Source organism: Virgibacillus subterraneus (genome assembly GCF_900110695.1).
Taxonomy (GTDB): Bacteria; Bacillota; Bacilli; order Bacillales; family Amphibacillaceae; genus Lentibacillus; species Lentibacillus subterraneus.
Window position 1 is genome coordinate 113,488 of the sequence record NZ_FOEH01000007.1, and the last position, 47,721, is coordinate 161,208.

The 47,721-nt window shown below is 38.0% G+C and carries 52 protein-coding genes, 14 tRNA genes, 1 rRNA gene and 1 riboswitch (1 of these 68 only partly in view); of the genes, 13 read left to right on the forward strand and 54 right to left on the reverse strand.

Annotation, left to right across the window (positions count from 1 at the left end; genetic code table 11):
* Positions 1-579, forward strand: partial view of an MFS transporter gene (locus tag BMY13_RS17025; protein ID WP_092493303.1) — the 3' end only. Its footprint begins 657 nt before the window's first position; only the last 579 of its 1,236 coding nucleotides appear in the window; its start codon lies off the left edge, out of view; its stop codon occupies positions 577-579.
* Here BMY13_RS17025 and BMY13_RS17030 read toward each other — a convergent pair.
* From BMY13_RS17030 to BMY13_RS17050, 6 genes are all read right to left on the reverse strand, one after another.
* Complete coding sequence (locus BMY13_RS17030; protein WP_175476856.1) at positions 514-1,302, reverse strand: helix-turn-helix transcriptional regulator; 789 nt, start codon at positions 1,300-1,302, stop codon at positions 514-516. The two genes, BMY13_RS17025 and BMY13_RS17030, sit on opposite strands and share 66 nt — an antisense overlap.
* A gap of 312 nt (positions 1,303-1,614) precedes the next feature.
* A complete protein-coding gene (locus BMY13_RS17035; RefSeq protein WP_092506098.1) occupies positions 1,615-1,935 on the reverse strand; it encodes a hypothetical protein in 321 nt (106 codons plus the stop codon).
* A 51-nt stretch (positions 1,936-1,986) separates the two neighbouring features.
* Positions 1,987-2,475: an NUDIX hydrolase gene (locus BMY13_RS17040; RefSeq protein ID WP_092493300.1), complete on the reverse strand. Its 489-nt coding sequence runs from the start codon at positions 2,473-2,475 to the stop codon at positions 1,987-1,989.
* Between the two features lie 21 nt (positions 2,476-2,496).
* On the reverse strand, positions 2,497-2,649 hold the full coding sequence (locus tag BMY13_RS19580; protein ID WP_175476857.1) for a hypothetical protein: 153 nt from the start codon (positions 2,647-2,649) through the stop codon (positions 2,497-2,499).
* Between the two features lie 58 nt (positions 2,650-2,707).
* A complete protein-coding gene (locus BMY13_RS17045) occupies positions 2,708-3,166 on the reverse strand; it encodes an NUDIX hydrolase (protein ID WP_092506100.1) in 459 nt (152 codons plus the stop codon).
* Between the two features lie 282 nt (positions 3,167-3,448).
* On the reverse strand, positions 3,449-3,907 hold the full coding sequence (locus BMY13_RS17050; protein ID WP_092493298.1) for a GNAT family N-acetyltransferase: 459 nt from the start codon (positions 3,905-3,907) through the stop codon (positions 3,449-3,451).
* 104 nt (positions 3,908-4,011) lie between these two features.
* Here BMY13_RS17050 and BMY13_RS17055 point away from each other — a divergent pair, with 104 nt between their 5' ends.
* Positions 4,012-4,872, forward strand: coding sequence for an aminoglycoside phosphotransferase family protein (locus BMY13_RS17055; protein WP_092506102.1), 861 nt, complete (start codon positions 4,012-4,014; stop codon positions 4,870-4,872).
* A gap of 32 nt (positions 4,873-4,904) precedes the next feature.
* On the opposite strand, the gene BMY13_RS17060 is transcribed toward BMY13_RS17055, so the two are convergent.
* The 13 genes from BMY13_RS17060 to cudC form a co-directional block, all read right to left on the reverse strand.
* Positions 4,905-5,309, reverse strand: a complete 405-nt coding sequence (locus BMY13_RS17060) for a VOC family protein (RefSeq protein WP_092506104.1) — start codon at positions 5,307-5,309, stop codon at positions 4,905-4,907.
* 1 nt (position 5,310) lies between these two features.
* Positions 5,311-5,676 (reverse strand): VOC family protein, encoded by a 366-nt coding sequence (locus tag BMY13_RS17065; RefSeq protein WP_092506106.1) that lies wholly within the window; start codon positions 5,674-5,676, stop codon positions 5,311-5,313.
* Between the two features lies 1 nt (position 5,677).
* Positions 5,678-6,196 (reverse strand): GNAT family N-acetyltransferase, encoded by a 519-nt coding sequence (locus tag BMY13_RS17070; protein WP_092506108.1) that lies wholly within the window; start codon positions 6,194-6,196, stop codon positions 5,678-5,680.
* Between the two features lie 540 nt (positions 6,197-6,736).
* Entirely contained in the window at positions 6,737-6,904 is a 168-nt protein-coding gene (locus BMY13_RS19585) for a hypothetical protein (protein WP_175476858.1), read from the reverse strand.
* 100 nt (positions 6,905-7,004) lie between these two features.
* Positions 7,005-8,765, reverse strand: coding sequence for a putative ABC transporter permease subunit (locus BMY13_RS17080; RefSeq protein ID WP_092506112.1), 1,761 nt, complete (start codon positions 8,763-8,765; stop codon positions 7,005-7,007).
* Complete coding sequence (locus BMY13_RS17085) at positions 8,762-9,547, reverse strand: ABC transporter ATP-binding protein (RefSeq protein WP_092493291.1); 786 nt, start codon at positions 9,545-9,547, stop codon at positions 8,762-8,764. Before BMY13_RS17085 ends, BMY13_RS17080 begins: the two co-directional genes overlap by 4 nt.
* 14 nt (positions 9,548-9,561) lie before the next feature.
* The gene (locus tag BMY13_RS17090; RefSeq protein WP_092506114.1) at positions 9,562-10,134 is read right to left on the reverse strand and encodes a hypothetical protein; all 573 of its coding nucleotides are present in this window, start codon (positions 10,132-10,134) and stop codon (positions 9,562-9,564) included.
* Between the two features lie 191 nt (positions 10,135-10,325).
* On the reverse strand, positions 10,326-11,288 hold the full coding sequence (locus BMY13_RS17095; protein ID WP_092506116.1) for an NERD domain-containing protein: 963 nt from the start codon (positions 11,286-11,288) through the stop codon (positions 10,326-10,328).
* Positions 11,289-11,532: 244 nt separating this feature from the next.
* Positions 11,533-12,144 (reverse strand): SIMPL domain-containing protein, encoded by a 612-nt coding sequence (locus tag BMY13_RS17105; protein ID WP_175476859.1) that lies wholly within the window; start codon positions 12,142-12,144, stop codon positions 11,533-11,535.
* 180 nt (positions 12,145-12,324) lie between these two features.
* Positions 12,325-12,477 (reverse strand): small acid-soluble spore protein P, encoded by a 153-nt coding sequence (locus tag BMY13_RS17110; protein ID WP_092506122.1) that lies wholly within the window; start codon positions 12,475-12,477, stop codon positions 12,325-12,327.
* Positions 12,478-12,570: 93 nt separating this feature from the next.
* Complete coding sequence (locus BMY13_RS17115) at positions 12,571-13,203, reverse strand: YczE/YyaS/YitT family protein (RefSeq protein ID WP_092493286.1); 633 nt, start codon at positions 13,201-13,203, stop codon at positions 12,571-12,573.
* Between the two features lie 382 nt (positions 13,204-13,585).
* Positions 13,586-14,479, reverse strand: coding sequence for a glycine betaine ABC transporter substrate-binding protein (locus tag BMY13_RS17120; protein ID WP_092506124.1), 894 nt, complete (start codon positions 14,477-14,479; stop codon positions 13,586-13,588).
* Positions 14,480-14,515: 36 nt separating this feature from the next.
* A complete protein-coding gene (gene cudC, locus BMY13_RS17125; RefSeq protein WP_092493284.1) occupies positions 14,516-15,064 on the reverse strand; it encodes a choline uptake/conversion transcriptional regulator CudC in 549 nt (182 codons plus the stop codon).
* 250 nt (positions 15,065-15,314) lie between these two features.
* Here cudC and betB point away from each other — a divergent pair, with 250 nt between their 5' ends.
* The gene (betB, locus tag BMY13_RS17130) at positions 15,315-16,784 is read left to right on the forward strand and encodes a betaine-aldehyde dehydrogenase (protein WP_092493283.1); all 1,470 of its coding nucleotides are present in this window, start codon (positions 15,315-15,317) and stop codon (positions 16,782-16,784) included.
* Positions 16,785-16,811: 27 nt separating this feature from the next.
* On the forward strand, positions 16,812-18,020 hold the full coding sequence (gbsB, locus tag BMY13_RS17135) for a choline dehydrogenase (RefSeq protein ID WP_092493282.1): 1,209 nt from the start codon (positions 16,812-16,814) through the stop codon (positions 18,018-18,020).
* A 157-nt stretch (positions 18,021-18,177) separates the two neighbouring features.
* Here gbsB and BMY13_RS17140 read toward each other — a convergent pair whose 3' ends face one another.
* From BMY13_RS17140 to mscL, 8 genes are all read right to left on the reverse strand, one after another.
* Positions 18,178-19,152, reverse strand: coding sequence for an NERD domain-containing protein (locus tag BMY13_RS17140; RefSeq protein WP_092493281.1), 975 nt, complete (start codon positions 19,150-19,152; stop codon positions 18,178-18,180).
* A 199-nt stretch (positions 19,153-19,351) separates the two neighbouring features.
* Positions 19,352-19,906, reverse strand: a complete 555-nt coding sequence (locus BMY13_RS17145; protein ID WP_092506126.1) for an SLOG family protein — start codon at positions 19,904-19,906, stop codon at positions 19,352-19,354.
* 65 nt (positions 19,907-19,971) lie between these two features.
* Positions 19,972-20,748: a TatD family hydrolase gene (locus BMY13_RS17150; protein ID WP_092506128.1), complete on the reverse strand. Its 777-nt coding sequence runs from the start codon at positions 20,746-20,748 to the stop codon at positions 19,972-19,974.
* Positions 20,741-21,478, reverse strand: a complete 738-nt coding sequence (locus tag BMY13_RS17155; protein WP_092493278.1) for an ABC transporter ATP-binding protein — start codon at positions 21,476-21,478, stop codon at positions 20,741-20,743. Before BMY13_RS17155 ends, BMY13_RS17150 begins: the two co-directional genes overlap by 8 nt.
* A gap of 1 nt (position 21,479) precedes the next feature.
* Positions 21,480-22,244, reverse strand: coding sequence for an ABC transporter permease (locus BMY13_RS17160; RefSeq protein ID WP_092493277.1), 765 nt, complete (start codon positions 22,242-22,244; stop codon positions 21,480-21,482).
* Positions 22,244-22,534, reverse strand: coding sequence for a thiamine-binding protein (locus BMY13_RS17165; protein ID WP_092506130.1), 291 nt, complete (start codon positions 22,532-22,534; stop codon positions 22,244-22,246). The genes BMY13_RS17160 and BMY13_RS17165 overlap by 1 nt, the downstream gene beginning before the upstream one ends.
* A gap of 10 nt (positions 22,535-22,544) precedes the next feature.
* The gene (locus BMY13_RS17170) at positions 22,545-23,531 is read right to left on the reverse strand and encodes an ABC transporter substrate-binding protein (RefSeq protein ID WP_092506132.1); all 987 of its coding nucleotides are present in this window, start codon (positions 23,529-23,531) and stop codon (positions 22,545-22,547) included.
* 129 nt (positions 23,532-23,660) lie between these two features.
* Positions 23,661-23,771: riboswitch (TPP riboswitch) on the reverse strand.
* Between the two features lie 47 nt (positions 23,772-23,818).
* Positions 23,819-24,259, reverse strand: coding sequence for a large-conductance mechanosensitive channel protein MscL (gene mscL / locus BMY13_RS17175; protein WP_092506134.1), 441 nt, complete (start codon positions 24,257-24,259; stop codon positions 23,819-23,821).
* 272 nt (positions 24,260-24,531) lie between these two features.
* On the opposite strand from mscL, the gene BMY13_RS17180 reads away from it, so the two are divergent.
* From BMY13_RS17180 to BMY13_RS17200, 5 genes are read left to right on the forward strand one after another with little or no spacing between them, the layout of a single operon-like run.
* Positions 24,532-25,374, forward strand: coding sequence for a MurR/RpiR family transcriptional regulator (locus BMY13_RS17180; protein WP_092506136.1), 843 nt, complete (start codon positions 24,532-24,534; stop codon positions 25,372-25,374).
* A 17-nt stretch (positions 25,375-25,391) separates the two neighbouring features.
* Entirely contained in the window at positions 25,392-26,531 is a 1,140-nt protein-coding gene (locus tag BMY13_RS17185) for a M20 peptidase aminoacylase family protein (protein ID WP_092506138.1), read from the forward strand.
* The gene (locus BMY13_RS17190) at positions 26,521-27,306 is read left to right on the forward strand and encodes a GNAT family N-acetyltransferase (RefSeq protein ID WP_092493269.1); all 786 of its coding nucleotides are present in this window, start codon (positions 26,521-26,523) and stop codon (positions 27,304-27,306) included. The genes BMY13_RS17185 and BMY13_RS17190 overlap by 11 nt, the downstream gene beginning before the upstream one ends.
* 28 nt (positions 27,307-27,334) lie before the next feature.
* Entirely contained in the window at positions 27,335-28,450 is a 1,116-nt protein-coding gene (gene menC, locus BMY13_RS17195) for an o-succinylbenzoate synthase (protein ID WP_092506140.1), read from the forward strand.
* Positions 28,451-28,489: 39 nt separating this feature from the next.
* A complete protein-coding gene (locus BMY13_RS17200; RefSeq protein ID WP_092493267.1) occupies positions 28,490-29,650 on the forward strand; it encodes a YkvI family membrane protein in 1,161 nt (386 codons plus the stop codon).
* A 467-nt stretch (positions 29,651-30,117) separates the two neighbouring features.
* Here BMY13_RS17200 and BMY13_RS17205 read toward each other — a convergent pair whose 3' ends face one another.
* The 3 genes from BMY13_RS17205 to BMY13_RS17215 all read right to left on the reverse strand — a co-directional run bounded on the left by BMY13_RS17205 (position 30,118) and on the right by BMY13_RS17215 (position 32,270).
* Positions 30,118-31,050 (reverse strand): manganese-dependent inorganic pyrophosphatase, encoded by a 933-nt coding sequence (locus BMY13_RS17205; protein ID WP_092506142.1) that lies wholly within the window; start codon positions 31,048-31,050, stop codon positions 30,118-30,120.
* 77 nt (positions 31,051-31,127) lie between these two features.
* Positions 31,128-31,691: a hypothetical protein gene (locus BMY13_RS17210; protein WP_245736144.1), complete on the reverse strand. Its 564-nt coding sequence runs from the start codon at positions 31,689-31,691 to the stop codon at positions 31,128-31,130.
* Between the two features lie 72 nt (positions 31,692-31,763).
* Complete coding sequence (locus BMY13_RS17215) at positions 31,764-32,270, reverse strand: hypothetical protein (protein ID WP_092506144.1); 507 nt, start codon at positions 32,268-32,270, stop codon at positions 31,764-31,766.
* Between the two features lie 111 nt (positions 32,271-32,381).
* Here BMY13_RS17215 and BMY13_RS17220 point away from each other — a divergent pair, with 111 nt between their 5' ends.
* Complete coding sequence (locus BMY13_RS17220; protein ID WP_092506146.1) at positions 32,382-33,494, forward strand: NAD(P)/FAD-dependent oxidoreductase; 1,113 nt, start codon at positions 32,382-32,384, stop codon at positions 33,492-33,494.
* A 183-nt stretch (positions 33,495-33,677) separates the two neighbouring features.
* Here the strand turns inward: BMY13_RS17220 and BMY13_RS17225 are convergent, their stop codons facing one another.
* Together BMY13_RS17225 and BMY13_RS17230 are read right to left on the reverse strand one after the other, a co-directional pair.
* On the reverse strand, positions 33,678-34,094 hold the full coding sequence (locus tag BMY13_RS17225) for a universal stress protein (protein WP_092506148.1): 417 nt from the start codon (positions 34,092-34,094) through the stop codon (positions 33,678-33,680).
* A gap of 40 nt (positions 34,095-34,134) precedes the next feature.
* Entirely contained in the window at positions 34,135-35,595 is a 1,461-nt protein-coding gene (locus BMY13_RS17230) for a SulP family inorganic anion transporter (protein ID WP_092493262.1), read from the reverse strand.
* Between the two features lie 293 nt (positions 35,596-35,888).
* Here BMY13_RS17230 and BMY13_RS17235 point away from each other — a divergent pair, with 293 nt between their 5' ends.
* Entirely contained in the window at positions 35,889-36,092 is a 204-nt protein-coding gene (locus tag BMY13_RS17235) for a hypothetical protein (protein ID WP_092493261.1), read from the forward strand.
* A 104-nt stretch (positions 36,093-36,196) separates the two neighbouring features.
* On the opposite strand, the gene BMY13_RS17240 is transcribed toward BMY13_RS17235, so the two are convergent.
* The 7 genes from BMY13_RS17240 to BMY13_RS17270 all read right to left on the reverse strand — a co-directional run bounded on the left by BMY13_RS17240 (position 36,197) and on the right by BMY13_RS17270 (position 44,449).
* On the reverse strand, positions 36,197-36,850 hold the full coding sequence (locus BMY13_RS17240; protein WP_092506172.1) for a YczE/YyaS/YitT family protein: 654 nt from the start codon (positions 36,848-36,850) through the stop codon (positions 36,197-36,199).
* A 105-nt stretch (positions 36,851-36,955) separates the two neighbouring features.
* Positions 36,956-37,909 carry a cation diffusion facilitator family transporter gene (locus BMY13_RS17245; RefSeq protein ID WP_092493260.1) on the reverse strand — a complete coding sequence of 318 codons (954 nt, stop codon included), beginning with the start codon at positions 37,907-37,909 and terminating at the stop codon, positions 36,956-36,958.
* 348 nt (positions 37,910-38,257) lie between these two features.
* A complete protein-coding gene (locus tag BMY13_RS17250) occupies positions 38,258-39,949 on the reverse strand; it encodes a sensor domain-containing protein (RefSeq protein ID WP_092506150.1) in 1,692 nt (563 codons plus the stop codon).
* A 242-nt stretch (positions 39,950-40,191) separates the two neighbouring features.
* A complete protein-coding gene (locus BMY13_RS17255; RefSeq protein WP_092506152.1) occupies positions 40,192-40,635 on the reverse strand; it encodes a GtrA family protein in 444 nt (147 codons plus the stop codon).
* Between the two features lie 44 nt (positions 40,636-40,679).
* Positions 40,680-41,816, reverse strand: a complete 1,137-nt coding sequence (locus BMY13_RS17260) for a glycosyltransferase family 4 protein (protein ID WP_092493257.1) — start codon at positions 41,814-41,816, stop codon at positions 40,680-40,682.
* Positions 41,817-41,833: 17 nt separating this feature from the next.
* Positions 41,834-42,982 carry an NAD-dependent epimerase/dehydratase family protein gene (locus BMY13_RS17265; protein ID WP_092493256.1) on the reverse strand — a complete coding sequence of 383 codons (1,149 nt, stop codon included), beginning with the start codon at positions 42,980-42,982 and terminating at the stop codon, positions 41,834-41,836.
* A gap of 273 nt (positions 42,983-43,255) precedes the next feature.
* Entirely contained in the window at positions 43,256-44,449 is a 1,194-nt protein-coding gene (locus tag BMY13_RS17270; RefSeq protein WP_092506154.1) for a DUF4317 domain-containing protein, read from the reverse strand.
* Between the two features lie 441 nt (positions 44,450-44,890).
* On the opposite strand from BMY13_RS17270, the gene BMY13_RS17275 reads away from it, so the two are divergent.
* Together BMY13_RS17275 and BMY13_RS17280 are read left to right on the forward strand one after the other, a co-directional pair.
* Positions 44,891-45,367, forward strand: a complete 477-nt coding sequence (locus BMY13_RS17275) for a glutathione peroxidase (RefSeq protein WP_092506156.1) — start codon at positions 44,891-44,893, stop codon at positions 45,365-45,367.
* A gap of 20 nt (positions 45,368-45,387) precedes the next feature.
* On the forward strand, positions 45,388-45,828 hold the full coding sequence (locus BMY13_RS17280) for a MarR family winged helix-turn-helix transcriptional regulator (protein WP_092506158.1): 441 nt from the start codon (positions 45,388-45,390) through the stop codon (positions 45,826-45,828).
* Between the two features lie 269 nt (positions 45,829-46,097).
* Here BMY13_RS17280 and BMY13_RS17285 read toward each other — a convergent pair.
* From BMY13_RS17285 to rrf, 15 genes are all read right to left on the reverse strand, one after another.
* Positions 46,098-46,180, reverse strand: a tRNA-Leu gene (locus BMY13_RS17285).
* A 6-nt stretch (positions 46,181-46,186) separates the two neighbouring features.
* Positions 46,187-46,260: transfer RNA gene (locus BMY13_RS17290), tRNA-Cys, on the reverse strand.
* Between the two features lie 12 nt (positions 46,261-46,272).
* Positions 46,273-46,347, reverse strand: a tRNA-Gly gene (locus BMY13_RS17295).
* A gap of 4 nt (positions 46,348-46,351) precedes the next feature.
* A tRNA-Gln gene (locus BMY13_RS17300) sits at positions 46,352-46,426 on the reverse strand.
* 16 nt (positions 46,427-46,442) lie between these two features.
* Positions 46,443-46,518, reverse strand: a tRNA-His gene (locus tag BMY13_RS17305).
* A gap of 13 nt (positions 46,519-46,531) precedes the next feature.
* Positions 46,532-46,605: transfer RNA gene (locus BMY13_RS17310), tRNA-Trp, on the reverse strand.
* Between the two features lie 18 nt (positions 46,606-46,623).
* A tRNA-Tyr gene (locus tag BMY13_RS17315) sits at positions 46,624-46,708 on the reverse strand.
* Between the two features lie 21 nt (positions 46,709-46,729).
* Positions 46,730-46,805: transfer RNA gene (locus BMY13_RS17320), tRNA-Phe, on the reverse strand.
* 31 nt (positions 46,806-46,836) lie between these two features.
* Positions 46,837-46,913, reverse strand: a tRNA-Asp gene (locus BMY13_RS17325).
* Positions 46,914-47,015: 102 nt separating this feature from the next.
* Positions 47,016-47,092: transfer RNA gene (locus tag BMY13_RS17330), tRNA-Met, on the reverse strand.
* A gap of 37 nt (positions 47,093-47,129) precedes the next feature.
* A tRNA-Val gene (locus tag BMY13_RS17335) sits at positions 47,130-47,205 on the reverse strand.
* Between the two features lie 7 nt (positions 47,206-47,212).
* A tRNA-Glu gene (locus tag BMY13_RS17340) sits at positions 47,213-47,287 on the reverse strand.
* Positions 47,288-47,298: 11 nt separating this feature from the next.
* Positions 47,299-47,390 (reverse strand) — tRNA-Ser (locus BMY13_RS17345).
* A gap of 1 nt (position 47,391) precedes the next feature.
* A tRNA-Asn gene (locus BMY13_RS17350) sits at positions 47,392-47,466 on the reverse strand.
* A 138-nt stretch (positions 47,467-47,604) separates the two neighbouring features.
* Positions 47,605-47,720 (reverse strand): 5S ribosomal RNA (rrf, locus tag BMY13_RS17355).
* Position 47,721: the final 1 nt, after the last annotated feature.

The window sequence follows — 47,721 nt, forward strand, 5'->3', positions numbered from 1 at the left end:
ATTAGACAACTATTTACTATTACTTTTCTAATCGTATTCTTTAACACTTGGGTATGGGAAGTTGGGCTGTTGCTTGCACTATCAGAAATGAGTGGTAAAAGTGAGGAATTGTACGCTATTCTTCAAGGGGTATTTGGCGGGGCAGTTATTTTAACAAACATTACAATTCCATATTTCATTAAAAAAATGACGATGAAAATCTATCTGACAGGGGCTTTCGTCTGGGGAGCTGGCATCACATACTACGGTGTATTTTATCAGATTGAACATTTCTTTATCGGTGCAATCCTCGTTGGCATCGGGCTACCAATTTCCAGTCTTGCCAGAGTATATCTGATTCAGTCACTTGTCCCTGAAAATAAACTTGGACGTGCATTCAGTTCTAATGCATTCCTGCTTTACCTGGCAAATACTTTCTCACTCCTGTTTTATGGGATGCTTGTATCCTTTGTTCCGATTCAATGGCTAATGATTGGAAGTGGCATAATAATTTTAATAGTAAGCATTGCATTACTATTTATTATTACGATAAAACATACGAAACTCAGTTGGCGTTCTCCCATAAACTTTCTTAAATAGATTATTATAGGAAGAGATATTTTTGAATCCGACTTTGAAAGCAATTGTCAGAATAGATTCTCCCGTTTGAATAAGAAGTTGCTGACTCTTTATCAGACGGTAAAGCTGGAGCCACGAATATGGCGATAAGCCTGTTTGTTTTTTAAACATATGTGCAAACTGATATTTATTTATCCCAGACTGCTCAGCCATTTCAGCAAGTGTCCAGTTCTCATCATAGCCCTCCTTTAAAGCATTGGTTACATTCTCTAGTTCACCAGACACTACCGGTAAATCATTAGAGTGTGAACCAGGACTATTTTGCAACATAAGTATGGCAAGCTGGGTAAGACTATTTTCAATAAATAATTCATTGGACGAAACAGTTATGTATTCACGAATAAAGGATATCCAGTTCACGATTTGCGGGTTTATAGAAGGTAATAATGCGAATTCCGGGTCAGTTAGTTTAAAACCTAGCTGTTCCGCTACTTCCCGTAATAAGGATTGCTCAACCTCCACCAGAAACTTCTCTTCGGTGACATGAAGCTGTTTATGCTGCTGGCCTGGATTTAAAATTAAAGAATTACCAGCATCAATTGATATATCTCGCTGACCTGTTTGATAAAGTCCTTTTCCATATGGTGAAAAAATCAGCTTATAGCATTCGTCACTTCTCCAATTACGCTCCCCCAAACTATCATGACGCATGAGAAGCAAGCCTTTATCGTGTTCTAATATCATCTCGCAAACCCCCTTACCTACAATAAATATGATTATTGGAACCATATTCATTTTAATTCTTCTAAATTACAGAATAACATACTGATTAGCTCTCATTAAAAAAAGCCGCCTCAATGGAAGGCAGCCCATGTTAATTTCAACGACTATAACTCTTATTTTTCCGCTTGTTCATAAATTTTCTAACCATTGGATAAATAATTGGCCCGTATTTTATCAATCTTCTTATAAGCTTTCCCATTTTCAATTCCTCCATTAAGTAATCATTCACAGGTAGTATTCCTTTTAATAGAAGAAATCAAACAAGTTTGTTGGTTAACTTAATATACTAAACGGAAAAAATAGCCACGCATCGTCAACATAGACTACCATTATCCCGCCGATTACGAATCCAAGGACTAGAAATGCAACATAGTGAAGTCCACTTTTTACCCAGTTAAATGAATACGCCAAAGCCAAAACGATGAATACGAACGTCAATCCGACTGTTAGCTGACCGATTGAAAAGCCGCCCAAAAAACTGAAAATATAAGTGCATAAGGCAGAAACCCAATACATTTTAGGCTTGCCTTTAATAGCCAAAACGACTGATATCAATGTGATCAGTACAAACCCGTAGAAGATTAACGTAAACATTGTACTCGCTCCTTATTTATTTTTGCCGAACAAAAGGAACACATCTCCAGCCTATGTTACAGATTGTGCCAATGGTTCCGATATGACATCAATGATTTCCGTATCTTTATATACAAATCGATAACTATAAGTATTCCGCTCATCAAGCATTTTCGGTAAAAAATATTTTATGTTTTCGATCACACCAAAATTTTCATCATGCAGTACCCATGAAAGTTTTTTCCAATCCAATATACCTTCATCAGTGCTCTTCGGTGTAGTATATGTATATGATTCTGGTACCTCTGCAATGAACACATACATACCACCAAGGTCCTTGCCATCTGCTTCCCAACATACATTTCCTTTGTACATAATATTTTTGGGTTCACTTATACCTGTTTCTTCGTCTATCTCGCGCAGGATGCAATCAAGGGCAGTTTCATTATCTTCTACCTTTCCACCTACGCCATTCCACATCCCCATCCAAGCAGGAGACTCTCTGTTCAGCAATAGAATCTCATCTCTTCTTTTTATGAAGCAAATCGTATAGTTAAGCATTCCTTTGTCTCCTTCTCATACCTATTCTTCTTCATACTCAATTAATGCCACAACATTCCCAAATCCAGCTGTTATTTGTATGTTTAAGACCTTAGTTTGCTTTTCATTTATAAACTGATTCACTTTATCTTCTAATCTTCCTGAAGTCATTGCATCTAAAATTTTAACTCTCATTTGATAATCTCCTTGATATTGATTTTGTTTAGCTTGTCATCTTCTCTATTTCATCCTACTAGTTACCCACATTTAAAATGTCCATATAAGGGGTTATGAAATTTCGGTAAACATCAAGTAAATCGTTTGGGAGATGGTTTAATTGAAAAAACTGAACATCTACAGATTCTGTTCTATCTATTTTAATATCGCCTCGAACTTCATCCGTTGTATAGACTGCAGTTACGGAGTAAAATTCATCGCCATTAGCAACCTTTAAATAGTATTCTTCACCTGAAAAAATACCTAGTAACTTTAGATTGCCAATAGTCAAATTGGTCTCTTCTTTGACCTCTCTTCGCGCAGTATCTTCCATACTTTCTCCCAATTCCATAAGGCCACCTGGCAATCCCCAGCCGCCATCTGATCTATGCTGCAATAATAATTCATTTTTGTCATTTAAAATTAATACGACTGCCCCTGGCAATATTAGTGGTCTGTGCCCAACTAATTCTCTTAACTCTTTAACATAATCCATTATTTAAGTTTTCACCCTTTTAATTTTCACAAATTCAATAAACCAGTAAAGTGCAATCCACGGTAAAATATACCAGGTAACCCATTCAAAAATCGGAAGTATACCTATTAGATTGAAGCTCTCAGTAAATATTAGAAAACTTGGCTTATTGCCATGCCTTAATAAGCCTTAGTTGCACTTATGCAGTAAGAAAGTATTTATACTTTTTTATCTGCTAAAAATAAAGAACAAAATTCCTAAGACAATTGTGCCTCGTATATAAAACGGCATTGTAAAATTCTCCTATTTCATCAAGCTAATCTCTAATCGGATCATATCGGTGCATCTAATCCCATCCTCGATAATTTCTTCCTCATAATTTTTTGTAAAAAAATCCTTTTCAATTCCAGTAATTCTGAATCCGCACTTCTGATAAAGGGCCAACTGATTTATACTCGAGTTGCCAGTTCCAACTTCAATATGGGTAAACCCTTGAAACCGTGCGTTTGCTATAGCATGTGTTACTAGTTGTTTGCCGACACCTTTCCCTTGTTCACCCTCTTCAACCGCTATATTTTTAATTTCAATTATGTTCGAATTGATTGGCAGAAGTATATATACTCCTATCAATCTATTATCAATTTTTGCTACATAACACTGCCCCTGCTCTAGGTACTCCTGGATAAGATCTTCAGATGGATCCGCTAAAAGAAGTAAATTCATTGGTGCCGCTTCACTTGATTTTAATTTTTGAATTTCCATTATGATCACCTATTCCTTATCCTTTATATTATTTCGATTTCCGACATTGATTTCCCTCTAATTATGCTAAAATTAAACCTAACCAAAATAGGGGGAAACTGAGTATGGAACAAGAAATGATCTATTTTATTAGTAAAGCACTACCAAAATTGAAAATCCATGGTTATAGGCGCAATACACATGGATGGGATAACGATATAATTATTGTAAACGAAAATACTGTTTTTCGTTTTCCCAAGAATGACAAAGTTGCTGACAGAGTCATGTCCGAAGCCTTGCTTTTGAAGAAATTAAATAGGCATAAGCCCTTCGTGACAATTCCAGATTACACACTGTTATATGATGAAAATAATAAACTAAGATGTGTTTATTATGAATACATTGAGGGGCAGCCACTAGAGCAACAACAAATTAATGATAGAAACGCAATGCTGCTTGGTGATTTTTTAACCAAGTTGCACAGAATGAATCATCCGAAGTTAAGCACTCTCCATACATACGATTACTGGAACGACTTATTTACATCTGTAAGGGAGAATGTTTATCCAGAGTTAAGCGAATTCCAACAGCAAACAATCACTTGCGTATTTACCAGATTTTTAGATACACTTCCTACCCTTTCATATCCAACAACTGTAATTCATGGTGACCTTTCAACTTCGAACATCATCTGGAATGAGGGTGAAGTTACAGGAATTATCGATTTTACCGATGCACAAATTGGCGATCCAGCTTTTGACTTTGCGGGTTTCTATTGGGAATTTGGGCCTGAATTCACGAAAAAAGTATTGTCTTATTACGAGGGTATTGAATCAAAAGAGTCTATCTTTGAAAGAGTAGAAAGTTTCTATGGATTGCAACCTGTTTTTCATGAACTTTTACATTCGATTCATAATGACGAAATCGTCGAATGGGACAGTGCATTATGGAGATTTTTAAACTTGAGTAATTTATGTGGGGCCTGATAGAAGGTCCCCCGCATGGTTTAAAATTTCACCTATATACCTTTCGTATTCATTAAAACAATTCGCCAACCGTCCGGGTCTTCAATCGTTACTCTTCTTTCCTTCCAATAATCATTTTCAGGTAGGACACCAGGATAACCCATACTATGTAATCGATTCGCTACATGATCAATCTTACTTTTTTCCGGAATATAGAAGACTAGCAGATTATCTTCTGTTGGTGCAGGACAAGGACTCCCATCAGCATGTTTAGTGAATTCAAGATGATAACCTGCATTTGGCAACCCTAATATAACACCTGTATATCCGTCTGGATTCGCAAAGTCGGTTAACCGTTCTAAACCAAGACCTTGCTCATAAAAATCGATTACTTCATCAAATTTGTCTGTTGGCCGTGCAATTCTAATTTGCGCTGCTGAAAAATCATTGAACTCCATCCTATCGCTCCTTTATTTGTCCCAACTCTATTCTGTTTCCATCTGGGTCCAGGAATACTGCAATAATTCCCCATTCAAATTCAAGACGTTTATTTAAGAAAGCAACTCCATGCTTTTCCAATATTGAAACTTCTTCGTCCACGTCATTCACGTCAAGCCGCAGTACAACCGGATTTTGCTGCCTGCTTTTTTCATTTTCAGAACTGAATCCGCCTCTTTCGACCATAAGATATCCATCAGAAACATTAAATGATACTAAGTCCGCTTTTTCAAAATTCACATTTAGTTGAAGTACATTTTTATAAAAGTTGATACACGCTTCGTATTGTTCGACAAATAATATCGTACCAAATTCCTTGAAATTCATTTTATCCCTCTTTCACGAATTGGCTGAGATAGGGCCATCCGTATGCTGTTTCTTTGAGCTTTTCTCCATCAATTTCTAATTCTGCATGTCCCAGTTTTTTGCCACCCAAGGCTTCATAAAAATATTTTGCACCATTGTCCTCCAAAACCCATACTAACATGGTGGTCATACCCGCTTGCACCAGTTCTTCTGCAACTGGCTGGAGAAGTAACCTGCCAATACCTTTGCCCTGGTATTCCTCAAATATATAGATTGCATAGAGTTCTCCGTCATACCCTTCGTATTTCCCTTCCCTCTCCTTACCACCTGTTGAAAACCCAACAATTTCGCCATCGTTGTTTTCCGCTACAAACACACTGTTACTAGTCATGTTTCGTTTCCATAACTTGGTGCGATGATCATAATCCAATTTTTCCAAGTAAGTATCAGGGACGATATTTCTGTATGTAGAACGCCAGCTATCAACATGTACCTTTGCTATATGTGGTGCGTCCTGTTGGGTTGCTTTTCTTATTTTCATAGAATTATAGCCTCCTGTTAAAAAATGGTTTATAGTTAGTGCATTTTCTCCAAGATCTTATAATCCTTTGTTTTGATAACTTTAACATCATTGTCCTTAGCATAACGAATTAGATCCTGATAAATAGTCTCAGGGTGAAAGTTGATTACTCTGATATTCAAACCTTTTATCACTTTTATAACTGCACATTTTTTTGCCCAGCTAACTCGCTTTAGTTTTAGTTCAGTAATCCGTGCAGGAGCTACCTCTTTTTTATAAATAGGTACAGCGAAGATATACGTTTTATATGTTATTTTTTCGTCATCAATAGTTAATTGAGAACTCATAAAAATCAATAAAAATATTATTAGAAAACTAGGCTTATCTCCAAGCCTTTATATAGATAAGCCTTAGTTGCACTTATGCAGTAAGAAAGTATTTATACTTTCTTAACTGCCAAGTAACAAGAACAAATAATAAATATTGAATGCGGTAAAAGCAAGAGCCATCAAAAACAGAATAGTTCCTGATATATATTGTGTTTTAGCTTTATAAGTCATGCTACTCCTTATCCAGGTCATTCTTCGGATAAAATTTTTCTTCCTGTTTTTCTTTCAGAGCTTTACCAACTTCTGAACTATCAATACCGTGCCTGACCGCTACAGTAATGACAAGATAAGCTATGTAAAGTGTTAGTGCATAAAATATTATTGACATAATTATTCCCATAATTATTCCTCCTTGTAAATCTTATCATAACACAAAGATTTCACAATTCAGGATTTTTAAAAAAGGAGAACTAAGCCACCTTCTTTTCTGATGTTAACTGCTAATAAAGACTGCCGGATTTCTTATTTTTAAATAATGATTTGGTATTTGTTTCCTGGACCATTTCAATTTCAATTCCCTTATTAAATTTCCGGGCACTTGCAATTGTAACCATATAAGCAACACCTAATGAAATAACAAGCATCAGTGTACCACCAGCTATCCCTGCTATTAATGGACTTGAGGCCTTCCAGGATAATAATGTCACAACAACACTAGCAATCGCACCAATAAATCCGTCTGTATCCTGAATTATATCCTGTAAAAATCCAATTGCATCTACTGGGACAATCAATAAAACGTATGGGATTAACGCCAGGAACAGATAGATATACGAGGCAATAAACAAAATAAATGCTGTACCAAATCTAAGTCTGTTCTGTGGATTGGCTGGATTGTATTTTGCTCCAATTGTTCCAAGCCATAATCCAATTGCACTAATTCCGACAGTTATGACAGCTTTCATGGCAATTCCAATGGCGAATTGTAAAATGGTCCACCCTAGAAAAGCTCCAACTGCAACTTCAAGTACTGTTAGCAGTGCGAAAGGTATCAGCCAGCTGATCCAAAGTTTTCCAAATGCAATATTTTTCCCTGACAATGGAAGCACACGCAAAACCCACAGTGATGAAGCCTCCCGTGCAATAGATGAGGCAGCGAGTTGGCCATTAAAAATTGCAAAAGTAAAGAGGAAGGCAGCCTGAGCAATTGGCCATGAAATTTCGTTTGGCCCTCGTAAATCACATAAACTTGCACCACCCGTCATAAATCCGGCAATTCCAAATATGAAAAAGAATATAAGCGGTAAAAATACTAGCCATTCACGCATATCACGTTTAATTGCGAACCATTCTTTTTTTCCAACTGCGATTACCGGATGATGCAATTTGGGTCCTGATTTTTTAATTGCTGACTTCTTCTTCTTTTTACCTCCACCTTCACTTAATCGAATCCAACCAGTTCGGAAACCTTTTTCGACTAATGATGAAGTTAATAGAACACTTAATAGAGCAAGCAACAGTATCAGTGCAAATGGTAATAAGAAATCCATTGAACCACTTGCAACATTTATGACAGCAGCACTGGCCCATCTGACCGGTACCCAATCTGGGAATAATGGTAATCCAGATAATAGCACCTCAACTAGCGGCCGTTCATTTGCCAAATTCGGAATCATAAACATTAAATAGACAAATATCCCCGACAACACACTCATTGCCGTCATGAATTCATTAGCCTTGCTTGCTGGAACAACCTGGATCAGAACCAAATTAAATAAGTAGGCAAGTGAGAGCCCAATAATGTTTAATGAAATCAATACTAGAATCATAACTGGATAATACAGCAGGTTCGCCTCAATTAAGATACCGTAAATAACCATTGGCACAACAAAAAAGACGAAAACCAATAGTGGTATCCCAATAAAACTTTGCAGATATTTCACCCAAAAAATATGTCGTGTTGGGATGGGTAATGTAAAAAGAAATCCCAAATCCGTAGCTGAGTACAGATGTTTAAATACTTGTGGCAAGCCGAGCAAGATTATAATTCCAATAATTATTAAGAATCCATATGATAAAATTCCATTTAATACTGGCTCCGAGATGGACTCTCCTACCGCCCAAACCCCTTTGGATAAAAAATATAATAGCACTGTGAGTATGCCAAGAGTGAAAAAGTAACTTATGTAATTTTTCTTAGGCTGTGTGCGGAACATGTTGACGAGAATTTTCCGTTGATTATTTAAAAGAACTTTAATCATTTTGGATCACCTTGATCGGTAATTTCACTGATCAATGCTTGATGATCCTCGCCGCCGGTTAATTCAAGAAAGATATCCTCAAGGCTTTGATCTAAATTACCGCCACTGCTTCTTAGTTCATCCATCGTGCCGAGTGCAATAATTTTGCCATCCAAAATAATTCCCACACGATCACACATTTGCTCAGCAATTTCAAGGATATGAGTTGACACAAAAGCCGTCATACCATTGTCACAGAGTTCGCGAAGCAGGTTTTTCAGGCTGCGTGCACTCTTAGGATCCAGGCCCACTGTCGGTTCATCAAGAAACAGTACTTCTGGCTCATGAACTAGTGCCCCGCAAATGGCAATCTTTTGTTTCATCCCATGTGAGTAACTTTCGATTAGATCATTCGCTTGCTCCGTTAAACTGAAAATTTGCAGCAGCTCTTTTGCTTTTGATTGAAATTTTTCCTGTGGAACCTGGAAGACAGACGCAATAAACTCAAGATAATCCCAGCCGGTCAATTTCGGATACAAGTTCGGCTGGTCCGGTACATAGGCAATTTTCTTCTTTGCCTCAATTGGATTTTTCCAAATATCAACGTCATTTATATGGGCGGAACCACTTGTTGGCTCCAAAAGTCCAGTAAGCATCTTTATTGTTGTCGTTTTTCCGGCACCGTTTGGACCTAGAAATCCAAACAACTCGCCTTTTTTTACGTCCACATTCAAATTATGTACAGCATCCTGACCTCTGTATGATTTAGCCAGATTAGTTAGTTTGATTGATGCATCTTCCATTATTCTCCTCCTCGTTAATTCCTTGATAAAACAAACAAAATCGCAAGTATAAAAATAACAACGGAAATAACCATTACAGCCACGAATCCAATTAAGTTGAATTTCCATGTGTAGCCATTAAAATCAGATGTGTTATTCGAATTATCAACTTTGGATGTATGTATGAGCATTGTTATATTGATAGCAAGCAATAAAAAAATGATAAGAAAAACAAAGAACCCTATGCTTATGGGGTACTGACTATTAATGTCGTGCATGAAATAGGCCTGAATCATGATCATGCAGCCCACAACAAGGTTGATTACATGTGCAGTTTTATTCTGCTTTTTCCACTCACTGCCCATAATCTCTTTTTCATACCTATTAACCTGCTCAATAATCGGCACCCAAGACTTCGTTAAATCCTTTTTAAAGATATTAGAAACAGACTGAACGATCAAGAAAGCCCCGAGCGTAAACAGTATGTAGGACATATTCAACCCAGTGTAATTTATAATAGCTACATAAACTGTCATACTGATCAATAACGTTATATTTAAAAAGAAAAATTGCTTCTTCCTCATATCTTTTATAGCCTCAGCCGTCATGAAATCCCTCCCTATGTAGATTATAACATTAGAAAACCTGACATAATGTGCGGATTCTTATTTTGGCTGCAGGAATTCCGATATGGTGGACTTTATCGATTAGCTGTCGATGTTTATCTATTTGGTGGCAATATTTTAATCATTCTTGGTCGAAGTTTATCTATTTGATGTCGATGTTTATCTATTTTGACTTAAAAGGTTAATATGTACCTTCTACCACTCGTATTTCCAATCTGTTTAAATTGTTCTTTCACCAGTAGTCTATGAGCGATTTGAATACCATCAACTTGCAAAAAATCTCGTGCCTGTCGATTATTTATTGTGTTACCTATCAGCAAACTGTAGTGCCGTAACGCTTCAAAGTGAGCATTCTTGGACGTAGCTCCACAATGATGGCAAATCCATATAGCTTTTTTGCGATTCATTGGACGGGAACCACAGACAGGACAAAAAACGCCACGCAGAATATCCGCATTCACAACCTGATATTTTTTTAAGATATCTACCTTATTTGTTGTGTGTGCGGTAATTAGGAATGTGGAAAGAAAATGAAGTTGCTGCTCGCTCGAACTTACATTCTTGTGTGTGGAAGCATAACCGTCTATTTTTGTCAGCAGGCTTTCTTTATGAATGACTGTTTCAGAAATTGCTGTATTGTTAGTGATATTTTTGATGATTGTCGTGGGGTTGCTGTATGCGATTAGTTTCTCAATTGGAGTAACTGGGAAATCATGTTCTCTCACCCAGCGTAAAAGCCTGAAATGTTGAAGGTTTATTTGCTCAATGTGATTACCGAGGTTCTCCTCTTCACCTTTTTTTGTGATCCGAATAGCTTGCCCAAATTCGTCATACACGACTGTTCCGGCTATATTTTTAACCTCTACAATTAGGATAAATTGGGGTGAAAGGATCAATGTATCAATTTGGAAAAATCCATTTTCATCATGGATACGTAGATTGTGAAGAATTATATATGGATATTCTGGAAGAAAACCTAACGTAAACTCAAGTGACTTTTCGCCATTATAACCAGCACGAAGATTTTTTGCATGTTTGTTTACTTCCTTACTCTTAAAGTGGCGTTCTGCCAAACGCCAGCTGAGTGCTTCGGTTTGTAGCATTAATGCGGGGACTTCGAGGGGCTTACCAATCAATGGAGCACTTCCTTTATTATTTAGTTTTTATATTTATTCGCTATTTTGCCGGGGATTCCTGCCTGATTTGGGTTTATAGATGTGACGAAATTGTGAACTTTATCGATTTGTTGTCGATGTTTATCTATTTCACCTCTTACTTTATCGGTTGCATGTCGATGTTTATCGATACGATGTCGAACATTATCGATTCCGCAAAAATGCCATAAGAATAGCCCGCCACTACTGGGCAGAAGTTCCATTACTAGTAATGAAATTGAGCCTCAACTGTTGCACCAATAACTATCTGCCCCGGCTCGATTGGTGTGGAAGCTTCCATTGTGGCATAAGCTTTATAGGTGATTGGTGCTTCGCTTATTTTTTCAGTAATTTTAATTGGATAAGGCGCTATACCAATTTGCATTGTGTTAGCTAGTGTTTGTGCTTTTGCGTATGCATCCTTTAACGCGGAACTAAGCGCTTGCTTGTAATATACATCCTTATTTTCAACTGTAAACTGTATATTTGATACTCTGTTAATACCATTTTGCACAGCAACATCAATGACATTTCCAGCCTGGTCAATGTCTTTGATTTTTACTGTTATTGCATTTGTCACTTCATACCCTCTGAAGACTTGAGTGCCATCAACATAATCATATTTCGGATTAATAGTGTAAGCAGTTGTCTGGATATTTTCCCTCGCTATCCCTAGCTGTAATAATGCCTGAATAACTTGATTCATGATGTTGGCATTCTCCTGTTGTACCTGACTTAACGACATACCCTCAGTAACTACATCCAATTGAACCTCAACGATATTAGGCTCGACAGACAAATTTGATACCCCATTAACAGTCATCACTCGATAATACATATACATTCCGCCCTTCAGAAGTAATCTCTTTAAATAATATGCTGATTATTCGATTTCCATGTACCAAAGGATAGAAAAATAAAGCTTTAGTTGCACTTATGCAGCAAGAAAGCTTTCTTATCTCCATAAAAAATAACACCTTAATCGGCCTGATTTAAGGTGTTATTTGACTTGAAAATTCTACATGTCATGATGAGGATTATGCTTTTGCCGTGAATGATTTTTTTGTTTTACTTTATGCGATCCTTCTAACGGTTCTCCGTATGGTTGCTTTGGACTCTTGGGCAAACTTGGCTGCTCCTGCTGTTTTGGACCTTTTGGTTTTCCACCCATTTTCAATTCCTCCTTTACATGTACAAGCATAGTTTTTGAAGAGGAATTGCAATTTATACAATTTAGTCTTTTTACAACAGGCTAATTTACATTTTAGGAAGCAAGATCCTTCCCATGCCTCCGTTCGTGGAATTTTAATACCTTCACATATGGCAAGAAGAAACTGATGACCACGCCTGAGATAAGTGCATTAATCAGTGTTCCAATTCCAATCGCACCATTAAAAAAGAATGCTAATATAACAAGACCACCGCTTATAAATGCCCGTGAATACGTAACTTTCCATCCGGTCAGATTTGAGACAATCAACATAGAACGGTCCATTGGGTTCGGAGCAATATCAGATTGCAGGTAGAACGCCACACCCAGCCCAATTAAAATAATACCAAGTCCTAAAGCAATTGACTGTCCAAACCATGTACCTGGAACAATAAAGTCTCCCAGTATAAATAACCAAGTGTCAATGCCAATACCAGTGACAAGTGATGTCAATATGGCAAAATACTCTGGTCTTTTTTTCTCAGCAACTGCATTACAAAGAACCATTGATAATCCGACTACAATTTCCCAGCTTCCAATTGTTAATCCAAATGTCCTGTGCAGTCCGACAAGAAGTGCATCAAACGGTGATGCTCCTAGTGCTGATTGGATTGTAAGTGCTATTCCAAGTGTTAATATAAAAATACCAATAAGATAAAAATGAATTCCAGCACGGATTAGCCGCATGATAATCACTCCTTTTAAAATTTTGGAAGCACATCCTCGAGTGAAACTTCCACTACCTCGGAATGAAAGTGTAACATATTCTATCGCCTTTTTTTACTAGTTCAGTTAGCTTGCTATACATGTTCTCTCTTCCTGAGCAGCTCCATTCGACCAAACTGATTCAATCAGATGGAGCGCAATATGTTCAGGAAATATATTGAGGTGTCGACTCTTCTAGTTACACCGCTTCTAATTTATTTCAGGACGAAAAGCTGAAACATTAGAAAACTTAGCTTATCGCCAACCCTTGTAAGAATGCATTTATACTACTTAACTGCCAAAAAAGGAAGCCTACTTTAAATAGGCTTCCTTTACTAAATGCACAAATTCATTTTTGGTTCGTTTATTCTTTAACCCACTCATTAACAAGATCCTGGTTTTCTTCTACCCATTTTCTTGCACCTTCAATTGGTTCTTCTGCTTCATTTACATAAGTCATTAGCTGACCAACTGAATCATCATCCATTTGCCAGTTTTTCATCCATTTGCTTACTTCTGGATAGTCTTCAGCAAATCCTTGGCGTGTAGCATGGTGGATTTTTTCTACGCCTCCGAATGACTTTTTCGGATCTTCAAGAAATTTCAAATCATGTTTTGCAAATACTCTGTGCGGCTTCCAAAGTGGAACGACAATTGGCTCCTCTTCTTTAATTGCCTCGTTCATAGCCGATAACATTGCTGGTTCTGAACTTGGAAGCAGTTCATATTCCAGTTCATATTGTTTGATCATCTCTTCAGTAACTTCCATTGTACCTGCGCCTGGATCAAATCCAGTAATTTCACCATCGAATTTCTTTTTATGCTCATTCAAATCGGCAATACTATTAACATCTTCCATATAAGAAGGTACTACCAAACCAACTTTTGCATCATCATACCAAGTTGCCTCAGAAAAGAAGACTTGATCCTTATATTCCTTCAGATAGTTCTTATCCTGTACAGGCAGCCATACTTCAAGGTTGATATCCAATTCGTCTTCCGATAATGCTTTCATAATTGTTCCCATATCAAGCAAATTTAAGTTAACCTTGTACCCTTTTTCTTCTAAAATAACTTTCCACATATTTGATACTGCGATATTCTCAGCCCAGTTTATCTGCGCCATTTCAATTGGTCTGTCTTTTGGAGATTTATTCCCTGAAGAATTTTCGGATTTATTTGAATCCTCACCACAAGCTGTTAATGCAGCAAGTAGTATTAAACTTAGAATTAGTACTGTAATTTTTTTGAACTTCATAGTTGACCCTCTCTTATAATGTATTTTCTATTTAACTCATGGATTTTTAGGTAAATAATCAAAAATTTCTTCGGAACGGATGCTGGCAACTAATCGTTCCAGCCACCGATAGTAAACCTTAGATTTTTCAAGCAATTCGTAGTTGGATCTTGCTTCCTCATGTAATTCAGGTGAAACCTGATCATCTTCAATAATTTCATCCAACTCGAATTCAGCCTGCTTGATCGCGTCCATGTTCATCTTTACTTCGCGATCCCACATCTGACAATAAAACGCCATAAAAGAATGAAAAAAATCTTTTTCTGCCACATACGTATGCTTTCTGGTACCACGCTGAAACTTCTTTTTAACCATTTCATTTTCCTGCAGTTTTCGGACACTTGTACTCATGCTTGGCTTACTCATACCAAGTTCCTCACGCATTTCGTCCAGATTCATTTGATCTTTGAAATACATCGTTGCATACAAATTACCGGCAGATGGTGTAACACCATACAGATCCATTGTTTCCGCAATTGCGCCAATCACTTGATCCTTTGCATGTTCTATTTTTTCCCTGGCGATTTCATCTTTGGAGTTCGTCATTGCTTCACCTCACTTTAAATTTATTAAATACGTTAAATAATTATTTTACAAACTTAATGTTAACGTTTTAAAAATATATGTCAAATGAAAATGATAAAAGAATTTACGACTTAGTCTGTACCGGTAGTTCTGAATAAAATCTATGGTTTTTTCTTTTTGACAAAAAAATATGGTCGTGTTACATTTATTTTGTTCGAAACGTTAAATTTTTTCTTAACAAACTTAACGAAGTATAAAAGGAGGGACTACGTTGACCATTAAACAACAATTTATTGATGGAAAATGGGTACATTCCAACTCAAATAAAGTTAGAAATATTATTAATCCATTTAATCAAGAAGTTATTGCACAAGTAACAGAAAGTGATGAAAGTGATGCAAAATCTGCTATTACTGCTGCAAGAAAAGCTTTTGATCAAGGTGTTTGGTCATCAACACCTGCAACTGAACGCGGACAAATCGTATACAAGATTGCCGATTTCATTGCACGAGACAGAGAGGAATTAGCAGAACTGGAGTCACTTGACACTGGTAAAACAATGGAAGAAAGCCGTGGAGATATGGATGATATCGCTGGCGTATTCCGCTATTATGCCGAGGCTGCTGATAAAGATGGTGGAGAAATTATTGACTCCCCTATTCCAAATTCAGTGAGTAAAGTAGTTCGAGAGCCTGTTGGTGTATGCGGACAAATTACACCGTGGAATTATCCACTATTACAGGCATCATGGAAACTCGCTCCAGCATTGGCAGCAGGCAATACACTGATCATGAAGCCTAGTGAAATTACACCACTTACTTCCATTAAAGTATTTGAATTAATAGAAGAAGCTGGCGTCCCAAGCGGAGTAGCAAACCTTGTACTTGGGGCTGGAAACACTGTAGGCGCAGAGCTATCTGTCAACACAGACGTTGATTTGATTTCTTTTACAGGTGGAATTGAAACCGGGAAAAAAATCATGCAGGCGGCAAGTGTTAACGTGAAAAAAATTGCGCTAGAGCTTGGCGGTAAAAACCCTAACGTTGTTTTTGCTGACGCTGATTTTGAAACAGCTGTCGACCAGGCTATGAATGCCGTATTTTTCCATGCAGGTCAAATTTGCTCAGCAGGCACACGATTGATTATCGAAGAAAGCATTCACGATGAATTTGTTAGTGCTTTAGTTGATCGCGTGAAGAACATTACACTAGGCAATGGTTTTGACGAAGCAACACAAATGGGACCACTCATTTCAGAAGAACATTTAAATAAAGTAATTAATTATGTAGAAAAAGGCAAAAAAGAAGGCGCAACTATTGCTATTGGCGGCGAACGCCCTGAAGATCCTAAGCTGCAGGATGGTTTCTTCTATCTTCCAACTGTTATAACTGACTGTACAACAGATATGAGTGTCGTACAGGATGAAGGATTCGGTCCTGTCATTACGGTGGAAAAATTCACGACAGAAGAAGAGGCTATTAACCTAGCAAACGATTCTATTTACGGGCTTGCTGGCGGTGTTTGGACGAAAGACATTGCTAAAGCTGAACGCGCTGTTGCTAAAATGCGCATGGGAACTGTTTGGATTAACGAATTTAATTTATACTTCCCACATGCACCATGGGGCGGGTTTAAACAGTCCGGAATTGGCCGTGAGCTAGGTAAACCAGGCCTTGATGAATACCAGGAAACAAAGCACATTTTCCACAACTTAAAACCTGAGTCTATGAACTGGTTCTAAGATTATACTACTAGGAGGAACACAATTATGAGTTTAAATATGAAAGTAGAACACATGCACAATTTCCACACATTCGAGATCCCAACAACTATTAAGCATGGTATTGGATCAATCAAGCACATTGGCGAAGAAGTTAAAAATCTTGGAGCATCAAAAGTGCTTCTTGTAACAGACCCAGGAATCTACAACGCTGGCGTTACCGCTCCAGTTGAAAAACATTTGAAAGAAGCTGGAGTTGAAGTAGTTGTTTTCAACAAGGTAGAACCAAACCCACCAGTACGTTTGATTGGTGAAGGAGCAAAGATTTTCAAAGAAGAAAATTGTGATGGTCTAGTAGCTGTTGGTGGCGGAAGCTCAATGGATACTGCTAAAGGAATTGGTGTTGAAGCTACTCACGAAGGCAGCGTATTGGATTACGAAGCTGCAGAGGGTAAAAAACCATTGGAAAACCGCATCCCACCATTAACAACTGTTCCAACAACAGCTGGAACTGGCTCCGAAGTAACACAATGGGCGGTTATTACTGACGAAGAACGTGAATTCAAATTTAACACAGGCGGACCATTAATCGCAGCATATCTAACTATTCTTGATCCGGAATTGCACGTATCCATGCCTCCGCATGTAACTGCAATGACTGGTATCGATGCTCTTGCACACGCAATCGAATGCTATACAATGCATTTCGCACAGCCTGTAACAGACGCAGTAGCACTAATGGCCATCGAGTATGTTGGAAAATACATCCGCCGCGCATATGCGGACGGTGGAGATATCGAAGCCCGCTATGGCATGTCACAAGCAGCAATGCTGGCAGGTCTTTCATATGGAAGTGAATCAGCTGGTGCAGCACACGCGATGTCCCAAACGCTTGGTGGAATCATCCCAGTAGCACACGGACAATGTGTCGCAACTATGATGGGACCAGTTATGGAATACAACTGGAAAGGTCATCCAGACAAATTCGCACGCATCGCACAAGCACTAGGCGTAGACACATTCCACATGACAACAGAAGAAGCTGCAAAAGCATCTGTTAAAGAAATGTACCGCTTAGCAGAGGACCTGGATATTCCTAACTTGGAAGAGCAAGGCGTATCACCAGACATGACAGAACGTCTATCTAAAGAAGCAATGAAAGATCCACAAACAGTCGGCAACCCACGCGATCTAACAGAAAAAGACTATCAATGGATCTACAAACGCTGCTTCGGACAAGTAGCGAAAACAGTGTAATATTGATATTGATGAGGAAGCAACTTGGCGTAATGCTAAGTTGCTTTTTTTGAGTTGCGCTGTTAGCTGTTAAGCAGTTTAGCGAGCGAAAAATTTGAAATACGGCATTTTGATTGTGAACTTAAGCCGAATTTGTGGCGATTTGAGCCGATCACGATCATTCTAACAATTTTTCAACGTTGATCTTGTATCGCATACCACTCCCTTTACCAACTTTTTCAAAGTCCTCCTTTTGCAATAGTTTTCTCGTAATACTGCCTGATTCAATCTGCAAAAACTCCCTGGCTTCTCGATTATTAATATACTCTCTTATCAATAAAGCATAATCAGCCAATTCCTGAAGATACGCATTCCTTGATACAGCGTCACAACTTATACACCGCCATTTCCCGGCTTTACATTTCATTGGTACCGTGCCGCATTCTGGACAAAACACACCTTTCACTAATTCCTCAGACGAAATATTATTTCTTTTCATCCCCTCGTACTCCTCAGGTTCGTGTTCCTCTAATAGACGAAATGACAACTCCATTAGTTGATCTTCATCAAAGCAGCTGGTCCGATGTGTATCAGATAATTTCTCAATTTTCTGAAGTACTTTTTCTTTATGCATGACAATTTCGGAAATAATCTGGTCGTTGATGATATTTTTGAGGAAGGTATCATCCTGACTGTATACTACAATTTTTTCAATGGGAATTGGTGGAAAGTCATGTTTGCGAAGCCATTCAAGAAATCTTCTATGCTGTAGATTAACCTGATCAAGAGGATTTGTAAAAACCTCTATCTCATCATTTTTATAACGGATCGCCTGACCCATGCCGTCAAAATGCATATTATCATATATATTTTTGACTTCAATAATGAGAAAAAACTTAAGAGAAAGAAGAAGAATATCTATTTGGAAATGGCCTTGCTTGTCGGGGATTCTGATATAATGAAAGATTAAAAATTCTTGTTCAGGGAGAAAGCTTAGTAGAAAGTCTAATGACTGTTCTCCTCTATATCCGGTTCGGAGGTTTTTTGCTTTTGCTCTAATTTTTTCCTTACTGGGGTGTAATAGCGGTGTTCTTTTAGCAAGAGCTTCTGCTTGTAGAATATGTTTGGGGACCTTAAAGGGTTTTACAAACAATTAGTCACTACCTTTCTTTATTAATTTCTATTACATGACTTAATATTCTACCTTTATTTTAAAAATCCTGTTTAAAATTTTAATAAATTGTGAACTTTTGAGCCGAATGTATGTGAACTTGAGCCAAATTTGTGTCCATTTGAGCCGAATCACAGTGAACTTAAGCCGAAACTGTGTCCATTTGAGCCAATCAGCGATGTCACTCCCAATAATCCGAGTCCGTCATCCGCAATTCTTCCACTATATCCTCGAGATCACTTGGAGTGATTACAAAAATCGGGTATTCTTCTACGCTCTGACTAGCTTCTTCATGAAAAAACCGATTGCTGCCTGGATATTCATCATCTAACAGGATAAGGCATGCATCGCTTTTGTCCACCAGCCATTTGTTCTTCGCTTTGAATTGATATGCACCTTTATAGTCTCCTTTATAGAGAGGCTGATAGAAGTCGGCGGTCATTGTTAGCTCTTGATAAACTTGCTGGATCGCCTCAGGCCAGCGAGTTTCTTGATTCTCAAAGGGGGGGATGATTGCGAGTTTAATATCATACCGTTCTTTCAAATCGAGTACGACTTCACCAGCCCATAATTCCACTCCCATCTGACCAGAAATAATAACCCACTCCAGCCCTTCTTCAATAAAACCAATTAACCGCTTTTCGATTGCTGCTTTAACATAGGAAACACGCTGATCATCCGGCTTAAATATATTCAGCTCCATCGGTTTATATCCTGTAACTGCTAGTACCTTCATTGGTGTCTGTCACTCCCGGCTCATTAAACTTACCTATTTATAATAACATTTTCATGAGAAATTTTTCACAGCTTATAAAAGCGACATGTATTTTCATAAATCTTGCTATAAACATACGCAGCCGAAACCTTCTTCAGCTCAGCAATCTTTTCCAAACTCTTATGGATCATTCCAGGATGTGTCATGCTCCCTTTAAAAATTCCTTCAAATGGCCATGGACCATCTGTTTCCACCATCATACGGGATAACGGATAGGCTCTAACTAAATCCTGAATTTCCTTTTCATATAATACATCAGGTGTCACCGATATAGAGTAACTATTTTTCGCCATACGCTCTATCGTCTGCGAATCCCCCTTAAACCAATGAAAATGCGCTTCAGGTACAGAATACTTTTCAAGCAGGTCGCACGCAATCGGTGCATCTTCATATATAGCGTGGAGAATTATCGGTTTACCTAGCGCTGCAGCCTTTTGGACAAACGTTTCCAGTAGTTCAACATAGCCGTCCGATGATACTCCTTTGTTATCCTGCCGCAAGTAATAGGGCAACCCAACCTCTCCAATAGCTATCATTTCATGCTGATTTTGCTCAATAAACGTTAGTAGCTCAGCAGCCTCATAATCAGTAGGCAGTGCTTGTTCGGGATGAAAACCAAATGCCGGCTTAATACGACTGTCTTCATGAGCCAGTCGCAGGGCTTCCTTGGACGACTTCAAATGGTTCGACACGCAAATTAGTGCCTCCACCTGAGCCAACTCAAGTTCACTCAAAATTTCCAGCTGCTCCTTCTGACGATACATATCCAAGTGAATATGCGAATCAATTATTCTATCAGACATCTTCACTCAACTCCCGATAGATTGCTTTTTTCCAATCTAAAAATTCCTCTGTCAACAGAATACTTTCTTGGCGTGGTCTCTCAAATGGAATCGTAAACTCTCTTTTGACAGTTGCTGGTTTTTGAGACAGGACGATAACCCGATCGGAAAGAAACATTGCTTCATCAATATTATGTGTGACAAATAGGATTGACCGCTTATTTTCCTGCCAGATGGACATGAGCCATTTCTGCATTTCCAAGCGGGTAAATTCATCCAGTGCGGAAAAGGGCTCATCCAGACAGATAAGTGGCTGTGGACTCAGCAAACTTCGTACGAACGCAACACGTTGTTTCATTCCGCCTGACAATTCATGTGGATACGCATTTTCATATCCTTGCAAACCAGCACGTTCAATTAATTCCAGCGCCCTTTTTTCATCATGCTTACCGACGATTTCGCCACCAAGCAAGACATTTTTCAGAACCGTACGCCAAGGCATGAGTGATGGAGACTGCGGGGTATAGCTAATTGATCCCTTCAGACCATTTATCTGTTTATCCTCCAGAAAAATTTGTCCTGAATCAGGCAAACGAATCCCGCCAATCAGGTGAAATAATGTACTTTTTCCGCTTCCTGATGGTCCTAAAATGGAAACAAATTCTCCGTCATTAACAGTGAAATTAACTCCCTGTAAAATGTTATGATTTCCGTATGATTTTGTTATATCTTTCACAGCTAGGTTGCCCATATCAATTTCCTTCTCCTTTTGGCTTCCATCTGATCAAGCTTTTTTCGACCAAAATAATGATTGCAAAAAATAATAAACTAAGAACCATCACAAGAAAAATAGATACGAAAACACGATCAGTCCGGAATGAAGACGATGCTAATGTCATATACACGCCGATCCCTTTGTTCGCACCGAGCCACTCCGATATAACGGCTCCCATGACACTATATGTTGCAGATATTTTCAGCCCGGCAAATACGTATGGCAATGCATTTGGCCATTCCAGTTTCCAAAAAATCTGCTTCTTATTTGCACCGGCCATTTGCATATAATGCTTCAGGTCGTGGTCCGTTTGCCTGAATCCATCCAAGGCTGACACTGCAATTGGAAAAAAACAGACCAGCGTAATCACAATAATCTTAGGCAGCATGCCAAAACCAAACCATATAACGAGCAATGGTGCCAGAACAATTATTGGTATATTTTGCGAAATAATAATTAATGGATACAACGCTTCTCGAAGCTGTGGTACAAGATGCAGACTAATCGCAATCAGAATACCTACACTGCTGCCAATTAAAAATCCAATGATCGTTAATTGAACGGTTGAGAAGATATGATGCTGATAGGATGCCCAACCTTCAACACCTGTTTGGAAAATTTGCGAGGGAGCTGGCAGCAGCCATCCAGGTATCTCGAATAACTTACTGGAGGCCTCCCAAATAATGAATAAAAGGAGGATAACCGCAGCAGGTTTCCATCCTTTTTTCATGAACTTTTTCATCAACGATACTTCTCCGTCAATTTATCCATAGATGCACCACTCGGATTATAGAGGACTTTCACTTGAGATATAATGCTAGAACTTCCAAGCTCAACCATTCGTTCATTCATTTTTTCAATAACGGTGAATAACTCAGCTAGATCTCCTTCCATTGTTGTTTCCAGAGGATGGACCTCATATTTCACTCCAGCTTTTTCGATCACTTCTATTGCAGCATCCACATATGGAATGACATCTTCTCCATTTTTTGTCTTTGGGATAATTTGAATACTTACTAATGAATTGTTCATATTTCCACTCCTATTCTGGCAAAAATTCGTTGGTAAATGCATCTTCAGCTTTCAATTCTTCTTCAAGAAGTCCGTTATCATACATCCAACTGGAATAATTCTCCCAAACTTCTTGCTTCTGAACTCCCCACTGTGCTGCGTCATCCTGATATTTCGGTGATAACCATTCCTGACTTTTCTTAACAAGTTCCGGGTCAAGATCTGGAACAGCCCCGCTGAGGATTTCTGCTGCTTCACTTGGATTATCTATTGCAAAGTTATACCCTTTTGAAACCGCGGCTAAAAATTTCTCAACTTTTTCCGGATTGTCAGCAATCATTTTTTCGTTCGTTGTGAGTACAGGCGTATAGTAATCAAGCTTTTTGGAGTAATCGGTTAAATAAATCATATTTAGTTCCTCACCGCGCATTTCTGCTTCGACACCAGTCCAACCATAGTAAATCCAGGCAAAATCAATATCCCGCTTCACCGCTGTGAAGAAATCTGTATTGCCCATATTGACAATATCCACTTTCTCGACATCGCCATTTTCCTGCTTCATAAGTGATGAGAGAACCGCTTTTTCAACCGGTGCTCCCCACCCGCCGTATGTTTTTCCTTCAAAGTCTTTTGGTGAAGTAATTTTTTTGTCTTTTGGTGATGCGAACCCGGATGTATTATGCTGGATAACCGCTGCAATCGATACGATCGGAATATCCTGAATACGTGCCTCTGTAACAGCTTCCTGCGCACTGACACCGAAGTCGGCCTTGCCTGATGCTACAAGCTGATCTGCTCCAGCCTCACCTGGCATTATAATTTCTACATCTAACCCTTCATCAGCAAAATATCCTTTTTCCTGGGCAACATATAGCCCTGTGTGATTCGTATTGGGGGTCCAATCGAGCACTACTTTAGCTTGTTCTGTCTCCTGACTTTTATCGTCAGTTTCTCCTGCATCGTTATTACATGCTGTTAGTAAAACGGCTATTAATACTACGAACAACCATTTTTTCATTTTCCATCTCCCTTTCTCTTTTTTGTTCACTTCTGGAAGTATGATTGGCATTGGAAACGAAAGGAATTTTCCTTAAAAGCACAAAAAAATAACGCCAGGTTAGTCCCTGAGCGCATTCGAACAATATTACTATTGTTTTACTTTGTTCCCTACGCTGGTCTCAACCAAATCAGGTTCCAAGGGTCAGCATCTATCGGATGCAATCTCAACCAGCATACACTGGTCCCCCTACAACTTATTATTCAATTAATCTATCAAATTCACTATGCCACAGCTTCATGTATTTTTCAAGTTTTATCATTCTTCGACTGTGATGAAATATTAATATTAATTTTCTTTTTCTGTTTAGGCATTAGCTTATCCTCTTTTTTCAAAAGGTCACGTATCTCTTTGAGCAATTCAACTTTTTCATCAGGCTTCGATTCTTTTTCCGAATTTTTTTCACCTCTAACCTTTGCTATGATGCGAATAAAAATAAAGATGGATACCGCAATAACGATGAAGTCAAAAACCGACTGGATAAACTCGCCATACAATACATCTGCTTTTCTGACCGTATACTTTAAATTTGTGAAGTCAACACCACTTACTAAGATCCCTGCTAGTGGCATCATAATATTTTCAACAAGTGACGTTACTATTTTTCCAAAGGCTGTTCCGATAATAACAGCAACAGCCAAGTCCAGGACGTTTCCTTTTAATGCGAATGCTTTAAAATCTGACCACAAAAGTACTCACCCTTTTGGTTAGGCTTGTTCTAATTTTTATGTATGACAACGGATGTTTAGCACTTTTATCAGTTATAATTAATTACCTTCATAGTCATCTACTGGCCAATAATTTTATTCATACTAAATTTTTTAATAATTCCCAAGATTACATATTGAGTAAATTCAATTAATATGGTATGTTACCTATAATAAAGGAATTACTTTTTCTATATTGAAAGAAAAAGTAATTCCTTTATTATAACAGATGACAAACTACACGGAGAATTTACATGGAAAGTCTGTACAAGAAAATTAAGGAACATCAAGCGAGCTTTTCAAAAAGCTTTAAAAAAATAGCATCGTACATTTATAGTGATCCATCTATTTTCGCAATGAATTCAGCTCAGGAAGCAGGCAGAAAAATCGGTGTTAGCGAAACTACTATTATACGTTTTGCACGCACGCTTGGATATGATGGATATAAATCTTTACAGCAGACATACCAGCAGCGCATTTTTGAAAAGAGCAGTCTGTCTGATTTTCGAAACAGAAAGGTATCCAACCATTCAGAAAATAATACTGTTAAAAATCTAATGTTCAATGATATACGTACAATTCAGACAGTAATCGAGCAAATTTCGGAAACGGACTTAGACCAAACCGTTACGAAGCTGTTATCTGCTGAAAATATCTACATTGCAGGTGTGCGCTCATCTTACGCTTTAGCAAGCTGGTTTGCCTATGCCCTAAATCTTGTGGTCGGCAATGTACGGCATCATACTCCTGATGATGATATTTTGGTACAACTAAGTGAATTACATGAAAATAGTGTGTTTGTTGCTTTTTCATTTCATAGGTATGGAATTAACACGATAAGACTGGCTGAATTGGCCAAAAAACAAGGGGCGACAATTATTGCTTTTACAGATAATCCTTATTCGCCCATCACCGAGTATTCAGATATAACATTAGCGATTCAATTGGAGGAACTATCGACACTTGATTTGGTACCTGCCGTGTTTTCCCTGATGAACAGTATTATTGCAACAATAACTTTAAGAGCACCGGAGATGTTTCAGCAGCGTGCAGCACGATTTGATGGAATAGAAGCAAGTAAATTTTTTGCAAAATAGTTTAGAGGAGCATATCCATGAAACCAACTATTGAAAAGATAACCCCACAGCTTAAAACAATCTTCTCCCATTTACATGAACATCCAGAAATAAGCTGGAATGAGCATGACACTACATCATACATCAGACAGCTTTTTAAAAACTATGACTGTAAAATAACGACACTGGATGATTCACCAGGTCTTGTTATCGAAATTGGCCAAGGATCACCAGTAGTTGCTATGCGAGCTGATATTGATGCCTTATCGCAAGAGGTGAACGGTGAATTTCAGGCAAATCATTCGTGCGGACACGATGCACATATGACAATTGCCATCGGCTCACTGTTAACGCTTCTTGAGGATGGCTACCCTGATAAAGGAACATTCCGGTTTATTTTTCAGCCTTCAGAAGAAAAAGGGACAGGCGCATTATCCTTAGTTGATAAAGGGATTGTTGATGATGTTGATTATTTATATGGAATGCATTTACGACCAATAGAAGAATTAGGACATAATCAGTTTGCACCAGCTATCCGCCACGGAGCAGCTTGTTTTATTGATGGAGTCATTCAAGGTGAAGATGCACATGGTGCCAGACCACATTTAAATACAAATGCTATTCATGTTGGTGCCGAGCTTATCCAGCATCTGAAAAATATCGACATAAATCCGATGATTCCCCATTCCGTTAAGATGACAGCTTTTCAGGCTGGTGGTGATAGTAAAAACATTATTCCCGGCAATGCAACATTTTCAGTGGATCTACGTGCGCAAACCAATGCGGTTATGGATGAACTGATGATAAACGTTAAACGAATTACAGCAATGCTTGCCGATTACCATAACATTTCCATTGAGTTGAAAATAGGCGCAAATATTGCTGCATCAGTCATTAATCAGGAAGCTACTTCGATTATGGAAGATGCTATAAAAGATAGCGTTGGTGTCGATAAACTGCAACCGATGATTACAACAACTGGCGGCGATGATTTTCATTTTTATACAATTAAAAAACCACACTTAAAAGCAACGATGCTTGCAATAGGATGTGATTTACAACCAGGTCTCCACCATCCAAACATGACATTTAATCATGCAATAATTCCCGAAGCTGTTGAGATTTTAACCAATGCCTTAGTCAAAACTGCTGAAAGGAGCCATCAGGATGAACAGTAAGGTAGAAATCCACCGGCTGTCAAGTATGAAAGAACTACATAAGATGCAGGAAGTGGAAGAAGCAGTATGGCAAATGTCTCCGAACCCGGTGCATCAAACTTATACAGCATTAAATCATGGTGGTGTTATTCTAGGTGCATTTGATGGACAAGAAATGGTTGGCTTTTTATACAGCTTTGCAGGATTTGATGGCAGTCAAGCCTATTTATGTTCCCACATGCTTGGGATATTGCCTGGTTATCGTAAGGATGGTCTTGGTGAACGAATGAAATTAAAGCAGGCTGAAGTTGCACAGGAATTGGGCTACTCCATGATTACATGGACGTTTGATCCACTTGAAAGTTTGAATGCATATCTAAATTTGCATAAACTTGGAGCAACTGGAGCCTTTTACAAAAAAGATCACTATGGTTCCATGAATGATGAACTGAATGAAGGGTTACCTACAGACCGAATTCAAATCGAATGGGACATATATATGGCTACACCCGCCCCAAAAATTACATTTGATGAAAATAAACTGATGATTGATGTAACCGAGAATGGGGTACCGAAAGCTAACTTGGATATTTTTAACCCAATAAATGATGGCTGGTTTGTTGCCGTACCTGATAATTTCCAATCTATTAAGAAAAAGGATATTAATCTTGCAAAGGAATGGCGGCAAAAAACGAGAGAAGCATTCCAGTTATTATTTAATAACGGTTTTATAGCAAATAATTTTATACGCAATCATTCCAAAAAGCACAGTTACTATTACTTTACCAAAAAATAGCTATTAACAAACACTGGAGGCCACTAACATGACAATCCCTATCAAACAATTTAAACTTCGACGACTCAGAATGATGTTAAATAATCCTTTTACGACAAGTTTTGGAACAATACAGGAAAAAGAATTCTTTGTTACTGAAGCTATTGATGAAGAAGGAAATCGTGGTTTTGGTGAATCTGTTGCTTTTACAAGCCCGTGGTATAACGAAGAAACAGTTCAAACAACCCAGCATATGATTAAGGATTTTTTAATAAAACTAATACAAGAAAACAAAATCAGTCATCCAGATGATCTGTTGGAAGTTTTTAAACCGATCAGAGGGAATAACATGGCGAAGTCAGCACTAGAAGGTGCAATCTGGGACCTTTATGCCAAACGCCTAAATATACCTCTATATGAAGCGCTTGGTGGAACCAAGAAAGAAATTGACGTCGGAATCAGCATTGGTATCCAGCCAAGTGTAGAGAAACTGTTACAAACGATTAATTACTATGTGAAAGAAGGATATAAACGCATCAAAATCAAAATTAAGCCAGGTTGGGATTATGAAGTTCTTCGTGAAGTTAAGTCACATTTTCCAACTGTACCAATCATGGCGGATGCTAATTCAGCATATACACTGAAAGATATAGATCATCTGCAAAAGTTAGACGAACTGGATTTACTAATGATTGAACAGCCATTAGCACATGATGACATTGTTGACCATTCGAAGCTACAGGCAGCTATGCACACGCCAATTTGCTTGGATGAAAGTATTCATTCACTTGAAGACACACAAAAAGCAATTCAGCTACAAAGCTGTAAAATCATTAACATTAAAATTGGCAGAGTCGGTGGGCTTTCGGAAGCGAAACGTATTCATGATGTATGCAAACAGAACGGCATTGATGTCTGGTGTGGCGGGATGCTGGAGGCTGGAATTGGCCGAGCGCATAATATCGCACTAACTACCCTGCCACAATTTGTTTTACCAGGGGATACAGCCGCTTCCGCTCTTTATTGGAAAAAAGACATTATAAAGCCCGAAGTTGTGGTAGAAAATGGTGTCATTTCAGTCCCAGACCGGCCTGGTATCGGCTATGAAATTGATGAGCAAGCATTAGAAAATTTCACAGTCGAAGAAGAAGTATTCCATTTGTGATTTCCTGTTTGATAAATATAAATTTGGAGGGGTTTTTAGATGAAGAATTTGTTTGAGGGAGCATTTGGAAGGTATTTGCTACCAGCAATCATTATTCAATCTGTATTGATCGGGGGTGGGTTTGCAACAGGAAGAGAGATTGTTCAATATGGCGCTAAATTTGGAGCGCTAGGATGGCTTGGCGGTATCGGTATCTTATTTGGTTTTATAGTTATGGCTGTCCTGATGTTCGAATTTGCACGTAAATACAAGGCATTCGAATATCGCAAATTATTAAAAGAACTTATCGGACCATTCTGGTTTTTATTTGATATTGTATACTTGTTGCTTGCAATCTTAATCATTGCCATCATGGCTTCAGCAACCGGAGAAATTCTGAACAACACGCTTGGACTAAATTACTGGGTTGGTGTCATCCTGATAACAGTTATTGTGGGTGTGTTGAACTTTTATGGAAAAGGACTTATTGAACGCTTTAAAACATTCGGTACATTAGCATTAATGATTGGCTACCTGGTTTTTGCTGCTCTTGTTATTGGAACTACATGGGATGACGCCATGGCAGTATTGTCTTCTGGAGATACGAGTTATATGCCTGGAGAAGTATCAATATTTGCTGTGTTGTGGACCGGCATATTGTATGTTGGCTATAACTTGGCTGTATTTCCGGCAGCGTTATTTACCATTGAACGCCAGAAATCACGAAAGGAATCTGTAATTTCTGGTATTATAGCCGGCGTGCTTATGACCTTCCCGTGGTTCTTAACATACTTCAGTCTTATGGGATTCTATCCTTCAGAAGAGGTATTCGGAGCTTCCGTACCATGGCTTGTCATGCTGCAGGATTTCCCTACGATTGTTATTGTGATATTCGGTATTGTTGTCGGCTGGACATTAGTTGAAACATCTTCTGGAATGATTCATGCGTTTGTTGACCGTATGGAGGCACAAATGGAAGAACACGCTAACAAGTCGCTTACTTCCTCACAAAGAGGCTTAATCGCAGTTGGTACACTAATCTTAGCTATGATTCTATCACAGGTAGGAATCATCGACTTAATTTCAACAGGCTATACAGCAATGGCATATGCGATGATTGCAGTATTTGCCATCCCGCTGTTAACAATAGGTGTATACAAGATATTCTTTAAAAAAGATGAAGAAGTTGCTGTTGATGAAGCAAACAGCAGTAATGGATAGAAATTGAGGAGAACCCCGCATGGTTTTTGGACCGTGTGGGGTTTTTTTGACTAGGTCGGAGGGGGGCGGATATCATCTTAAAAGGCGTGGATATCAACTGGAGTGTGGTTTTATCAACTTGTTAAGACAGTTATCAACCGGAATGTGTCTTTATCAACTTGTTAGCATGGATATCGACCGAAATATGGTTTTATCAACCCGTTAAGACAGCTATCAACCGGAATGTGTCTTTATCAACTTGTTAGCATGGATATCAACCGAAATATGGTTTTATCAACCCGTTAAGACAGTTATCAACCGGAGTGTGGTTTTATCAACTTGTTAGCTTGGATATCGACCGAAGCACTGTTTTATCAACCCGCTGGGACAGTTATCAACTGGAATGTGGTTTTATCAACTTGTTAGCTTGGATATCGACCGGAAAAAAAGACCTCCCAGTCAAAAACTGGAGGGCCTCCTTGATCACGCTATTTTGTAAATTCTTCAGTCAAATTGGTTACGATTTGTTTTTTACGTGATACAACGCCTTTAAGCAATGCGCGGTTATTGTCATCCAACGTTACATTAAACGCTTTATTGACATTATCTTTCGCTTCACCTAATGCAAGCACTTCTGAGTCGTTGTTTAAAATATCTGTAACAACGAATAAGAATAAATCAAGGTTTTTATCCTTTATAATCTGGGCGATCTCTGTTTCCAAATCTGTTTGGAATTGATAGATCTTCTTCGTATCGATTGCGTTTACTTGAGCTATTTCAACCTTTGCATCACCCATGGAAAATTCCTTAGCATCCATCGTGATAAGGTCAAGTACTGACTTGTCACTCAAATCTGCACCAGCTTGAAGCATTTCAAAACCGTATGTTTCCAGATTTACACCCGCGATTTCGGCTAATTCATAAGCTGCTTCGACATCTACTTTTGTACATGTTGGTGATTTTAATAATAATGAATCAGAAATAATTGCTGAAAGTAATAACCCAGCGATATCTTTGGTCACAGCTACACCATTTTCTTTGTACATTTTACTCAAAATCGTTGCTGTACAGCCAACTGGCTCAGCACGGAAATATAACGGTTCTTTCGTTTCAAAATTTGAAATACGATGATGATCAATTACTTCAGTGATGCGCACATCCTTAATGTTTTCCACACTTTGCTGAAATTCATTATGATCAACTAAAATAACATTTTTTACATCCTCGTCTACTTTTTCAATAAACTGAGGTGCGTCAACTGAAAAATAATCGAGCGCAAATTGCGTTTCTTTGCTGACAGAACCAAGTCTTGCGGGTTCTGCATCAAACCCAAGCTTATTTTTCAAATCTGCATATGCTAATGCAGAGCAAATAGTATCAGTATCCGGATTTTTATGACCAAAAATTAGTGTCTTGTCCATGTTCATTTCTCCTTTAAAACTTTGTAATCTTTATTTCTCCACCTATTAGATTACCATAATTAATTAGATTATGGACACTAATTTGCAGTTTTCAATGTTTCGGTAACTTTCCAAATAGTATCATACCCATTATAGTTGTTCAACGCAATATCCAAGTCATGGAACATACGATGCAGGTTTCTCACATGTTCTGTTTCCTGTTCATTAATTGCTCTTTTGGCCAATCCCTTTATTCGCTCTATGTCAGCCCTCAGCGCATCATCCTTTACATTTGAAAGTTTCTCATCCAATGTACTTAGTATGTTATTAGCTTGATCCTTTTGCTCTTCCCAATCAAGTGAAGCTATACGTCCATATCCTGTTGTTTCATTATAAAAATCATGCATTTCAGCAACAAACTTTCCAATATCTGTGTGGTCTTTTCCAACCGTCTTCTGAACTTCCTCAACCTTTTCCATTGTTTCCTCAGATACAGGCTCTTCATTTCCATCTGCATTTTTTTCGCTGCTGAATATTGACTTAATATCTAAGTTAAATATATTAAAAAAGAATAAAAAAGACCCGATAATTGTAACTAAAATAACGCTTAAAATCGTCCAGCCGAACCAACCCATCTTTGAACCATGGTTTTCTTTAGCCAAAAAGACACTCCTCACTATTTTCATGCTATACTCGAGTTTATCAAAACGCCTATACATTTTCTTGCATTCTGTTTAATCCAACTTATTATACCACGCTATAATGGCATATTTTGTTTCAGAATCGTGAACTTCTTCTATACTAAATCCATCGACATTTACTACTTTCACATAATACCCAGAACCGCCTTTGAATTTGACAAGACAAAAACCTTCTTTTGGTGATGGAACAATTTCAGAAATAGCTTCATCTATATACTTTTCTTTAATTCTTTCCTTATCTAATTCTTCTATGGTCCAAGATACAGATGAACCGCCTTCTAACGTTTTCATGCTATGGAATACTTCGTTCTTTAAAGATGGTGTTTTTTCATTAATCATATGGAGTAATTTAATTATTTCAGAAAAACCTAAGAACAGCATACCACTTACAAAACCACCAACTGCCCATGTAAAGAAGATTGACCAATTCATAACACCATAATAATCAGCATTTCCCAAAATCAGACCCACTATTAAACCAATTGACATTTGCGCGATTCCAATAATAAATAATATTTTTGCTACAATGTTCTCATTCATATGTATTCTAACTCCTTTCTTCCTATTAATTCTTTTATGAACAATCATTTTCCTTTATTTTTTCAGTAATTATTCCTATAGTGTATGAAGATGATATGAAAGGATTTTTCTATGAAGAAGTTTATTGTAATAGGCGCAGGAATACTTGGTGCATCTACAGCATACCAGCTTTCCAAGTCTGGTGCTAAAGTTGTGATTATTGATGGCCAGGACACCGGTCAAGCTACAGATGCTGCTGCAGGCATTGTAGCCCCATGGCTTTCGAAACGTCGAAATCAGGCTTGGTATAAGCTTGCAAAAGGCGGAGCACGTATTTACCAGGACTTGATTCAAGAATTAGCTGAAGATGGAGAACCAAATACAGGCTATGCACGAGTGGGCGCAATCAATCTCCATACTGATGAAGAGAAACTAATTGCTATGAAGGAACATGCATATAAACGACGTGAAGACGCCCCGGAAATCGGTGAAATTACACAGCTTAACTCAAAACAAACAAAAGAAATGTTCCCACTGGTGTCTGATGAATATACAGCACTTCATGTCAGTGGAGCAGCTCGGGTAGATGGACGTGCATTACGAAATGCGCTCATAAGGGGAGCTAAAAAACATGGCGCAAAGGTAATTAACGGTGATGCACGTCTGCTAGTAGAAGGAACACAAATTACAGGTGTCTCCGTTAACGGTGAGAATTTTGAGGCTGATAAAGTAATAGCAGCAACTGGTGCATGGACGAGCCAACTGCTTCAACCTCTAGGTATGCACTTTGATATTAGGCCTCAGAGAGCACAAATCATACATTTAAAGCTCCCTGGAATTTCACCAGCTAGTTGGCCTGTTGTAAAACCTCCATTTAACCAATATATGCTTACATTTGGTGACCGGGTAATTGTTGGTTCGACCCATGAGAACAACGTTGGGTTTGATAACCGTGTGACCGCAGGGGGGATTCATCATATACTTTCGAACGCGATTAAAATAGCACCAGAGCTTGAAAATGCAAGTATACTTGAAACACGTGTCGGTTTTCGACCGATGACACCGGAATCTGTTCCAGTGATTGGCAATCTGCCTGGATACAATGGTTTATTGCTGGCAAATGGGCTCGGTTCATCAGGTCTTACGATAGGGCCTTATGTAGGAAAGCAACTGGCAGATATTGCTTTAGAAAAAGAGTTGGAAATCGATTTAGCCAACTATGATATGACGCGGTTAATTCTCTAAGCACTAAGTGTTGGCCGGTGAGAACGCTTCGTCCTGTGGCGTCACCGGCACTAGATGTCCTGTACGTCGGAGCTAGACGCGGCTGATTCGGAAGTCGAGTAATCCACAGCACTTAAATTTTATAGTTTCCTATGCAATTAATAAAGGCTGTCCCTCAACTTTGGGGACAGCCTCTTGTAATTTCTATTTAACTATTAGTACTGGACAATCAGCGCGTTTAGCAACTTTGTGACTGACACTTCCTAGAATCAGAGTTTGCAAGTTATTAAGACCCCTGCTTCCAATAACAACACAGTCAAATTCGTTTTCATTTGCATGCTCTACGATTGTCGGTCCTGCTTCACCATGTAAAATATTTGTCTCGTATTCTACACCTGATGATTCTAATAAGTTCTTTACAGCTTTTATCTTTTCCTTGCGCTTTTTATCAACTTCGAATTTATTAGCATGATGCAAAACATCAGATTTTGATGTTTGTCCATCAACAGCATAAACAATTTCAATTTTGCCATCGAATTTTTCGGCAAGTTCAATAGCATACTTTGCAGATCGTGCTGAGTGTTCTGAACCATCAGTCGCCAACATTATTTTTTTAAACACAAGCCTCACCTCTTTAATCTCATCTTAACATTTTGGAACCTTAATGTCCTGATGCTTTTGAAAGTCCACCCATGCGATTTTTCAAATGCTGACTATCCTCATTCAATCCACTGTAGTAGACTTCTATATCATTCTGTTCAAATTTCATTTCTATTTTGTCAAGAGCACCGATAGCTGAATCATCCCATAGATGTGCATGTGTTAAGTCAATTTCAACTTCCTTAACTGTATCTGTAAAATTAAACTTCTTTGGAAAGTCAGTTACCGACGCAAAGAATAATTGCCCATGGACGTGATAAATTTTCTTCTCGCCATTTAGTGTAAGTTCCTTTGTTACTTTTGTTTTGGATATTTTTGCTGCAAAGAATATTGCACTCAGTAATACACCTGCAAGAACACCCTTTGAAAGATCATGTGTGACGACAACAATGACAACAGTGGTTACCATAACGGCAGCATCTGATTTAGGAAGCTTATGCAGAGTCCGTATCGATGACCAGTCAAATGTTCCAATCGCCACCATAAACATAACTCCAACTAATGCTGCCATTGGGATTTGAACAACCACTCCACCTAGCACAATAATTAAAAACATAAGAAATACACCTGCAACCAGAGAAGACAGACGACCATTTCCACCTGATTTTACATTGATAACAGACTGCCCAATCATCGCACAGCCAGCCATACCACCAAAGAAGCCAGTCACAACATTAGCAAACCCTTGCCCGCGTGTTTCTTTATTTTTATTGCTTTCTGTATCAGTCATATCATCAACAATATTAGCTGTAAGCAGTGATTCCAATAACCCTACAATTGCTAACGCAGCTGAGTACGGGAGAATAATCATGAATGTTTCCCACGTCAACGGAATAGATGGGATTAAAAACACTGGCAATTGCTGTGTTAATGCACCCATGTCTCCAACTGTACGCACACCGATATCACCATAAATTACGAATGCTGTAATAGCGATAATTGCCACTAGTGTTGATGGTACTGCTTTTGTAAATCGTGGTAAAAGATAAATAATTACAAGCGTTAACCCTACAAGGGCATACATGATCCAAGACTCATCTACAAAATGCTGCAGCTGAGCTGTGAAAATTAATATTGCCAGTGCATTTACAAATCCAACCATCACCGAACGTGGTACGAATTTCATAACACTGGATAATTTGAATACACCTACTAATACCTGAATAACTCCTGTTAGAATCGTAGCAGCTAGTAAGTATTGTAACCCATAGTCAGCAACTAGATTAACCATTAGAAGTGCCATTGCACCTGTAGCTGCTGAGATCATTCCAGGCCTGCCGCCGACAAATGCAATTACAACAGCAATACAAAAAGATGCATAAAGACCCACCATTGGGTCTACCCCTGCAATAATTGAAAAGGCAATTGCTTCTGGAATTAGCGCCATTGCGACAACCATTCCAGCCAAAACATCGCCTTTAACATTGCCAAACCATTTTTGCTTTATCTGTTCTATTCTCAATTTTTTACCTCTTTCTATAGTATAGTGTTGCTAAGCTCTCTATAAAGCTTAATCCGATTTCAACCTACGAATCATACCATAGAAACAGTAAATGGCAAAACGCCAAGAAAGCGTAAACATTGAAATATTGCTCTGATTTCCGCTTAGTTTCACTATTTTACTAGGGAATATATCTTTCACTATTTTCATAAGAACCAATTTTTGACTAAAGCATGACTTTTGACTCACAACTATTTACAGCAGGATTTGGTTTTGCTAATCTAACACTAAGTATAATTAGGGGGTAAACTGCTGTGAGTAGTAAGATTGTTGTTATAATTATTGTTGCTTTAACACTAATCATATTAATTTTTGGCTGGTTCTTTCTGAAAGATGTTATTGTTAAATTTGATATAGACCAAGATACATCCCAACAGGAAATTCATTTAGATACATTTTCAACCGAAAAAATATTTAAGCCCAAAAGTGAATTAAAATTCACTTCCGGGCTTTTTTAGCAGTTAAGGCTTGGCGAATGCCAAGTTTTCTAATTTTATCCACTAATTATAAGTAGTCAGGATACAATGAGAATCGAAATCATGATTAGGGACTTGAGAGTTGTTTAGCCACTTGCTCTTGAAGAAGTAAGGTGCTTTTCGTGGTGCTTTGCTTGGATTTGATTGATAAGTTTCTCAAAGCGCAGAAATGTGAATTGAAAAATTGGGCTCTGTATAAATGTGAATATAAATGTAAATATAAATACAGGTCCGCCCAATATTAACCCTAAAACCAGCACTGAGCTCTCCGTTATAATGCGAACCCTTCCAATAGGCGCGCCTAATTTATCTGAAATAGATAACATAAATCCATCACGTGGCCCTGATCCAACCCTGGCAGCATTATACAAACCGCCTCCGAATCCCATTACCACAATCCCTATCCCCATTAAAATAGCATCTGTCCAAGAATGACTTGCTTCAGGTAAAAAATCAAGCCATAAAAAGAGATCCACAAACATGCCAACGAGAAATGCATTTAGAAATGTACCTAATTTTATATAACTTTTATCCAAAATCCAGGACACTATAATTAACGTAATACCACATACAATATTCCATGTACCAATCGTAAAACCAAATATTTCAAAGAGGCCAACATTTAATACATCCCACGGGTGAATACCTAAGTGTTGTACATTGATTGTTACAGAAATCCCAAAGCTAAAAAAAATAAGCCCCACGACGAAAAAGGACCATCGAATAGCAGCCAGTGCAATCACCCTTCTTTCTTTGATGTCTTATCCATACTTTCTTGTATATTCAAGAATTATACAAGATTGTCACCAAAAAAACTACCCTCATCGGATCAGATGATAGCGTCCTTATCTTGTCTTCTGGTCTTTTTCACCATTATCTTCAATTATACCTAACACCACATCAGCAACTTCTGGCAGACGTAACAGTTTATCACTTAGGCTAAATTTAATGTCGTCGGCTTCAGCTAGTGAAAATCCTTTTTTGAGTTCCACAGTGCCCTCGACATGATATGTGCGCCCTTCCTGTATAGTTCTTATCTTATAGATATCCACAACAGCTTCGTCGTCTAGTAATACATCAGTAAGTTTATTTTCTACATCGGCAGGAGCTGATACGCCAATTAAGCCTACCATGTTGTCATATCCTACACGAAACGCAACAAACAGCATTAATATTCCAATAAGCATTGTAAAGATTCCATCAGCTGTAAGTAATCCAAAAACCTGTGATAGTAAAACACCAATCATGGCAAACACTGCACCAGAAGTTGCAACTAGGTCCTCATAAAACACTAAACGTGTAGCAGGAGATGCCTTTCCAGCACTTTTAAATGCAGAAGTTATTAACCAGCCAGATTGTTCTCCTTTAGATTCCTTAATAATTTCCTTCATAGCTTTAATTAAAATAGCACCATCAATTACAAGAGATGCTATTAGAACTCCTATATTTAACCACAAGTTTCCTGACCCTTTCGGATGTTGGAAAAGATGCCATCCTTCTTTTAGTGTTTCGTACGCCAATACCGAAACAACAATGACGGCAACCATACAAAATATATTGATTACCCTTCCAAACCCAGTCGGAAATCGATCGGATGGAGGTGATTCCGCAAGAACACTACCAAAAAAAACAAATCCCTGGTTAACGGAATCCGCCAGTGAATGCATTGTTGTAGCAAACATAGCACCATTTCCACTAAAAAAAGCAGCCACACCTTTTATTAGAGCTAAAAATGCATTACCTAAAGCTGCCAGACCAGAGGATGTATTTCCTTTTTTCATACGCTCCATAAATCCCATATTCGTTCCTCCTGAATGTTTATCATTATCTATGTTGCTTATTATATAGTAATTCTATACATTATTTTCATCGTCTAAACTATTGCTGTTCTCTAGCAATTTGTCGTTATTTCTATAAACTGCAACGTAATGAGATTTTCTTTTGTGCTATTGTCTCGTTCTGATGATATTGAGTGCCTAGATTCGTTCCGGCAGAATACTTCGCTTTCACCGCTCCGGGTGCCAATGCGACATCTGCTCAAGCTAGCGCTTTTGCAGTGTCTTATTATCCATGGGCATGGGCACAGCCTCCTCATTAAAGACTTGGCCACAAAAAAGCTTAACCAGTGTATTGGTTAAGCTTCTTTTCTAGTTCACAAGTGAATTCTGCATGAAATCATATAATCTATAGTCATTTCTTCCTGCCTTTTTTGCTTCATAAAGCTCTTTATCCGCATACTTTAGCATCTCACTGGCATTTTCAGGAGCTTTCGATGATGAAACAACAATACCTAGGCTTGTTGTTATCCCAAAATCATATTTTTCAACACACCAAGGCTCGTTCATTATGTTGATAATTCGATTAGCTATTTCAAGAACATCATTAGTGGAAGTGATATTAGGTACCAATAAAGTGAATTCGTCTCCACCTAAGCGTGCAAGTAAATCCTCATCACGAATTACCTTACTAATCCTCAATCCAAATTCCTGAATTACCTGATCTCCAATACTGTGCCCCATTTTATCATTAATCAATTTAAATTTATCAAGATCCATCATAATTAACGCCAGTCGCTGATCAGTATCTTTTATTCTCTCTATATGCTCTGTTAATTGTTTGACAAAATAACGGCGATTCGGCAATCCGGTTAATGGATCATGATATGCCATATGCTGTAACTGCTGTTCATAATCTTTTCGGAGTGTAATATTTCTTGATACCACTACCATATGTGTAAACTGATTTTCATCATCATAAACAGGAGAGCCAAGTAATTCCGACCAGATGTAATCACCATCTCCATGTTTCTGTCTAAATTGTTCCTTCCACGTTGTTTTATTCCGAATTGATTCTATAAACGATTCCTGCAATCGTCCCCGATCATCTGTGTGTACATTATGCAAAAAAGGTTTGTTAATATATTCATTTTCTTCATAGTCCAAGACTTCTTTGTAAGAAGGCGAGACGTATACAATTTCACCTTGATTATCAATCATTGTTATTAAATCATTCGAGTTCTCTGTAATTATTCGAAATTGATCTTCGCTTTCTTTATACTTTCTGCCCAGTTGTATTTGTTCATTAATATCTTTAAAAATGCCATATATGCCAACTATATCATCATTTATAATGATAGGAGTAAGCTTAACAATAACCTCTACCATTTCATTTGATTTATTAAGTATAGTCAACTGATGTTCCTGTGGAATTCCTTTTATTACATTACGAAAATTTTTACTAGCTAAATCTTTATCTTTTGAAGCAAATAATTCAGTGAAAGGAGAGTTCTTCATTTCTTTGGCATTGTAGCCAAAAACTGATTCTACTGCACTATTACCATTTTGGATGTTTCCTGTAAGACTGAGGGAAAATATAGCATCTAAATTATAATCATAAAGGGATCGATATTTTTGCTTATTGCGGTACAAATCGTTTTTCGACTTTTGAATTTCAAACTCAGTCATCCTTCGCCGGGTAATATCCTTTACCAGAGCAACAATATGTGTGCAAATACCATCATTATCGCATAAAGGAGTCAATGTCGTTTCTGAATATTTAATACCTGATGGCGCCTCGTAAAAATCTTCGTATGATAATCCATCTTTTAATTCGATAGCTGTTGTATACTTCTCTATCAAAAAATTCGCTGTCTTTTGGGGATAAACATCCTGAATTGTTCGTCCAATAACCTTATCCGTAAGAATCGTTTGTTTAATTGCCGCGTGATTAAGAAATTCATAACAAAAATCACGATTATTGTCTATCGCAATAATAAAAACCATCTCTTTAATTCCGTTCATCAAAACATTATTGAAAAATAAGGATTTATCATAGCTCATATTAATCTCCTCCTTTCCACAGAATTATTACTATTATGTAAAATTTAATTATTTAAATTAATTATGTTAATTTCATTATATACTCTATATAAAATTTTTCTAGTCCTTTTATACTATTTTTTAACATTTTTTATTATTTTCACCCATAAATTCTGAAATTAGTGGATTGTATTTTATCGATATTTATATTTTCTATATATTAAACGAAATCAAAAAAGAACTGAGCCTCTATTTCTAGTAGCTCAGTTCTTTTTCGATTTCTTAAACACAAAATATTTAATCATAAAAAAGCTTGCAATAAATGAAAGGAGCATAGCCAGACCCTTGGCAACATTGTATCGCAGCCAATTAGGGACACCGAAACTTTCCAGTAGGGTATTGGATGCAATAAACACAAGGTTATTAACACCTAAGCTCACTATGCCTTGCACAATGAAAAGAATTCGCTGTCGATTACTGCCTTTAGCTGAGTGTTGAAATGTAAAGCTAGCATTCCAAAAATAGCTATTAGCTACAGCTAGTGTGTAGGCGATGGTATTAAAAAGCAGAAGCAAGCCTCTTTCATCTGTGTGGAATAATAATAGCAATAAGTTTAGTGTCCCAATATCAATCCCTGCATTCGAAACCCCAATTACACTAAACTGCAGAAATTGAAATGGGCCTTTATTTTTTTTGTTCTGTGTCATGGGACTCCTCTATTTAAGCGGTTTAAGAATTGGAGATTTATATGTCAGTTTGCTTTATTACTCTTTTCTTCAACTACACTGACTATTTCTTCATAGTAATCAAGCACTTGTTTGGATTGAGCCTCCCAACCCATTTCTGAAATTTCTTTATGAGCTGCTTTTGCCAACCGCTTTCTTAATGTTTCATCTTCAAACTTAAGCAATGTTGTTGTGAAATCATCTTGCTTATCAGGGTTGTACAGCAAGCCGGTATGATTATTTTCTATTTGTTCACAAGTTGGTCCACTTTCAGCTGCTACAAGTGGCAGCCCAGAAGCCATTGCTTCCGTAATTACGAGACCAAGCGTTTCAGTAGTCGATGGAAATACAAAGACATCTGATGAAGCATAAGCCTTAGCAAGTTCATCACCATGTAATAAACCAGTAAATACTGTACTAGTACCAGCGAAATGTTTTTCCAACTCGCGCCTATGCGGACCATCCCCTACAATAGCAAGGACAAATTCATCAGATGCTTTCAGTACTGACTTTATTTTCTCTATTTCTTTCTCTGGAGCAAGTCTGCCAACATACAATAACAGCTTTTTCTCAGGATGGCCATTTGATAGTCTGTCCCGCATTTCATTGTCATACTTATTAGGATGAAACAACTCCGTATCTACACCACGCTTCCAGACATGTACATTTTGAAATCCGTGTCCTACTAACTCTTCCTTAACTGTATTTGAAGTACAGAGATTTAACTCCGCCTTATTATGCAGCTTTCGAAAGTACCACCATACTAATCCCTTGAAAAGAGAGACTTTATAGTAATCCAAATATTGCGCTACATTTGTGTGATAAGAAGCAATCATTGGATATCCAAGCTTTTTAGAGTAGTATACACCAGATAAACCAAGAATAGCCGGATTTACCACATGAACAATATCAGGATCGTATTCTTTCAACAGACCACTAACTTTTCGATTAGGAAGGGCAAATTTTTTGGAGCGATAAAAAGGAAGGGTCCGCGCTGGCACCCCATCTATTTTTGCTCCTTCAAATTCATAAACACCAAGATCTGGTGCTATTACTCTAACATCATGTCCTTCTTTTAAGAAGTAGCGAATACATGCTTTTAATCTGGTAACAACTCCATCAGTTGATGGCAGAAAAGTTTCAGTTACGATAGCAATTTTCATAGGTGACACTTCCTTGTTTATTTCCAGGATACTTGTGGCAGTACGTTTTCTTTAATTACTCGTTCTTTATGATTTACTACTGTTTTAAGAATTCCACGAATTACATCATCAGTCAGTAAATTAGGTTCCAAACCAAGGTCTCGAAGCTTTGTATTTTCTGCATGGAAGAAATGCTCTTCCAATTCAACTCTTGGGTTGTCAAGATGCGCAATTGTTGTTTCAAAGCCTTCTTCTTGTGCAACCTTCTCAACTTTATTAGCCAGATCCAATACAGAAAACTCCTCTGTAAATTGGTTAAACACTCGGAACTCTCCTCGATCAGCTGGATTATTCGCTGCGATCTCTATACAGCGTACGGTATCCTTAATGTTTAAAAAGCCACGTGTTTGTCCGCCTTTTCCGTAAACTGTAATATCATGGCCAATAGTTGACTGGATAATGAAACGATTCAATGCAGTACCAAATACCCCATCATAGTCCAGGCGGTTAGATAAAACTGGATCCATTTGCGTTTCATCTGTATCTAATCCATAAACAACTCCCTGGTTTAAATCAGTTGCTCTTATTCCCCAAATTTTACATGCGAACGTTATATTATGGCTGTCATGAACCTTCGACAGGTGATAAAAAGAACCTGGCTGTTTCGGGAAAGGAAGAACATCTTTTCTTCCTTTATGTTCTATCTCGATATACCCTTCTTCTATTTCAATATTAGGTGTACCATATTCACCCATTGTACCCAATTTAATTAAATGGCAATCAGGAACAATTTCTTTTATACCATACAATACGTTTAACGTTCCTGTTACATTATTGTTTTGCGTAAACACAGCATGTTCCCTATCGATCATAGAATATGGTGCAGACCGCTGTTCAGCAAAATGAGCAAACGCATCAGGCTGCTCCTTTTTTAAAACTTCACGTAAAAAATCATAATGCGTCAAGTCTCCATCATATACCCGAATTTCTTTGCCGGTAAGCTCTTTCCATTTTGCTACTCGTTCTTCAAGTGTTGCAATAGGAGTAATGGAGTTCGAGTGCAGTTCATTATCCCACTTTCTTCTGACCATATTATCAATAATGGCTACATCATGCCCCTGTTTTGATAAATACAAGGCGGTCGGCCAGCCACAAAAGCCATCTCCTCCAGCTACTATAATTTTCATAAGATTTTCTCCTCTTTTTAAAGTATTCGTATGTTGTATGCTCCTACTTCTATATTCAGGTAACGATAGAATAATCATACCAAAACAGTTTTCGCAAGCATATCTATCCTTTTAAAAATTATCATGTTATGAGTATTATTACAAATGATGTGATAATAGTTGCCTTGGAAAAACTGCAAAAAATATTATTTCCGTAATAGGTTTCCTATTTTCAGGAGTAAAATACAAAATAAAAGTCAAATTTAAAGATCATTATTATCTCTTTTCCAGAAGTCACTCTGTATTATCTTTTGCTTTTTCAAATAAAGCTTCCGGAATCATTTCAAAGCCTTCAATCACCGTGTTTTCCTCCACTTCCATCATTAAGAAACGCTTTCCGCTGAAATGAACTTGACGTACATATCTTAAGTCTTGTGGACTGATGGAGATATTAGCTAGTTTCGTCTCTATTTTAATAGACTTTGAATTATATTTAGGTACAATGTTATTCGCTTTAAACTCATATGATTCATCATCAGTCACAGTTTTAAAAGCAGTTTCTACTTTATCCGAATTAACATCTTCTATCCCACTGCTTTTCAAAACTTTTTCGACATCTTTGTAGTCTAATTTCGGTATCTCTTCCTCTTCATTCTCTTCCACGACACGATGAATCTCATCGTATACATTTGAAAGTGTGGAAGTGTTGATTTTTTGATCACCAGCTACATTTTTTACAATTTCCTCAAAAACAATTTTATCCTGTGCAGCAGTCATTTTTTCTTCCGCATTTAAAACTTCCTCGATGAAATGATAATTAAGTTCATTTTTCTTCCCTGCCGAATACAGCACGTGGTTAACATCAGCAGCATTATCCGTAATTGAAGGGAATAGGAATCCTGATATTGGAGCCTTCAGATTGATAATCGGATCTAAGACAATATTATACTTAAACTCCTTTTCGACATAGTCAAACAGTAATTCCTTTTTTGGATCTTGCGTTTTATTCATACTGCATAAAATAAAAGGATGGGAATATACCGTATCACGTTCACTTTCTTCTGACTCGTCGCTCATGTTCTTCATCGGTTTCATATATTCTCCTCGAATAAAGGTTACGACAATATCCATTTCATATTGCTTATCCTTCAGCATTTTTTCTACAATATGAAGCATTTGACCCTTCCATTCCTCTGTATCATTACTTAATAAACCCTGGTGAAGAATTAGCTGACTGTTATTTTCCACATCGCGCTGGAACTTTAATTCGAATAATTTTTCATCCAACTGGCCTGATAGTACTTTTTTAAAGTTATCCATAAACAACTCTTTCTGTTCATCTTCCAATAGTTCAAATGATAAACTTTGATGATGATATATTTCACTAGACTCTTTCATTATATACACATTAAAGATTTCGTTAATTTTTAATAAGTCATTATTTAATTTGAATTGTTTACGAATACTTGCTATGTCTTGTTTGTTCAATCTTATTCCACTCCTATGTTCATTATCAGCATGTGCAGCATTATGCACACATTCTTTCATTTTATCATAGATGTACTTGTTTCCGCCTACTCATTTCTCCCTTAACTACTAGAAATGCAGATGTCTAATACACCCTTCAGCACTTCATTTACTTAAACCATAATAATGCCTACCCTAATTCCCTATATAAATAAAAACAATTATTTTCGGATCTGTTATCACTCTTATAATCGTACGTTGAGAGTGAACGCGTTTTCTTGACAGTTCAAAGTGATAATCAAATGTAGTTACGTCGAATTTATCAAAATAGGACACAAAGCTAAACAAAAAGAGCCTTGGAATAAAATGCTTTCTCTCCTTAAAGACACATCATTGAGTTTCGAATATTAATCGTGGATGATTAAATCGTACACGATTAATTTAAAAATAGGAGGAATCATGATGACAACAGTTTATGACTTCACCGTTAAGAAGACAAATGGATCCGAGCAATCTTTAAAGGAATTAGAAGGAAAGCCTCTACTTATTGTGAATACTGCTAGTAAATGTGGATTAAATAATCAATTTAAGGAGATTCAAGAAATGTATGACAATTATAAGGATCAGGGGTTAGAGATATTAGGATTTCCATGCGGCCAATTTAACAACCAGGAATTTGATAATATTGAGGAAACTACGGAGTTCTGCCAACTAAATTTTGGAGTAACGTTTCCAATGTTTGGCAAGATTGATGTTAACGGTGAAAATGAGGATACTTTATACAGGTACTTAAAATCAGAAAAAGGTGGCCTCCTTTCAAAAGATATCAAATGGAACTTCACAAAATTCCTAATCGATCGAAATGGACACGTAGTTGAGCGCTATGCACCTACAACAAAACCAGGGAAAATAGAAAAAGATATTATGAAACAATTATAATTTCAAAGGGGATGAGTTATTTGGAGGATTTTTTAACACTAGATAATCAGCTTTGTTTTGCAATTTATGAGACAAGTAGTCAATTTACTAAGTTATATTCAAAAGTACTTCATCCCTTTGGTATTACCTATCCTCAATACTTAGTCTTATTAGCGCTATGGGAGAAAGACGGGCCTACAGTCAAGGAAATGGGTGAACGTTTAAATTTAGGTACTGGAACATTAACCCCCCTGATCAAAAGAATGGAAGCAAATGGTTGGGTTAAAAAAGAGCGTACCAATAGCGATGAGCGAAAAGTTTATGTTTTTGTTCAGCCAAAAGCTATAGAAGAAAAAGATGCCATCAATCAATCCATTGCAAGCGAAGTAAATACATGCAATATCGAGTTATATGAATACGAACAATTGATGAGTCAGTTAAAGGTTCTTCATGACAAACTGATGAACCGAAATAATCGATAGTTCTTTAAGAAAGTGTAAATAGGGGATCAAATCATTCAGCGGACAACTGTCCAAATGAAGAGTCTGATCCCCTATAATTTTTTTACACTCAGAAACCCTGGGCAACAATCTTAGTAACAGATGCTACTGTGTTAAAATTGTTTAAAATAATTTCAAAACATACCTTTCTACCCTTTATTCCAAAACAAAAAAACACCTACAAACATTGGTGTTTCAACATTTATAGGTATTCCTATCATTTTTTAATTCAATTATATATTTCTTATAGATACCGGTGGTCGGGTTCGAACCGACACTCCCAGAGGGAACATGATTTTGAGTCATGCGCGTCTGCCAATTCCGCCACACCGGCATATGTTGGAGGCGGTAACCGGATTTGAACCGGTGATAAAGGTTTTGCAGACCTCTGCCTTACCACTTGGCTATACCGCCAAAACGAAGTAATGGAGCGGAAGACGGGATTCGAACCCGCGACCCCCACCTTGGCAAGGTGGTGTTCTACCACTGAACTACTTCCGCATAATGGCTGGGCTACCAGGATTCGAACCTGGGAATCACGGGATCAAAACCCGATGCCTTACCGCTTGGCTATAGCCCAATAAGATTGAAATTTATGGGGCGACCGGTGGGGATCGAACCCACGAATGCCGGAGCCACAATCCGGTGCGTTAACCACTTCGCCACGACCGCCATAATAAAATAATGGCAGGGGTAGTAGGAATCGAACCCACATCAAAGGTTTTGGAGACCTTCGTTTTACCATTAAACTATACCCCTACTTGTTAAAAAAATATATGGTGGAGGGGGAGAGATTCGAACTCCCGAACCCTGAGGGAGCGGATTTACAGTCCGCCGCGTTTAGCCACTTCGCTACCCCTCCATATAAATGTAAATGCAAAAATGGTGGCTCCGGACGGAATCGAACCGCCGACACAAGGATTTTCAGTCCTTTGCTCTACCGACTGAGCTACAGAGCCAATATATATATGCTATTGCTATAGATTTAAATGGCGGTCCGGACGGGACTCGAACCCGCGACCTCCTGCGTGACAGGCAGGCATTCTAACCAACTGAACTACCGGACCAAATATGTAAAATGCAGATATGCTTAAATTGTTGGCAGTCAAAGCACACTATTACTTTCAATTAGCAACGAAGTAAATTCGACGTAGTAATCTGAATAACATTGGTTGCGGGGGCAAGATTTGAACTTGCGACCTTTGGGTTATGAGCCCAACGAGCTACCAGACTGCTCCACCCCGCGATATGAGATAGTATTAACTTTGAACTTTCGTCTAAAATGGTGGAGGATGCAGGGCTCGAACCTGCGACCCCCTGCTTGTAAGGCAGGTGCTCTCCCAGCTGAGCTAATCCTCCATATTAGTGGTGACCCGTACGGGACTCGAACCCGTGTTACCGCCGTGAAAGGGCGGTGTCTTAACCGCTTGACCAACGGGCCAAAAATATAAATGGCGGAGAGCGAGGGATTCGAACCCTCGAGGCCGCGATAACGGCCTACACGATTTCCAATCGTGCTCCTTCGGCCACTCGGACAGCTCTCCATGGCTCCACAGGTAGGAATCGAACCTACGACCGATCGGTTAACAGCCGATTGCTCTACCGCTGAGCTACTGTGGAATAATCCAAATACAGGATATCGATGCTCAGACAATGTTTGTCATATTGCATGCTTATCCGGAGTAGCCTCACTCCTTAAATGACCCATCTTTAAGTTTTTAAAAGATGTTTTGGCCAAATTGCTATGGAATGGGATTTGCCTGGCGGCGTCCTACTCTTGCAGGGGCAAAGCCCCAACTACCATCGGCGCTGGAGAGCTTAACTACTGTGTTCGGCATGGAAACAGGTGTGTCCTCTCCGCTAATGCTACCAGAC

Excerpts from the sequence above, each read along its gene's own strand:
- BMY13_RS17105 (WP_175476859.1), bottom strand. The coding sequence starts at position 12,144 with ATGTATTATCGAGTGATGACTGTTAATGGGGTATCAAATTTGTCTGTC.
- BMY13_RS17065 (WP_092506106.1), bottom strand. The coding sequence starts at position 5,676 with ATGAATTTCAAGGAATTTGGTACGATATTATTTGTCGAACAATACGAA.
- BMY13_RS17200 (WP_092493267.1), top strand. The coding sequence starts at position 28,490 with ATGAAGAATTTGTTTGAGGGAGCATTTGGAAGGTATTTGCTACCAGCA.
- BMY13_RS17190 (WP_092493269.1), top strand. The coding sequence starts at position 26,521 with ATGAACAGTAAGGTAGAAATCCACCGGCTGTCAAGTATGAAAGAACTA.
- BMY13_RS17045 (WP_092506100.1), bottom strand. The coding sequence starts at position 3,166 with ATGGATTATGTTAAAGAGTTAAGAGAATTAGTTGGGCACAGACCACTA.
- BMY13_RS19580 (WP_175476857.1), bottom strand. The coding sequence starts at position 2,649 with ATGAGAGTTAAAATTTTAGATGCAATGACTTCAGGAAGATTAGAAGAT.
- BMY13_RS17215 (WP_092506144.1), bottom strand. The coding sequence starts at position 32,270 with ATGAATGAGAACATTGTAGCAAAAATATTATTTATTATTGGAATCGCG.
- BMY13_RS17275 (WP_092506156.1), top strand. The coding sequence starts at position 44,891 with ATGACAACAGTTTATGACTTCACCGTTAAGAAGACAAATGGATCCGAG.
- BMY13_RS17115 (WP_092493286.1), bottom strand. The coding sequence starts at position 13,203 with ATGCGGCTAATCCGTGCTGGAATTCATTTTTATCTTATTGGTATTTTT.
- BMY13_RS17150 (WP_092506128.1), bottom strand. The coding sequence starts at position 20,748 with ATGTCTGATAGAATAATTGATTCGCATATTCACTTGGATATGTATCGT.
- BMY13_RS17185 (WP_092506138.1), top strand. The coding sequence starts at position 25,392 with ATGAAACCAACTATTGAAAAGATAACCCCACAGCTTAAAACAATCTTC.
- BMY13_RS17265 (WP_092493256.1), bottom strand. The coding sequence starts at position 42,982 with ATGAAAATTATAGTAGCTGGAGGAGATGGCTTTTGTGGCTGGCCGACC.
- BMY13_RS17170 (WP_092506132.1), bottom strand. The coding sequence starts at position 23,531 with ATGAAAAAATGGTTGTTCGTAGTATTAATAGCCGTTTTACTAACAGCA.
- BMY13_RS17145 (WP_092506126.1), bottom strand. The coding sequence starts at position 19,906 with ATGAAGGTACTAGCAGTTACAGGATATAAACCGATGGAGCTGAATATA.
- menC (WP_092506140.1), top strand. The coding sequence starts at position 27,335 with ATGACAATCCCTATCAAACAATTTAAACTTCGACGACTCAGAATGATG.
- BMY13_RS17080 (WP_092506112.1), bottom strand. The coding sequence starts at position 8,765 with ATGATTAAAGTTCTTTTAAATAATCAACGGAAAATTCTCGTCAACATG.
- BMY13_RS17245 (WP_092493260.1), bottom strand. The coding sequence starts at position 37,909 with ATGGGATTTATGGAGCGTATGAAAAAAGGAAATACATCCTCTGGTCTG.
- BMY13_RS17030 (WP_175476856.1), bottom strand. The coding sequence starts at position 1,302 with ATGATATTAGAACACGATAAAGGCTTGCTTCTCATGCGTCATGATAGT.
- BMY13_RS17040 (WP_092493300.1), bottom strand. The coding sequence starts at position 2,475 with ATGCTTAACTATACGATTTGCTTCATAAAAAGAAGAGATGAGATTCTA.
- BMY13_RS17160 (WP_092493277.1), bottom strand. The coding sequence starts at position 22,244 with ATGAAAAAGTTCATGAAAAAAGGATGGAAACCTGCTGCGGTTATCCTC.
- BMY13_RS17050 (WP_092493298.1), bottom strand. The coding sequence starts at position 3,907 with ATGGAAATTCAAAAATTAAAATCAAGTGAAGCGGCACCAATGAATTTA.
- cudC (WP_092493284.1), bottom strand. The coding sequence starts at position 15,064 with ATGACGAACTCCAAAGATGAAATCGCCAGGGAAAAAATAGAACATGCA.
- BMY13_RS17250 (WP_092506150.1), bottom strand. The coding sequence starts at position 39,949 with ATGAGCTATGATAAATCCTTATTTTTCAATAATGTTTTGATGAACGGA.
- BMY13_RS17165 (WP_092506130.1), bottom strand. The coding sequence starts at position 22,534 with ATGAACAATTCATTAGTAAGTATTCAAATTATCCCAAAGACAAAAAAT.
- BMY13_RS17120 (WP_092506124.1), bottom strand. The coding sequence starts at position 14,479 with ATGAAGTTCAAAAAAATTACAGTACTAATTCTAAGTTTAATACTACTT.
- BMY13_RS17085 (WP_092493291.1), bottom strand. The coding sequence starts at position 9,547 with ATGGAAGATGCATCAATCAAACTAACTAATCTGGCTAAATCATACAGA.
- BMY13_RS17090 (WP_092506114.1), bottom strand. The coding sequence starts at position 10,134 with ATGACGGCTGAGGCTATAAAAGATATGAGGAAGAAGCAATTTTTCTTT.
- BMY13_RS17260 (WP_092493257.1), bottom strand. The coding sequence starts at position 41,816 with ATGAAAATTGCTATCGTAACTGAAACTTTTCTGCCATCAACTGATGGA.
- BMY13_RS17110 (WP_092506122.1), bottom strand. The coding sequence starts at position 12,477 with ATGGGTGGAAAACCAAAAGGTCCAAAACAGCAGGAGCAGCCAAGTTTG.
- BMY13_RS17060 (WP_092506104.1), bottom strand. The coding sequence starts at position 5,309 with ATGGAGTTCAATGATTTTTCAGCAGCGCAAATTAGAATTGCACGGCCA.
- gbsB (WP_092493282.1), top strand. The coding sequence starts at position 16,812 with ATGAGTTTAAATATGAAAGTAGAACACATGCACAATTTCCACACATTC.
- BMY13_RS17220 (WP_092506146.1), top strand. The coding sequence starts at position 32,382 with ATGAAGAAGTTTATTGTAATAGGCGCAGGAATACTTGGTGCATCTACA.
- BMY13_RS17255 (WP_092506152.1), bottom strand. The coding sequence starts at position 40,635 with ATGACACAGAACAAAAAAAATAAAGGCCCATTTCAATTTCTGCAGTTT.
- BMY13_RS17035 (WP_092506098.1), bottom strand. The coding sequence starts at position 1,935 with ATGTTTACGTTAATCTTCTACGGGTTTGTACTGATCACATTGATATCA.
- BMY13_RS17070 (WP_092506108.1), bottom strand. The coding sequence starts at position 6,196 with ATGAAAATAAGAAAAGCAACCCAACAGGACGCACCACATATAGCAAAG.
- BMY13_RS17155 (WP_092493278.1), bottom strand. The coding sequence starts at position 21,478 with ATGGGCAACCTAGCTGTGAAAGATATAACAAAATCATACGGAAATCAT.
- BMY13_RS17055 (WP_092506102.1), top strand. The coding sequence starts at position 4,012 with ATGGAACAAGAAATGATCTATTTTATTAGTAAAGCACTACCAAAATTG.
- BMY13_RS17180 (WP_092506136.1), top strand. The coding sequence starts at position 24,532 with ATGGAAAGTCTGTACAAGAAAATTAAGGAACATCAAGCGAGCTTTTCA.
- BMY13_RS19585 (WP_175476858.1), bottom strand. The coding sequence starts at position 6,904 with ATGGGAATAATTATGTCAATAATATTTTATGCACTAACACTTTACATA.
- BMY13_RS17205 (WP_092506142.1), bottom strand. The coding sequence starts at position 31,050 with ATGGACAAGACACTAATTTTTGGTCATAAAAATCCGGATACTGATACT.